Origin of the sequence: Leptospira ognonensis, from assembly GCF_004770745.1 — a bacterium.
Lineage (GTDB): Bacteria > Spirochaetota > Leptospiria > Leptospirales > Leptospiraceae > Leptospira_A > Leptospira_A ognonensis.
The window spans coordinates 57,672-115,342 of record NZ_RQGD01000002.1; the positions used below are offsets into that span (position 1 = coordinate 57,672).

Annotated in this window: 54 protein-coding genes and 3 tRNA genes (2 of these 57 cut by a window edge); 22 read left to right on the plus strand and 35 right to left on the minus strand. The window is 40.4% G+C overall.

From position 1 onward, the window contains the following. The 3 genes in view from secD to ribD are tightly spaced (at most 5 nt apart) and all read left to right on the plus strand, a layout consistent with a single transcriptional unit that may run on beyond the window. A protein-coding gene (gene secD / locus EHQ58_RS00385; protein WP_135621360.1) for a protein translocase subunit SecD crosses the window boundary here: on the plus strand, positions 1–1,163 show its 3' portion. Its footprint begins 772 nt before the window's first position; the window shows 1,163 of its 1,935 coding nt (coding positions 773–1,935); the start codon falls outside the window, past its left edge; the stop codon is at positions 1,161–1,163. Further along, positions 1,156–2,097 (plus strand): protein translocase subunit SecF, encoded by a 942-nt coding sequence (secF, locus tag EHQ58_RS00390; RefSeq protein ID WP_135621361.1) that lies wholly within the window; start codon positions 1,156–1,158, stop codon positions 2,095–2,097. Before secD ends, secF begins: the two co-directional genes overlap by 8 nt. 5 nt (positions 2,098–2,102) lie before the next feature. Next, positions 2,103–3,380: a bifunctional diaminohydroxyphosphoribosylaminopyrimidine deaminase/5-amino-6-(5-phosphoribosylamino)uracil reductase RibD gene (ribD, locus tag EHQ58_RS00395; protein WP_135621362.1), complete on the plus strand. Its 1,278-nt coding sequence runs from the start codon at positions 2,103–2,105 to the stop codon at positions 3,378–3,380. Here the strand turns inward: ribD and EHQ58_RS00400 are convergent. Both EHQ58_RS00400 and EHQ58_RS00405 read right to left on the minus strand, forming a co-directional pair. After that, the gene (locus EHQ58_RS00400) at positions 3,377–4,006 is read right to left on the minus strand and encodes a Crp/Fnr family transcriptional regulator (protein WP_342776189.1); all 630 of its coding nucleotides are present in this window, start codon (positions 4,004–4,006) and stop codon (positions 3,377–3,379) included. The genes ribD and EHQ58_RS00400 overlap by 4 nt on opposite strands. 36 nt (positions 4,007–4,042) lie before the next feature. Beyond that, positions 4,043–4,933 (minus strand): alpha/beta fold hydrolase, encoded by an 891-nt coding sequence (locus tag EHQ58_RS00405; protein WP_246046992.1) that lies wholly within the window; start codon positions 4,931–4,933, stop codon positions 4,043–4,045. Between the two features lie 126 nt (positions 4,934–5,059). Between EHQ58_RS00405 and EHQ58_RS00410 the strand changes: the two genes are divergently transcribed. Then, positions 5,060–5,671: a riboflavin synthase gene (locus tag EHQ58_RS00410; RefSeq protein ID WP_135621363.1), complete on the plus strand. Its 612-nt coding sequence runs from the start codon at positions 5,060–5,062 to the stop codon at positions 5,669–5,671. Here the strand turns inward: EHQ58_RS00410 and EHQ58_RS00415 are convergent. Beyond that, on the minus strand, positions 5,654–6,028 hold the full coding sequence (locus EHQ58_RS00415) for an STAS domain-containing protein (RefSeq protein WP_135621364.1): 375 nt from the start codon (positions 6,026–6,028) through the stop codon (positions 5,654–5,656). The genes EHQ58_RS00410 and EHQ58_RS00415 overlap by 18 nt on opposite strands. 118 nt (positions 6,029–6,146) lie before the next feature. Between EHQ58_RS00415 and EHQ58_RS00420 the strand changes: the two genes are divergently transcribed. Continuing rightward, positions 6,147–7,352, plus strand: a complete 1,206-nt coding sequence (locus EHQ58_RS00420; RefSeq protein WP_135621365.1) for a bifunctional 3,4-dihydroxy-2-butanone-4-phosphate synthase/GTP cyclohydrolase II — start codon at positions 6,147–6,149, stop codon at positions 7,350–7,352. An 18-nt stretch (positions 7,353–7,370) separates the two neighbouring features. On the opposite strand, the gene pdxH is transcribed toward EHQ58_RS00420, so the two are convergent. Genes pdxH through EHQ58_RS00435 form a run of 3 tightly spaced genes read right to left on the minus strand, consistent with a single transcriptional unit; the run spans position 7,371 to position 9,934 of the window. Continuing rightward, positions 7,371–8,012, minus strand: a complete 642-nt coding sequence (pdxH, locus tag EHQ58_RS00425; protein WP_135621366.1) for a pyridoxamine 5'-phosphate oxidase — start codon at positions 8,010–8,012, stop codon at positions 7,371–7,373. Then, a complete protein-coding gene (locus EHQ58_RS00430; RefSeq protein WP_135621367.1) occupies positions 8,002–8,823 on the minus strand; it encodes a prepilin peptidase in 822 nt (273 codons plus the stop codon). Before EHQ58_RS00430 ends, pdxH begins: the two co-directional genes overlap by 11 nt. A gap of 19 nt (positions 8,824–8,842) precedes the next feature. Next, positions 8,843–9,934: a pyridoxal phosphate-dependent aminotransferase gene (locus EHQ58_RS00435; RefSeq protein WP_210412764.1), complete on the minus strand. Its 1,092-nt coding sequence runs from the start codon at positions 9,932–9,934 to the stop codon at positions 8,843–8,845. An 83-nt stretch (positions 9,935–10,017) separates the two neighbouring features. Here EHQ58_RS00435 and EHQ58_RS00440 point away from each other — a divergent pair, with 83 nt between their 5' ends. The 5 genes from EHQ58_RS00440 to EHQ58_RS00460 are packed head-to-tail and all read left to right on the plus strand — an operon-like array spanning position 10,018 to position 16,112. Then, positions 10,018–13,035 (plus strand): AAA family ATPase, encoded by a 3,018-nt coding sequence (locus EHQ58_RS00440; protein WP_135621368.1) that lies wholly within the window; start codon positions 10,018–10,020, stop codon positions 13,033–13,035. Position 13,036: 1 nt separating this feature from the next. Further along, positions 13,037–13,525, plus strand: coding sequence for an SsrA-binding protein (gene smpB, locus EHQ58_RS00445; protein ID WP_135621369.1), 489 nt, complete (start codon positions 13,037–13,039; stop codon positions 13,523–13,525). Beyond that, positions 13,522–14,898, plus strand: a complete 1,377-nt coding sequence (gene der, locus EHQ58_RS00450; RefSeq protein ID WP_135621370.1) for a ribosome biogenesis GTPase Der — start codon at positions 13,522–13,524, stop codon at positions 14,896–14,898. Before smpB ends, der begins: the two co-directional genes overlap by 4 nt. Beyond that, complete coding sequence (gene plsY / locus EHQ58_RS00455) at positions 14,870–15,493, plus strand: glycerol-3-phosphate 1-O-acyltransferase PlsY (RefSeq protein WP_246046994.1); 624 nt, start codon at positions 14,870–14,872, stop codon at positions 15,491–15,493. Before der ends, plsY begins: the two co-directional genes overlap by 29 nt. Beyond that, a complete protein-coding gene (locus EHQ58_RS00460; protein ID WP_135621371.1) occupies positions 15,483–16,112 on the plus strand; it encodes a hypothetical protein in 630 nt (209 codons plus the stop codon). The genes plsY and EHQ58_RS00460 overlap by 11 nt, the downstream gene beginning before the upstream one ends. On the opposite strand, the gene EHQ58_RS00465 is transcribed toward EHQ58_RS00460, so the two are convergent. Further along, a complete protein-coding gene (locus tag EHQ58_RS00465) occupies positions 16,076–17,926 on the minus strand; it encodes a motility associated factor glycosyltransferase family protein (RefSeq protein WP_135621372.1) in 1,851 nt (616 codons plus the stop codon). The two genes, EHQ58_RS00460 and EHQ58_RS00465, sit on opposite strands and share 37 nt — an antisense overlap. A 75-nt stretch (positions 17,927–18,001) precedes the next feature. Here EHQ58_RS00465 and EHQ58_RS00470 point away from each other — a divergent pair, with 75 nt between their 5' ends. Next, positions 18,002–20,779 (plus strand): chromosome segregation SMC family protein, encoded by a 2,778-nt coding sequence (locus EHQ58_RS00470; RefSeq protein ID WP_135621373.1) that lies wholly within the window; start codon positions 18,002–18,004, stop codon positions 20,777–20,779. Positions 20,780–20,799: 20 nt separating this feature from the next. Here the strand turns inward: EHQ58_RS00470 and EHQ58_RS00475 are convergent, their stop codons facing one another. The 8 genes from EHQ58_RS00475 to EHQ58_RS00510 form a co-directional block, all read right to left on the minus strand. Continuing rightward, on the minus strand, positions 20,800–21,087 hold the full coding sequence (locus tag EHQ58_RS00475) for a Cys-rich protein (RefSeq protein WP_135621374.1): 288 nt from the start codon (positions 21,085–21,087) through the stop codon (positions 20,800–20,802). A 19-nt stretch (positions 21,088–21,106) separates the two neighbouring features. Then, positions 21,107–21,183, minus strand: a tRNA-Met gene (locus EHQ58_RS00480). A gap of 117 nt (positions 21,184–21,300) precedes the next feature. Next, the gene (gene glnA / locus EHQ58_RS00485; RefSeq protein WP_135621375.1) at positions 21,301–22,761 is read right to left on the minus strand and encodes a type I glutamate--ammonia ligase; all 1,461 of its coding nucleotides are present in this window, start codon (positions 22,759–22,761) and stop codon (positions 21,301–21,303) included. A 190-nt stretch (positions 22,762–22,951) separates the two neighbouring features. After that, positions 22,952–23,356, minus strand: a complete 405-nt coding sequence (locus EHQ58_RS00490) for a response regulator (RefSeq protein WP_135621376.1) — start codon at positions 23,354–23,356, stop codon at positions 22,952–22,954. Next, positions 23,357–28,498 (minus strand): PAS domain S-box protein, encoded by a 5,142-nt coding sequence (locus EHQ58_RS00495; RefSeq protein ID WP_135621377.1) that lies wholly within the window; start codon positions 28,496–28,498, stop codon positions 23,357–23,359. Between the two features lie 181 nt (positions 28,499–28,679). Continuing rightward, on the minus strand, positions 28,680–29,486 hold the full coding sequence (locus EHQ58_RS00500; RefSeq protein ID WP_246046995.1) for a hypothetical protein: 807 nt from the start codon (positions 29,484–29,486) through the stop codon (positions 28,680–28,682). After that, positions 29,459–30,139, minus strand: coding sequence for a response regulator transcription factor (locus EHQ58_RS00505; protein WP_135621378.1), 681 nt, complete (start codon positions 30,137–30,139; stop codon positions 29,459–29,461). The genes EHQ58_RS00500 and EHQ58_RS00505 overlap by 28 nt, the downstream gene beginning before the upstream one ends. Beyond that, positions 30,136–30,999, minus strand: a complete 864-nt coding sequence (locus EHQ58_RS00510) for a sensor histidine kinase (RefSeq protein WP_135621379.1) — start codon at positions 30,997–30,999, stop codon at positions 30,136–30,138. Before EHQ58_RS00510 ends, EHQ58_RS00505 begins: the two co-directional genes overlap by 4 nt. Before the next feature lie 102 nt (positions 31,000–31,101). Between EHQ58_RS00510 and EHQ58_RS00515 the strand changes: the two genes are divergently transcribed. The 3 genes from EHQ58_RS00515 (at position 31,102) to EHQ58_RS00525 (ending at position 34,530) form a co-directional block, all read left to right on the plus strand. After that, on the plus strand, positions 31,102–32,166 hold the full coding sequence (locus tag EHQ58_RS00515; RefSeq protein ID WP_135621380.1) for a class I fructose-bisphosphate aldolase: 1,065 nt from the start codon (positions 31,102–31,104) through the stop codon (positions 32,164–32,166). 5 nt (positions 32,167–32,171) lie between these two features. Next, positions 32,172–33,902 (plus strand): 4-alpha-glucanotransferase, encoded by a 1,731-nt coding sequence (locus EHQ58_RS00520; RefSeq protein WP_135621381.1) that lies wholly within the window; start codon positions 32,172–32,174, stop codon positions 33,900–33,902. An 85-nt stretch (positions 33,903–33,987) separates the two neighbouring features. Continuing rightward, positions 33,988–34,530, plus strand: a complete 543-nt coding sequence (locus EHQ58_RS00525) for an Mpo1 family 2-hydroxy fatty acid dioxygenase (RefSeq protein WP_135621382.1) — start codon at positions 33,988–33,990, stop codon at positions 34,528–34,530. On the opposite strand, the gene EHQ58_RS00530 is transcribed toward EHQ58_RS00525, so the two are convergent. After that, the gene (locus EHQ58_RS00530) at positions 34,527–35,315 is read right to left on the minus strand and encodes a helix-turn-helix transcriptional regulator (RefSeq protein ID WP_135621383.1); all 789 of its coding nucleotides are present in this window, start codon (positions 35,313–35,315) and stop codon (positions 34,527–34,529) included. The two genes, EHQ58_RS00525 and EHQ58_RS00530, sit on opposite strands and share 4 nt — an antisense overlap. A 49-nt stretch (positions 35,316–35,364) precedes the next feature. Here EHQ58_RS00530 and EHQ58_RS00535 point away from each other — a divergent pair, with 49 nt between their 5' ends. Then, the gene (locus tag EHQ58_RS00535; RefSeq protein ID WP_135621384.1) at positions 35,365–37,107 is read left to right on the plus strand and encodes a transglutaminase family protein; all 1,743 of its coding nucleotides are present in this window, start codon (positions 35,365–35,367) and stop codon (positions 37,105–37,107) included. A 7-nt stretch (positions 37,108–37,114) separates the two neighbouring features. Here EHQ58_RS00535 and EHQ58_RS00540 read toward each other — a convergent pair whose 3' ends face one another. The 5 genes from EHQ58_RS00540 to EHQ58_RS00560 are packed head-to-tail and all read right to left on the minus strand — an operon-like array spanning position 37,115 to position 43,482. Next, the gene (locus EHQ58_RS00540) at positions 37,115–38,212 is read right to left on the minus strand and encodes an alpha/beta hydrolase (RefSeq protein WP_135621385.1); all 1,098 of its coding nucleotides are present in this window, start codon (positions 38,210–38,212) and stop codon (positions 37,115–37,117) included. A gap of 2 nt (positions 38,213–38,214) precedes the next feature. Next, complete coding sequence (locus tag EHQ58_RS00545) at positions 38,215–39,339, minus strand: M23 family metallopeptidase (protein ID WP_135621386.1); 1,125 nt, start codon at positions 39,337–39,339, stop codon at positions 38,215–38,217. Positions 39,340–39,357: 18 nt separating this feature from the next. Beyond that, a complete protein-coding gene (locus EHQ58_RS00550) occupies positions 39,358–39,762 on the minus strand; it encodes a bactofilin family protein (protein WP_135621387.1) in 405 nt (134 codons plus the stop codon). 59 nt (positions 39,763–39,821) lie between these two features. Continuing rightward, a complete protein-coding gene (locus EHQ58_RS00555) occupies positions 39,822–42,386 on the minus strand; it encodes a penicillin-binding protein 1A (protein ID WP_135621388.1) in 2,565 nt (854 codons plus the stop codon). A gap of 25 nt (positions 42,387–42,411) precedes the next feature. Next, a complete protein-coding gene (locus EHQ58_RS00560) occupies positions 42,412–43,482 on the minus strand; it encodes a zinc dependent phospholipase C family protein (RefSeq protein WP_135621389.1) in 1,071 nt (356 codons plus the stop codon). 57 nt (positions 43,483–43,539) lie between these two features. Between EHQ58_RS00560 and EHQ58_RS00565 the strand changes: the two genes are divergently transcribed. Then, positions 43,540–44,805: a diaminopimelate decarboxylase gene (locus tag EHQ58_RS00565; protein ID WP_135621468.1), complete on the plus strand. Its 1,266-nt coding sequence runs from the start codon at positions 43,540–43,542 to the stop codon at positions 44,803–44,805. 5 nt (positions 44,806–44,810) lie between these two features. After that, entirely contained in the window at positions 44,811–45,500 is a 690-nt protein-coding gene (locus tag EHQ58_RS00570) for an IspD/TarI family cytidylyltransferase (RefSeq protein WP_135621390.1), read from the plus strand. On the opposite strand, the gene EHQ58_RS00575 is transcribed toward EHQ58_RS00570, so the two are convergent. The 11 genes from EHQ58_RS00575 to EHQ58_RS00625 form a co-directional block, all read right to left on the minus strand. Next, positions 45,497–46,591 carry a PilZ domain-containing protein gene (locus tag EHQ58_RS00575; protein ID WP_135621391.1) on the minus strand — a complete coding sequence of 365 codons (1,095 nt, stop codon included), beginning with the start codon at positions 46,589–46,591 and terminating at the stop codon, positions 45,497–45,499. The genes EHQ58_RS00570 and EHQ58_RS00575 overlap by 4 nt on opposite strands. Positions 46,592–46,655: 64 nt before the next feature. Then, entirely contained in the window at positions 46,656–47,228 is a 573-nt protein-coding gene (locus EHQ58_RS00580) for a Crp/Fnr family transcriptional regulator (protein WP_167883491.1), read from the minus strand. Next, positions 47,218–47,646 carry a cyclic nucleotide-binding domain-containing protein gene (locus EHQ58_RS00585; RefSeq protein WP_135621393.1) on the minus strand — a complete coding sequence of 143 codons (429 nt, stop codon included), beginning with the start codon at positions 47,644–47,646 and terminating at the stop codon, positions 47,218–47,220. Before EHQ58_RS00585 ends, EHQ58_RS00580 begins: the two co-directional genes overlap by 11 nt. 326 nt (positions 47,647–47,972) lie before the next feature. Next, positions 47,973–48,200 (minus strand): hypothetical protein, encoded by a 228-nt coding sequence (locus EHQ58_RS00590; protein ID WP_135621394.1) that lies wholly within the window; start codon positions 48,198–48,200, stop codon positions 47,973–47,975. Positions 48,201–48,631: 431 nt separating this feature from the next. Continuing rightward, a tRNA-Leu gene (locus EHQ58_RS00595) sits at positions 48,632–48,713 on the minus strand. Positions 48,714–48,792: 79 nt separating this feature from the next. After that, complete coding sequence (locus tag EHQ58_RS00600) at positions 48,793–49,407, minus strand: hypothetical protein (RefSeq protein WP_135621395.1); 615 nt, start codon at positions 49,405–49,407, stop codon at positions 48,793–48,795. A gap of 87 nt (positions 49,408–49,494) precedes the next feature. Then, positions 49,495–50,445: a sigma-70 family RNA polymerase sigma factor gene (locus EHQ58_RS00605; protein ID WP_135621396.1), complete on the minus strand. Its 951-nt coding sequence runs from the start codon at positions 50,443–50,445 to the stop codon at positions 49,495–49,497. Beyond that, positions 50,438–51,592, minus strand: coding sequence for an NAD(P)/FAD-dependent oxidoreductase (locus EHQ58_RS00610; protein ID WP_135621397.1), 1,155 nt, complete (start codon positions 51,590–51,592; stop codon positions 50,438–50,440). Before EHQ58_RS00610 ends, EHQ58_RS00605 begins: the two co-directional genes overlap by 8 nt. A gap of 159 nt (positions 51,593–51,751) precedes the next feature. Beyond that, a complete protein-coding gene (locus EHQ58_RS00615; RefSeq protein ID WP_135621398.1) occupies positions 51,752–52,489 on the minus strand; it encodes an SPOR domain-containing protein in 738 nt (245 codons plus the stop codon). Further along, positions 52,486–53,112: a dephospho-CoA kinase gene (gene coaE, locus EHQ58_RS00620; RefSeq protein WP_135621399.1), complete on the minus strand. Its 627-nt coding sequence runs from the start codon at positions 53,110–53,112 to the stop codon at positions 52,486–52,488. Before coaE ends, EHQ58_RS00615 begins: the two co-directional genes overlap by 4 nt. A 115-nt stretch (positions 53,113–53,227) precedes the next feature. Beyond that, entirely contained in the window at positions 53,228–54,079 is an 852-nt protein-coding gene (locus tag EHQ58_RS00625; protein WP_246046998.1) for an alpha/beta fold hydrolase, read from the minus strand. Positions 54,080–54,241: 162 nt separating this feature from the next. Between EHQ58_RS00625 and EHQ58_RS00630 the strand changes: the two genes are divergently transcribed. Next, positions 54,242–54,314: transfer RNA gene (locus EHQ58_RS00630), tRNA-Phe, on the plus strand. A 9-nt stretch (positions 54,315–54,323) separates the two neighbouring features. On the opposite strand, the gene EHQ58_RS00635 is transcribed toward EHQ58_RS00630, so the two are convergent. Next, positions 54,324–54,596, minus strand: coding sequence for a hypothetical protein (locus EHQ58_RS00635; protein ID WP_246047000.1), 273 nt, complete (start codon positions 54,594–54,596; stop codon positions 54,324–54,326). 112 nt (positions 54,597–54,708) lie between these two features. Here EHQ58_RS00635 and EHQ58_RS00640 point away from each other — a divergent pair, with 112 nt between their 5' ends. Both EHQ58_RS00640 and EHQ58_RS00645 read left to right on the plus strand, forming a co-directional pair. Continuing rightward, positions 54,709–54,888, plus strand: coding sequence for a YegP family protein (locus EHQ58_RS00640; RefSeq protein WP_135621400.1), 180 nt, complete (start codon positions 54,709–54,711; stop codon positions 54,886–54,888). Positions 54,889–54,989: 101 nt separating this feature from the next. Continuing rightward, positions 54,990–55,679, plus strand: a complete 690-nt coding sequence (locus EHQ58_RS00645) for an ankyrin repeat domain-containing protein (protein ID WP_135621401.1) — start codon at positions 54,990–54,992, stop codon at positions 55,677–55,679. 6 nt (positions 55,680–55,685) lie between these two features. On the opposite strand, the gene EHQ58_RS00650 is transcribed toward EHQ58_RS00645, so the two are convergent. Beyond that, the gene (locus EHQ58_RS00650; protein ID WP_135621402.1) at positions 55,686–56,201 is read right to left on the minus strand and encodes a nucleoside 2-deoxyribosyltransferase; all 516 of its coding nucleotides are present in this window, start codon (positions 56,199–56,201) and stop codon (positions 55,686–55,688) included. A gap of 146 nt (positions 56,202–56,347) precedes the next feature. Between EHQ58_RS00650 and EHQ58_RS00655 the strand changes: the two genes are divergently transcribed. Next, positions 56,348–56,689 (plus strand): hypothetical protein, encoded by a 342-nt coding sequence (locus EHQ58_RS00655; RefSeq protein WP_135621403.1) that lies wholly within the window; start codon positions 56,348–56,350, stop codon positions 56,687–56,689. 69 nt (positions 56,690–56,758) lie between these two features. After that, complete coding sequence (locus tag EHQ58_RS00660) at positions 56,759–57,190, plus strand: hypothetical protein (protein WP_135621404.1); 432 nt, start codon at positions 56,759–56,761, stop codon at positions 57,188–57,190. A 2-nt stretch (positions 57,191–57,192) separates the two neighbouring features. Here the strand turns inward: EHQ58_RS00660 and EHQ58_RS00665 are convergent, their stop codons facing one another. Continuing rightward, positions 57,193–57,671, minus strand: partial view of a PP2C family protein-serine/threonine phosphatase gene (locus EHQ58_RS00665; RefSeq protein ID WP_246047002.1) — the 3' portion only. 1,513 nt of this gene lie beyond the right edge of the window; 479 of the gene's 1,992 nt are visible here — the last part of the coding sequence; its start codon lies beyond the right edge, outside the window; the stop codon is at positions 57,193–57,195.

Here is a 57,671-nt window from a genome sequence, read left to right on the forward strand (position 1 = left end):
TTGAATATCGCATTGAAGAACCAAGTCCTTATGCCCTGCGTTCTCGTATCGAAGAAAGCGAGCGGAAATGGATGGAGCTCGGAAAACGTGAAGAAACTGATATTTTCAAATTCCAAGAGATCGTAAAAAACAAACTCGGTAAAAAAGCCCAAGATGCGTTCATTGAATCTCTTGAAAAGAAGTACAATATCCCTCCAGAGTATAAGATTTTTGCTTACTGGAGAAGGGGTGAATCGACCAAATCGGCTCTCCTTCCGCGAAGCTTCACCGTACTCGAACGAAAGATTTCTCTCTCCGGCAATGACATGACAAATGCTCAGCCTTCTTTTAATTCTAACAGTTATGGATGGATGGTAAGCTTTACGTTAACGCCAAACGGAGCTGAAAAATTCTTTGATCTTACCTCGCAAAATCGAGGTCGCAATTTATCCATCGTTTGGGGAGACAAAGTCGTATCCAATCCTGTGATCAATGAACCGATCGCAGGTGGACGAGCAGAGATTTCCGGAAGTTTTAGCCAAGAAGAAGCGATTCGTTTAGCGAATGTAATTTCGGAAGGCGCATTACCCATTCCTTTGTCCGTCTTGGAAATGAGATTTATCGGACCAACTCTCGGAATCGAATCAATAGAAGTTGGTATTCGTGCCGTAGTCATTGGTTTCTTTTTAGTGATGTTATATATGATTCTATATTATAGGTTAGGCGGACTCGTTGCAGATATTTCCTTACTCGCAAATATCATCATCCTTGCCGCGCTACTCACACTCATGGATTTTACGCTCACTCTTCCTGGATTTGCAGGGGTCATTCTGACGGTAGGTATGGCAGTGGATGCAAATGTCATTATTTATGAACGAATACGTGAGGAAATTGAAGTGGGTAGGCCGCTTTCCATTGCTGTGACTCAAGGTTTTGAAAATGCTTTTTGGACGATCATGGATGCTAACTTAACGACACTGATTGCTGGTATCTTGATGATACGATTGGGCAATGGACCTATCAAAGGATTTGCGATCACTCTTTGTTGGGGAATCGTGACCACACTCTTTACTTCACTTTTCTTATCGCGTATGTTTGTTGAACTACTGGTAAATCGAGTCGGAGTTCGTCATTTGAATTTGCGCCCATTCTTTTTTGGAAAAACGGAAGTGACTCATGTTTAATCTCAACTATACGAAATATAAAAGTATTACTCTTTCTGTATCTTTTTTGACAATCCTTCTTGGATTTGTGATCACATATACCAAGTTTGGTGGCTTTGCACATTCCTTAGATTTCGATGGAGGCTTGAGAGCTGTCGTAGAATTGCCGCTAGGAAAATCTAGGGCTGATCTAGAAACATTTTTTAAGAAGTCGGATATTGAAGCAGTAGTCATTCTTCTGGAAAAAGAGAAAAACATATTCCAAATGGATATTGGTCTTGGTTCCATTGGAAAAATTGAAGAACTCTATCTGAAGATTCCGGCAGCTGAGCGCGAGCCTGGCACCTCATCTATTGATAAGTTTGTCATCACGCTTAGAAAAGAATTTCAATTGCCTAAGGAAAAAATTCTTTCAGCAGACCAAGTAGGTGCGGTTGTTGGCGGTGAGTTAATGTCTACTGGCATCACTCTGCTTCTCACAACACTTGGAATCATACTCCTCTATTTGAGTTATCGGTCTCAGTTTAAGTTCGCTTTGGCCTCTGCCATTGCCCTCGTTCATGATATACTTTTTACATTGGCAATGATCGGATTTTTTCAGATCAAACCCTCTGTTCCTATCATCGCAGCTCTTCTTACTCTTCTCGGTTACTCCATCAATGATAAGATTGTAGTTTTTGATCGCATTCGTGAGAACTCCCATGGGAAGGACAATCTTTCCTTGTCCAATATCATAAATGTTTCCATTGCACAAACACTTGGTAGAACCATCAACACTTCACTTACGACTTTAATTTCGGTGGTCGCAATTTTGGTCGGTGGGGCTGTTGAGCTCTACGACTTCGCAATCGTGCTTATTTTCGGTGTTGTCATTGGAACCTATTCTTCGATTTTCATAGCGGCTCCGATCTCTGAAATCTATGACCAATTTCGTAGGAAGAGAAAGCTCGCATAACGTATGTGGATTTAAGAAAATTTAAAAGTATTGTTGAAAAGATAAAATCCCTCTCCTTCCTTGCCATGGGAAGGACTTCGCCAAATCCACCTGTTGCTGCCATTATTACAGATGATGATGGCAATATCCTCTCCTACGGGAATACACAAGCGGCTGGTTCGGATCATGCAGAACGAGATGCCTATCGAAAGTTAGATTTAAATCTATCCGATCATCGTGATTTTCTTACGGATCAGAGCCGAAAGCATCATATTTACGTTAGCCTAGAACCATGTACTCATACGGGGAAAACCCCTCCCTGCCGAGATTTGGTGTTAGAACGCGCACCCAAACAGGTCATACTTGGGTGGAAAGATCCGAATCCCTTAGTAGACTCTGGTGGTTGGGATCCGTATCGAAATCAGAACATCGAAATCAAATTGCATCCTTTACTTGCACAAGGCGCACTTCCTTTCCTTCAAGGTTTTTTTCAGAGAATTAAAAAAGAACGTCCTTGGGTATGGATAAAATCTGCCATTACAAGTGACGGATATTATGCTCCTGAAGGAAATATGGCTGTGTCGATCAGCAGCAAAGCGAGCCAGTTTTATCTGCAGATGCTCAGAGCAAAATTTGACGCTATCGTCGTTGGTCCGAATACAGTGCAAGTGGATCAACCAGGATTAAATTTTCGTTTGGATGAGAGTGATTTTGAAACGAAAGGCGATGTAACAAAGATAGATTTTGGAAATGTGGTCGATTTTTTTTCTCCAGGCGAACAGCTATTAGACACTCTTTTTGCTGAATCGACTTTGGATACGTATTCTGAGCATCTATCGAAAATATCTACTTACCAACCTTGGCGTGTTTTCATTTTGAAAGAAGGGATGGAAATTGGCTTAGAGTTTTTAAAAAAACAACAAGAGTTGAATGAAAAATATGATAAAAAGCTTTGTCTCTTTTATATTTTGACTTCCAAGGACAATGCAAATGTTTTTTCCTCGGACACCTTACGAGAGTTATCAAATCTGACTGACTTTCCTTTGGTAAAAATTTTGGATATGAAGAGTGATGTTTTTTTTAAGGATCTAGTCAGTCATGGTATCAATACTGTGATTTTAGAAGCGGGCTCTTTTTTATGGAACTTAGTAAAAGAAAATCTTGATACTAACGATTGTATCTTGACCATCCAAAGTGAAATGGAAATGAAACATGGTAAAAAGTTTTTAGGACTGGGTCATTTTGAAAAACAGGCACACTACCAAGTAGGTTCTGATCTCTGGCAGATTGAAATGAAATCTTAAGTTTTAATCAATTGATTGTTTTTAGTTTTCCTTTTTAATCGACTCAAGGAAACAGGTGTGATGCCTAGGTATGAGGAAATATGAATTTGCGAAAGTTCGTCTTCGATCTTCGGTCTCGACGCTAATAAATTTTTGTATCTTTCTTCTGCAGTTAAGGTGAGTAATTCATATTCACGTCTGGCTTTTTTGATAAATAGATTTTCTGCTATCCTCCTTCCTAATCTCTGCCAATGAAGATTCTTATCGAAAAGGACCTGAAAATCATTAAAATTAGCAATGGCGAGAACTGAGTTCTGAATCGCACGTATCGAGCATGTCGAAGGATCTCCACGCAACAAATCATAGTAGGAACCTGTAAAATCTCCTTGAAAGTTAAATGATTTGATGTATTCGTCCCCTTTTTTTGTCAGATAAGATTCTTTTAACACACCCAGGATTACAAATCCGAAATGAGTTGCTGGTTTTCCTTCCTTAAGAAAGTAGTGACCTGCTTTCAGTTCCAGAAGATTAAAAAACGGAACCGGAAGTTTCTCCCAAACATCTTTTGGAATGGGAGAAACTTGACATATAGCTTGGTAGATACGTTCCATCTTTGAATCATCGAGTGGATTAAGGGTGAGAAACACACATATGAAAATGAAAAAGAAAATCCTTCAGTCAACCTAAAGATTTCGTTTTGATAAAAACCCGAATAAGATTTGAAGGAACCTTTCTGGATCTTCTGCAAATGGTATATGTCCTGTATCCAAAAGTTCAAATTCTGAATCCGAAATTTTATCATGCAAATCTCTCCCAAACTTTGGATAGATGACCGGATCATTCTTTCCCCAGACGATCAAAGTAGGCTGTGAGATCTGAGAAACGAAGTTTCGAAGGTTATAGTTCTCATCTAAAAAACTTTTCCATAACGATGCATTTGTTTCGACAGCCTTGGGTTCTAACTTTGCCTTTTTGATACGATCTAACATCTGATTTGTATGCACATTCTCTATTTTCGTATAGAATTTCGGAAAAAAATTCCAGATCATGGAAGTAAACCATATGTTAGATTTTAGTTTGATAAATGCCTTAGAAGAGATGTCCAATTCATTCATCCCGCCTGTATCTACTAAAATCAGCCCTTTTACGAGATTCGGTTGTTCCAAGGCAAGTTTAAGGCTCGCATAACCTCCAATAGAATTCCCCATCAGTATGGATCCCTCAGGTGCTTTTTTTTCTAAGAACTCTCTGAGTAGAGTCGGGAAAAATACAGCAGAAATTTCCTCACTAGAAGACCATTCTGATTTGCCATGTCCTGGCCAATCCAAGCTTATTACTTGGTACTTAGAGATAAGAGCTGGTAAAATGGCATCAAAATCGCGATGGTCATGCCCTGCCGCATGGAGTAGTATGAGTTTGGGTCCCTTTCCTTTTGTGTAATAAGCAATTTTTCCAAATGAACTTTCAAAGTAATCGGAAGGCTCTTCTTCCGTTTCTAGAGGATTTTTTGGAGATGTACTGCTGCAAGAGACTGTCACTGTACAAAGTAGGAAACAAAGGTAGATCATTTTCATAGAGAGAGTTTGCTTTCGGTTTTCGAAATGTCAATACGACTAGAAATAGCGATGCGTGAAACTTGCTTAACATAGGATAAGATAGATTCATTGACGAATTCTATATTTTAAATAGAATGGAATTCTATGTTTACTGGTATTATCGAAGGCAAGGGAAAAGTCATCCAGATTCACCCGATCGATTCTGGAATTGAATTTCAAATCATCACAGAGTGGGAAAATCCGGATTTAAAAATTGGGGATTCCGTTGCCATCAACGGTGCTTGTATGACTGCCACCAAACTAGAAAACGGCGGCAATCTATTTTCTTTTTATACTTCCTTTAAATCTTTGGAACTAACGAATCTTTCTCGTCTTACAGAAGGGGATGAGGTAAATTTAGAACGCGCAATGGCAGTCGGTCAGAGATACGGCGGACATATCGTCCAAGGTCATGTGGATGGCATGGGACAAGTACTTTCTAGAAAAGAGATAGAGGAAAACAAGGTAGAGGAATTTTGGATCGTTGCACCTGAGGAGTTACGTAAATATTTTGTGAAAAAAGGTAGCGTAACAGTGGATGGCGTCAGTTTAACTGTGGTGGATGTACGAGAGGGTGCCTTTCAATTGATACTCATTCCGGAAACCATTCAAAAAACAAATGCTAAGCATTGGGCAAAAGACAAACTCGTTAATTTGGAGGTCGATGTTTTAGCAAAGTACATCGAAAACTTTTTAGAATTAAGATTTTCGAAGTAAATCATCAATATCAGAATCATCTTCATTGGCATACTTTGAGTGAAAATCAGATGGATTTAAGATTTCAAAAAACATATCTAGTTTTGCTAGTTTAAAAACATTCTGGATCATTGGTTTCATTCCGAAAAGGATCAGTTTTCCTTTTTTGCTTTTTAAAAGGTTTAAACTTTTGATCAGGGAACCAATGCCCGAGGAATCAATGTAGTCAAGTTTGCCCATATCAATTGCGACAATCGAGGGATTGGGCTCAATGACTTTTGCAAAGATAGATTCAAATTCTTCCGTAGATTCTATGTCGAATTTGCCAGAAATCTCTATAGTCTTCACTTTACCTAACGTATTTAACTTTAATTCCATGGCCCCTCTCTAATTTGACAATAATACTCCAATTCGAATCAAAAAATCAATGAATTTCTTCAGGATTCTACTTTAAATCGAGACGCAATTTACAGTCTTAGTATATATAGGGGAAAATATGATCCGTCCCATCCAAGAAGCCATTGAAGAAATTCGTCAGGGTAAAATGATCATCCTCGTAGATTCAGAGGATCGAGAAAATGAAGGCGATTTACTCGTCGCATCTGAGTTTGCCGATAAAGATATGATCAATTTTATGGCCACCTTTGGTCGGGGCTTGATTTGTGTTCCCATGCAAGCAGAAAGGTTGCGAAAGCTAGGACTCGGCAAGATGGTCGATGATATCTCCGTCGGAGACAAACATGGCACGGCTTTTACTGTCTCTGTTGATGCCAAAGAAGGCGCAACAACGGGTATTTCTGCCTTTGACCGAGCTAAAACCGTACAAGTTTTGTTAGATGAGAAATCGGTTCCGTCCGATTTGGCCAGACCCGGACATATGTTTCCGTTACAGGCAGTCGCAGGAGGGGTCTTAAGAAGGGCAGGGCATACGGAAGCGGCTGTTGATCTTGCAAAATTGGCTGGACTTTACCCAAGTGGAGTCATCTGCGAGATATTAAATGATGATGGAACGATGGCTCGACTTCCAGATTTAGAAAAATTTGCAAAAACTCATAATTTAAATATTTATACAATCGAGGATTTAATTCGATACCGCCAAACAGAAGAAAAATTAATTCATCTTGAAGTGGAGGCAAACTTGCCAACCGAGTATGGAGATTTTAAGATCAGGGCTTACTCGACGCAAATAGATGATAAGATTCACATTGCCCTTGTTAAGGGAAACGTAGACACCAATGTACCAGTTCTTGTACGTGTCCATAGTGAATGTTTAACAGGGGACGTTTTCTTTTCTCAAAGATGTGACTGTGGTTCCCAACTTCACAGTGCCTTAAAGATGATAGAAAACGAGGGTAGCGGAGTTCTATTATACATGCGCCAAGAGGGGAGAGGCATCGGCATCATCAATAAGTTAAAAGCTTATAATCTGCAAGAGGGCGGACTTGATACGGTGGAGGCCAATGAAAAGCTTGGTTTCGCACCAGATTTAAGAGATTACGGCATAGGTGCCCAGATCCTTCGTGATATTGGGGTAAATAAAATGAAACTCATCACTAACAACCCAAGAAAAATTGTTGGACTTGAAGGATATAATTTACACGTCACGGACCGGGTACCAATAGAGATTGTTCCTGTTGCAGGTAATGCTCGTTATTTGAATACTAAAAAAACAAAACTAGGCCATCTGCTTAATTTACATTAAAAGAAAAACATGCTTAGTCTATGGACTAAGCCTTTGTCTTTTCCAGCCCTCATTTGTCTTTAGAAACTCCAATCTGTCATGCAGCCGTCCCCTCCTGCCTTGCCAGAACTCGATCAGGCTAGGGTTTACTGAATACCCTCCCCAAGCCTCAGGCATGGGAACAGGTCTCCCGTCTAGGTCCTTCTCTAACTTTGCAAGTATGGTTTCGAGATAGAGACGATCAGGAACCACGCGACTTTGGTGTGAGGCCAGAGCACCTAACTGTGATACTCTGGGTCTTTTATCAAAATAGAGCAGGGAAGTTTCTTTGGAGACCTTTTTGACTGTGCCTTCGATTCTAATTTGTCGTTCTTGGTGGTGCCAAAAGAATGTGAGGGCAACCTTTGGATTATGGGCCATCTCCTTTCCTTTTCTCGAATCGTAGTTCGTGTAAAAGACAAACTCTCCTTGTGCAATTTCCTTCAAAAGGACAACTCGGGAGGATGGTTGGCCTTCTTGGCTAACTGTGGATAAAACCATGGCGTTTGGTTCCTCTGCTTTTTCCTCTTTTGCCTGCGAAAACCATTTTTGAAAAAATAAGATCGGGTCTAGTCCCGCATCCTCTTCACTCAATGTATATTTCTCATATGATTTTCTCATTTCTGTCATATCATGATTCATAATCGTCCTCCAAAAATCCTTCCAATCCAAGATAGTAATACATGACCTTCGCTAAATACGTAAAAAATAATGCGATGGAGAAGTAAACTCCCATCGGGATCATCTTTCCTCGTAGACTCTCTCCCTTTTTTCTAGTTAAGAAAGTCACAACGATAGCGAGTGTATAGGACGTATTCAAAAAGAGAATCCAAAAAGGATGTCCTGCCAGAAAGGCAAATACTGGTGCAAAAAAAACATCACCGAGTCCCATACCTTGTTTCACGACAAAATAAATGAGAACATAGAAAAACCCAAATCCCAAAAATACATACAATTCTGTAAGTCCGGGCAATGCTCCAAATAAGGCAAAATTTGCTATGGTTCCAAAAAAAAGGATAAAGGGCAAATTTTCATAGTCTAACGAAAAATATGTGGCATCAGTGAAAATGGATATAACTAGATGACCTAATAGAAAGGTAGTGGAGATAGAGAACAAAAGAGAATCCGTAGCATAGAAAGAGAGAGAGGTAACAAGTCCAAATAGAAATTCAGAAAGTGGATAATGAATCCCCAATTTCGTATGGCAATGTCGGCACCGACCCTTAGAAAAAAAGAAACCAAAAACGGGAAGTAGGTAAAAAGAACTTATCTTTGCCCCACAGGATTGGCAATGGCTGGGAATGGTAGCGATAGATACAAGACGGGTTTTCCAGTCTCCTGTCTTTCGCTTTTTCCCATAAAAATAGGTCAAAATGCGTTCTGCAGTCGTTACGTAAAAGCTACCCAAAGAGCTTCCAAATACAAAAAGCAAAATGTAAAATATAGCATCCATTAGCTGGAGTGGATATAGATCAGGACGCCAGTTCCTTTAGAGCCAACATCCCTCTCCTGAGTGTATCCCATTCTGTTGCAAAGGATAAGCGTATGTAATTATGGCTCTCTGTGAAAATATACCCCGGAACAAGGATGAGCTTTTTCTCGACAGCTCGTTTTACAAAATCTTCATCCGTACCATTGACTCTAAAAAAGAAGTAAAAGGCTCCTCCTGATTTTGCGATCTCATAATGATTTTTTAAAGACTCATAAACGAAGTCTCTTTTTTCTCGATAGTCTTGGATGTAACTAGTCATATCAGTTTTTAAGGCTTCAATCCCTGCCCATTGTGTGATGGAGGGAGCACAAACAACCGTGTATTGCTGCAAAGTCGTAAGGGCTTTAATCACTTCTGATGAAGCCAGGATCGTCGCTAACCTAAGTCCTGTCATGTTGTATGTTTTGGAAAACCCCGTGAGTGTGATCGTTTTTTCGTATTCTGCTCCTATCGAATAGAACGCCTGGTCATAATCAAAGAGCTCGTAAATTTCGTCAGAAATCAAATAGGCACCCGTGGATTCGGCTAAGTTGGCAAGCGCTCTCAGCTGATCCTTAGAAAGTACCTTACCTGTAGGATTGGAAGGATTGGAAAAGATGATGAGTTTGATTTTTTTGTTCTTAAAACTCTCTAAATCCTTTGCCTGAAACGATTCATCAACTGTCAATAGCTTGGCGCCGTAAAACTTTAACATCGCAGGATACATCAGAAAATATGGTGAGACGATTAGGCATTCATCGTCTGGATTTACTAGGGCATTGAAAAGCAAAAATAAGGCGGAGGATATTCCAGAGGTAACGAGCATTCGATCTGGGTGGGCATAACCTATCTGATTCTGAGATTTGTACTTTTCAGTCATGGCCTCCTTTAATTCGGGGATACCACCTGTAAGAGTATAGGCGGTCTTTCCATCCTTTGCTGCCTTACAAATGGCTTCCACAATGTTAGCTGGACAGGGAAAATGGGGTTGGCCGATTGATAGATTGATCGGGTCTTCAATACTGCGTGCGAGTTCAAAGGCCTTTCTGATAGGGGACGAATCAATCCCATTCATTCTCATTGCAAATTCCATACTATGATTGGAAAAATCTAGGCTACTTAGGTCAATAGAATTTGGTTTACACAGAGAGAAAAGACAGGAAAGCTGAATGCAATATGGAATTTGTTACGATTGCGTCCGTCAAAGTTCCTGTTCTACCGAACAAGTCCTCTTTTCCTGTCTTCCCGTCGAGTCTCGTCGAAACCGACTCTGTAAAGTCAACTCTGCAGAAAATATTGTATCCTATGCTCGAGGGAATACCTGTCCTCTTGGTAGGAGATGCAGGTGTAGGTAAAAATGCTTTGATCTATTATATCAATGCCAAAAGAAACCAACCCACACTTCGGTTCAGTTTTAACGAGGACACACTTCCTGAAGATTTGATTGGTTCCTACCGTATCCTACTCGATGGCAAAGGTTTCACCTGGTCCAATGGGCCGCTAACAAATGCCCTTGGTTCTGGGTTTAGTTTTGTAGCAGATGAGATGAATCTCTGCGCTCCTAATATCATCAAACGATTTTCAAGCGTCTATGAATCAAACTACTTAGACCTTCTAGAAGGGAGTGGGGAGCGTATCTCCGGTAAAACGGGTTTTTGGTTTATTGGTACACAAAATCCGAGCGAAGGATTTGAAGGGCGTAAGCCACTTCCTTTTGATATCACCAAACATTTCGCAGTTGTTTACGTAGATCCGTATTCGCCAGATGAGATGTTTTTTATTTTAAAGAAACTCTATAAAGATCTTCCTGAGGATACGATTCGTAAAGTGATTCGTGTGACCATCGAATCGGAAAATCGAATCAAACGCGGAGAGATTGGAAAAGGTGACTTAGAAAAATACCACTTCAACTTAAGGACACTTCAAAAGTATTGCAATCGTATCCTCAACTATGGAAAAGACGAGCAGGTTGTTGCGATAAGGGAAGCTATGTATCTTTTTCAAGAACCATTTCGCAAGGCGGAAGATCGGGCATTGCAGCAAACTCTCATCGAATCAGAGTTTGGTGGGATGATCAAGACTCGTTCAACAAAGGGATATGTGCAGGGTGGAAATATCTTTTGGAATGATAAAGAAATCAAAACCTTTGATGAGAAAAAAACAGTTAACATACTTTCTAAATTTCCGACCCCAGAACCAATTTTACAATTTCTAGACCAGATACTCACTGCTGTTCACAACAGAGAAAATATACTCGTTGAGTTTAGAGAAGACCAGGACCCTCAGGAGTTTTTACCCTTATTCACCGAACTTACGGGTGTGCCGATTGAGTCAGTGATGCTATCAAAAGGCATGCATACCTCAGATGTTGTTGGCGCACTCAAACCCATACAGGAAGGAGAAGTCGCAAGTGTGAATTGGGTGGATGGTCCTCTCACGAGAGCGATTCGAAATGGTCAAATCATCCTTATTTCGGGGCTAGAGTCAGCAGGTGCGGAGCTTGTAGAGAAGATGAACATGCTCACTGATGATGCTAGGTCTCTTGCTCTTCCACCGGAATCAGGTGAATCCATTCCGATTACTCTCAAGGATACCTCCATCGTCTTTGGACTCAAAACCTTTCGTACTTCCAAATCGGTAACCACCATTTCCAGAGCCTTTCGCAATCGGTTCACCCCGATCCTATTTCCAGAGCTCGAAGATTCAAAAGTGATTGAAGAGCTCATCACTTTCTTTTTACCAGAGGGGGTTCTTCCCAGAGCCATTGCACGCTTCCATTTGAAGGCAAAAGAACTTGCAGAAAAAAGAACCATTGGGTCGGCCAATTTACAACCTTACCGATTTGGCATATCCAATCTCTTAAAATGGAAGAACCATATTTATCGTTATAATGAAAAAGATGTTCGGGGTGTAGCATTTCGAGGCGGCACCATTTATTATACCAATCAAATTTCCGATCCCAAGGAAAGAGCAGAAGTGGAAAGATTGTTAGATGGCTATCTCTCGGGTGTTGAAGTTTTTTCTGAACTCTTTGAGGAAATCGAAGAGAAAAAAAAAACTTTTACGGTAGAGTCTAGTCTTGAAAAAAAGCAGTGGTGGGATCCTGAACTTCACAAACGGGATCCCCTAACAGGTGAAGCGCGAAAGTTAAATTCAGGCAATGAATTAAAACGTGGCATTGAAATCGATACCCCAGAAACTGGCGGCCAAATCAAAGAAGGAGCCGATGCCTGGTATGGTCAAGATACGCAAGGGAACCAGGGACAAGGTGAGCCTGGTGCCGGTGGTGGTGCTTGGGGATACCGCACCGAAGAATTATACAAACAATTTTTAAAGAAGCGAAGGTTACTCTGGGACTACTCCATTATGGTAGGACTTGACGAGTTTAAAAAAGTTTTTGGAAAAGAATTGGAAGAGGTGGAGTTAAATCTAGAGCAACTTTTTGATCCAGAGATCGACATCCATCGCATGTACCGAAACGAAGGTTCGCGTGTGGACGCGAGAAAGTATATTTCTTATAAAAGCGGACGGGGCGACACAAAGATCTTCGATAAAACCACGATCCAAAAGAATGATGAAAAATTAAAAGGTGTCGAAGTTACCTTCCTTTTGAGTAAGTGTAGGCGGATTTTTAATTTTGAGTATTCAGTAGCGATGTTGAGTGCTCTTCTTGTAAGCTTACATGTCTTAAATGAATATGACATTGCGACGAGTGTTAACACATTTTGTGATATCAAGAATTCCAAAGACACGATTGATATTTTTAATCTCAAAAAAGCTGAAGAAGATTATACCGAAGAGAAAGAAGAAGAGATTTTCACCAATCTTTGTAAAAATTGGCATGGAGACTCGGTTCCAGAGCACCAGCTTCTACTCAATTGTGAAAAATATTTCTCTCCTGACGCACAAACACGCATCGTCGTGATCCTCTCTGATTTCCGAGGCCAAAGGGCAAAAGAGAAAATAGAGAATGAAATTGGTTCTTTTGAGAATCGAAAATTGAAAGAAGCTGTACTTAAAAACCAGGAAAAAAACTATGTATTTTTAGGGGTAGGTCTTGGTTCCCGCTATATTGCGGAGCACCTTTTTACAGATTCCATTCAGATCACCGCAGATAATTTTTTCTCGATGCCTAATCTGATCGGGACCGAAATCGCAAGACTCATCCAAGTACATCACTCTCTCAGAACATAAAATGGGCAAAACAAGTAAGGACGATAAACCACGGGCGACAGACCCCCTGATCAATAAGAAGGCAAGGTTCAATTTTGAACTCTTTGATACGTTTGAAGCAGGAATCGTTCTTACAGGTTCCGAGGTAAAGTCCCTGCGGGAAAAAAAGGGAAATCTGACAGACTGTTTTGCAAAGATTCGGAATGGCGAAGTTTTCCTTGAAAATTTTCAGATTCCTCCCTATAAAGACGGAGGTTATGCAAACCATCCTGAAATCCGTTCTAGAAAATTATTATTAAAAGCTAAAGAGATCATAAAGATTGATCGTGCCATGAAAGAGAAAGGGCTAGTTCTCATTGGCACTCGTTGTTATTTTAAAAACAACCGTTTGGTGAAAATTGAAGTCGCGCTCGCAAAACCAAAAAAATTATTTGATAAACGCGATGATATTCAAAAGAAAGAAGCCAAAATCGAAATTGAACGTGCAGTAAAGGAAAGATTAAGAAGATGAAAGGTCTACCGATCGTTACCATTGTCGGAAGACAAAATGTGGGAAAATCCACTCTATTTAACGCGCTCCTCCGTGCACAAAGTGCGATCACGCAAAACTCGCCTGGTGTCACTCGCGACGTCTTACAGAAGTTAGTAGAAAGAAGTGAGTTTAAGTCTTCTTTTTATCTTTGTGACACTCCTGGACTTGATATAGAAAATTTAGATGAAATCAATACAGAAATCCTTGAAATTTCATTTGAACACTTACGTCGCAGTGATCTCATCATTCATGTACTTGATCATAAAGATTTGAGACCTTATGATCATAAATTGGTAGCGATCTTTAAAAAAGATGAAGTCTTAAAAGAAATTCCTGTTTTATCCGTTATCAATAAAGTAGATAGTGATGTTGATGAATATGATCTGGAACCATTTTACCAACTCGGACTTAACGAAATTGTGCCGATCGCAGCCCAGGGTAGGAGAAACTTTGCCCTTTTATACGATAAGATTAATTTTTTACTACCTAATTCGAGTAAGACGCCCGAGAGTCCATATTGTCGCATTGCCATCATTGGAAAACCAAATTCTGGTAAGTCAAGTCTGCTCAATACGTTTTTAGGATTTAAGCGTGCTGTGGTGAGTGAAGTTCCTGGAACTACGAGAGATTCTGTTCATAGCCAATTCATGTTCCAAGAAAAAAAAATTGAGATCATAGATACGGCAGGCATTCGGCGAAAATCGAAAAGTGGCGAAAGTTTAGAATTTTACTCTTATAAACGTACCTTATTTGCCTTAGGCGAGGCGGACGTTGTCATACTATTACTTGATGCCACAAAAGGTCTCGGCGAGTTTGATAAAAAAATCTTCGGGGAAATCCAAGAATTGGGAAAACCAATGATTCTTGCCGTAAACAAATGGGATGCGATTTCAGAGAAAGAATCCAATTCCTGGAAGGCATACAAAGAGAAATTGGAATCAAGACTTCCCATTTTAAAAGAGCGTCCCATTACTTCCCTCTCCGCCACTGAAAAACTGAGAACCCATAAACTCCTAGAATTGACGATAGAGCTCTTTGAAAAGTCGCAGAAAAAGCTAACGACACGGGCTTTAAATGACTGGCTTACCAACTGGAGGGGAAAAAATAAGGTTCAGAAGGCGTCGGGAAGGCCTCCCAAGGTGTATTATGCCACTCAGGTCTCCCAGGTTCCTTTTAAATTGCTGTTTTTTGTTAATGATTCTAAGCTCTTTCCGTCGAATATCTTAGCGTTCTTCCGAAAGAGTATAGTAAGTGAGTTTGGCCTTGAGGGACTCAGTCTCGAGATCGAGCTTCGGAATCGAAACGAAACAAAGGAGGGTCGAGATGATACTTCTCCCCGCAATCCTAGCTAGTTACCTCATCGGCGGTTTGCCGATCGGGTTTCTCCTCGCAAAGAAGGTCAAAGGAATTGACCTCCGAGAACATGGAAGCAAAAACATTGGAGCCACAAATGTGGGTCGGGTGATCGGCTGGAAATACGGAGTACTGGTCTTACTACTCGATGCATTAAAGGGTGCGATTCCTGTCGTCGGAGCCTCTTATTTCGATTCTGGTTTTTCCCTTACGGCAACGCAAATCCTGCTAGGAACAACCGCGATACTAGGTCATACTTACACTCCCTTTCTTTCGTTTCGAGGTGGCAAAGGTGTTGCAACAGCACTCGGCGTTTACATGACTTTAGTTCCCTTTGTGACGATCTGTGCGGTCGCCATCTTTGTACTCGTTTATAAGGTAAGTGGTTTTGTTTCCCTGGGTTCCATCGTCGCTTCCCTTTCTATGCCGCTTTGGTATTTAGGTATTTCCAAGTTGCTTCCTGGTTCCGAATATTCTCCCATTATTTTTTTAGTCTTAATTGCCACTTTTTTCCTTATCACTTTTACTCATCGCGAAAATATCAAACGCATGTTACAAGGTAGAGAATTAAAGGCAGTTCCGGATGCAAATTGAAAGAGAATCCTCTCTCACTTATAAGGAAAAATTATTCCTAACTACTAGCTTTGCTGAAGCACATCCCGAAGCAGAAATACAAGATTTTTACAAATGGCTCTACTTCGGTGAATTTGGAATCGAAGAATTTAATAATCTCATGTCTGCAAAGAAACAGATGCCTGAGCTGCATGTCATTCTCGCAGAAATCAAAAAAGAAGCCACATTAGATCTAACCAATGCGAAACTTTGGGAGCCACTGGGAGTATCGGCAAAATTTATCAAGGTTTTCGTTTCTCCTTATTACTTAAAAGACTGCCCCATCAAACGACTTGTAAATTTAATTGAAAGGTCGCCCGCATTTCGTGGTGCACGTATGACTTTCAAACTAGATTGGAATATGTTAAAAGATGTGGTGACCGAAGTACGGCCAGATTTAAGCAGGCGAGATTTTATCAATTTCGAAGAACGGATCAATTTTCACCAGCTTCCGGAACTCAGTTTTACAGAAAAATTTGCAGCTGCAAATCCTTTACACTACCGAGTTGTTTCACAAAAACTTTTTTTTGACTATTTTCCTGAATACGCAGAAGATACTATCTTTCACCCATTTGTTGAAAACCAATCATTGATCGGATAAATGCTTCTTTTTAAATAATGAATTTCTTTTTTAAGAGATTGGATCAGGATCGTATTTTTCCTGTTAGTATTTAAATCTTTATGCCGGAGTAAGTAGATTTCCGTCTTTCTTACCATTCGCCTAAGATAAGTTTGATTTCTTAGCCAGATCCAAAGAGGTGTTTCTTGCAAGTATACAGAATCCAAATCAATCATTTCCCATTCTTTCATGCCATCCTCAACGAATTTTAAATCGTTTTGAATTTCACGGTGGAGAGCACTTGCTCTTTTAATCCGATCCTTCTGTCTCGGTTTTTCCCCTTTAATGGTTTTCCATGCTTCAAATTGATGCCACGGATAATTATGGTTAGGCTTCGATAATAAAGGCGCAATTCCGTTTTCTGGCAGAAGATTTTGAAATCCTTCTATTTTTGCGCCGTCCTCGTTTAAGTTGATCAGTTTCATGGAAACGGTTTTTGCTGATTCTTCAAACCAATGTCTGTAGAGTTCTAAAACATAATCTGTAAGTACTGTCTTTCCGTTGCAAGATGGTACTTCCTTGGTCTCTCTTTTTCGAATGATCACTTCGTTGATTCGTTCTAGGCTTTGCTTTCTATTTACGAGCGTTAACCATTTTTCATTATGGTGGGTCCCTGTGGAATGAATCTCCCTTCCGGAGTAGGCAAGGTCTTGACCCACAAAATAAATTTCTTCGAATCCCATAAACCGTAACATATCAAAAGCAGTTGTGGCGACACTTCCGCCCGACTGGATATCGCCTACCTGATCAAATACGGAATCCGCGAGTTCTCCTCCGGCCGTCACTTCTCTGACCAAACTTCCTTCCGCATCCACTTGAAATTTGGCAGTAACGGAATGGATGACGGATTGAAACATAGATTCTCGAAGGAGCGTCGGCGAACTGACAAGATCGGCGAAGAGTGGAATTTGTTTTAAATCTTCCCCCATAAAATGAAAGAAGGAATTGGTTTGGGCATCAAGAGTGACGACTCCATCAGGAATGATGCCTGCCTTCAAAAGAACCTTTAAGGAAGTATCGCATGATAAGACAAAAACCTTGTCTCTTATCCTTTCGATGATAGGTAGGCTTTTTCGTAGACTTGGACCCGCAGAAACAAGTAAGGCTGAGACTCCGGACAATTTGTCCTTTAGGTCAGAGATTTGAAAGCGGTATGGAGGCGTCTTTGAAACTTGTAAGAGATTCCATATTGAATTTTTGACCCAAAGTCTTTCAAATTCAAACTTTGTAAGTAGGTCACTCATCTTTGCTGAGAATACAGATTGGATGCGTGACTCTATTTCTGAAAAAAAAGTAGTTCTTGAAAGGTCACTCGTGTTCTTTATGACTTTGAGTCCGCTCACACGGTCAATGGGTAGTGCCTCTAAGTAGTTGAGTCCCATACCGAGGAAGGCATCACCTGCAAAGATATGTCTGCCTGGAACGGACATTACGCGAGCAAGGATTTTTTCCCAGAGAAGGGGAATGAGTGCAGGATCATCACCTAGCATCACGAAGATTTGGCCTGGAGAAAGTAAAGCATTGATCCGCGTAAGTAATTGTGGGTTTCCCATTCCAAGCAGGATCACAACGTCCGTCTCTTTTATGTTATGTGATTCTAAAAGTCTTTCGGCTTGTTTGTCTGGAGCTACCTTTGATGCCAATGCCTCCCCGTTATATGAGACATAATACTCTCCGTTTGCCTTTGTGGGAATTATGTCCCATAAGTGAGTGGTATCCCAATCTTTGAAATAATTTCGCAAGTATGGTTTGTGTTCAAAAATTTTACTGGAAATGGTATCGTTATTTTGGGACATAATACTATCTAAAGTTTATTCTTATGTCTCACGGGGTTGTCAACCGGGAAACGTAGGCAAAGAACAAGTCAAATTATGCACCTAAAAAGCTTACATATTGTTGGATTCAAGACTTTCGCAGACGAAACAGAAATTGCCTTTGACCCTGGTTTTACAGCCGTGGTTGGTCCCAATGGTTGTGGAAAATCAAATATTGTCGATTCCGTAAAATGGGTCTTTGGAGAAAAGAGTGCCAAGGGGCTGCGCGGCGAAAAAATGGATGATGTCATCTTTCACGGAACCGAGAATAGGCGAGCCGCAGGTTTTTCTGAGGTGTCCATTCTTTTTGACAACCAAGACCATTACTTTAACATTGATTATCCGTCTGTAAAAATTACCCGTAGACTTTATCCAGATGGAGAAAACGAATACTATTTAAACGACATCAGGTCTGCCAGAAAGGATGTTGAAAAAACCTTACTGGATACAGGAATCGGGAAATCGAGTTATTCGATTTTAGAGCAAGGAAGAGTAGACCAAATTTTAAATTCCAAACCGGAAGAAAGAAGGGCAATCTTTGAAGAGGCAGCGGGTGTCTCGCGTTTCAAATTGGATCGAAAAGAAGCGATGAAGAAGCTAGACGATACCAAGCAGAATCTACTTCGTATCCAAGACATCATGGGTTCCATGCTCAAAGAAATGGAAGTCAAAGAAAAACAATCCGAAAAAGCAGAGTCCTATTTTAAACTCAAACAAGATCTAGATGAATCGGATAAAAATCTTAGGTACCTGAAACTTACCGATTATAAAAAGCGCATGAAAAAGTCCGATGAAGAGTTAATGGACATTCGTGATAAAAATAAAAATATTCTCTCCCAAATCCAAGACGAAACAAACCAGATTTCAGAAAAAGAAAGATCCAAGGAAGTAAAGGAAAGAGAAATCGCAGATATCGATAAGAAATTATTTGATCATCTTAGCCGAACGCAAATCCAGAAAGAGAAGATCTCAAAAAACAAAACCTTTATCGCTGAATATGATGTGAGACTAGCTGAGATTTCGCTCCTTCTCAATGAAGAAAGCGATTCTACAAGCAAACTTGAAATAGAACGAAAGAATATCGATTCGGAAGTGGATCATGAGAAAGAAATCCAAATCCAGCTTGGTGTAGAAATTCAAAAGCTAATTGAACTCAAACTTTACATTGAAGGCCAAATCAAAAGCGAAGAGGAGCAGATATCTCAAAAAGAATCCCGCATCCTTGAAAATGAAAAACGTCATATAACCCTTAGAGAAAGTCAGAAACAAATTATACAGGAACTCATTCAAGAGTTAGAAAACAAAAAAAAGGAATCCCAAGGCTCAGAACAAAAAAGAAATGAAGACAAAAGCATACTACTCTCAAGTCTTGATTCCTATCAGAAGTTGCTAGAATCCTCGTTAAGTTTATTGCAAGATGGACAATTCTTAGAAGTTTCGAAGGAACTTTCTAAGATTGATCTAAATTACTATCGTGGAGAATTGGCCGGATTTTTAGAACGTGAAGATAGCTTTCGCGATTTGCTTTTTGACAAAGATGGTGTGCTTTCCAAAAAGGAAATCGTAGACCAGGAGATTGAAGACCTTCTTCTCGAAAATGAAAATTTAACGCGCAATATTCGAGAGTGCCAGGCCTCGATTGTTATCTTTAGAGGAAGTTTGGATGAGACCAAAAACTCGATTGTCGATCTAGAAAAGAGAATGCTCGAGACTCAAGGGCGCATTGAAAATTATAACCGTCAATCTAAAGATTTAGAAGTAAGGCTCGTTGAGATTCAAAAACGGGTTGCTTCAACGAAAGACCAGGAAGCAGGCATTCGTGAAAAAAGAGATCATTTGGAAAAGGAAGTTCTATCCTTAGAAAAGGAAATTGAAGAGTCTTACCAAGAATTTTTATCCATGAGTAAAATTTTGGAATCTGAAAAGGCAACCTTGCAAGGGTTACTTGATGAAATCCAAGGACTGAAATCTAATATTTCTAAAAATCAGGAAGTTTTCCAAACCCTATTGCCGCTTCTTTCCGAGAAAGAACGCCTTTCTTCAGGATTAAAAGTACAAATTGATTCGGTGATTGAAGAATTATATAATGATTATTCAATTACGGATACGGAACTCGAAGTAGAGAAGAGGGAGCTCTCCCTTGACCAAAAAGCAGAGGAAAGGAAACTGAGATCGTCCAAATCGGAAATACAGTTGTTAGGATCGATCAATCCGCTTGCCATTGAAGAATATCGCAACATCAAAGAAATTTTTGAACACAATCAAAAGCAAAAGTCAGACATCGAAAGTTCGAAGAGGGATATAGAGGAAGTATTAAAACGAATCAACGAGGAATCTGAAAAATTATTCCAAGAAACCTTTGAAAAAATCAAAGCGAACTTCCAAGAAACTTTCTCGACCTTATTCAACGGAGGACGTGCCACTTTGGAGTTAACGGAGAAGGAAGATTCACTGAACTCTGGAGTTGAGATTATGGCAGAGCCACCGGGCAAACATGTTCAGAATCTGAGATTGCTTTCTGGTGGCGAAAAATCACTTACCGCCATTGCATTGTTATTTGCAATCTATATGGTGAAACCGAGTCCGTTTTGTTTTCTAGATGAGATCGACGCGGCACTCGACGAAGCCAATAAACTTCGCTTCTGCCAGATTTTAGACAGATTTAAAGACAAAACCCAGTTCATTGTCGTCTCTCACGCGCAATCAACGATTTCAAGGGCCAATGCGATTTTTGGAGTGACAAACGAGGAGCCTGGGATTTCGAAAATTGTTTCGCTCAGACTGGACGAAGCGAAGTCATTTACGAAACAACTTCCAAAGACCGGAACGGAATGAAGTAGGAATGGAAATGCAAGCTACTTAGCTTGCATTTCCTTGATGATACAAGAACTGAAAGTCTTGCAGTTTTCGCCTTGGCTTAGGCAACCAGCGATTTTGTTGTAGTATTTTGCTTTATTGCAGTTGAAGTCACAGCCTTTTTTAAGCATGCTTTTTTGTTCTTCTGTAGCATTTGGATTCACGGAAAGTGTGCAGGAATAGTATCTGTCACATGCTTCTTTACATTTAGGAAAGTCTGCGGCGAAAAGCCCACTGGAAAGAAGTAGGAGCAGAGCTCCAGAAAACACCAAAACTGTTTTTTTCATAGTTTTTTCCTCTCGATCTTGGTAGCGAAGACGGGAGTCGAACCCGTGACCTCAGGGTTATGAATCCTGTGCTCTAACCATCTGAGCTACCTCGCCCTATCCATTAGATCGTTTGGTAAGGCCAAATCTTTAGCCTTACTCGCCATTTTTTCCAGTCGATCTTTGTGGTAAAGGCAAAAAAAAACCCTGCTTTGTAGCAGGGTTTTTTTATCCTTAGCAGGAATAAGTTGTAAGAAATTCGTATGGGTGAGGACGTCCTTCCCAAGGCCAAATCTCCGTCTCAAACTTATAGTGCTGGTATGTTTGAAGGAAAGTTTCCGACATCACATTTCCTTGTTTGAAGACTTCTTTCTGAACCAACATCTCCTCAACAGCTTCACGAAGAGTGTGCGGCATTTGACGGATTCCTTTTTCACGAATCTCATCCAAAGAAAGTTCGAATAAGTCTTCGTCTCTTGAAGGACCTGGATCGATTTTTTCTTTGATTCCAGAAAGTCCAGCCATCAACATCGCACTGAAAGCTAGATAAGGGTTTGCGGTTGAATCAGGAAAGCGGAACTCAACACGAATCGCTTTTTCACCACTAACAAACGGTATACGGCACGAAGCAGATCTGTTCTGTGCAGAATATGCAAGAATAGATGGAGCTTCAAAACCTGGAATCAAACGTTTGTAAGAGTTCGTTGATGCATTAGTAAAAGCAGCACAAGCGCGAGCATACTTAAGAACACCACCGATGTAATTTAAAGCAATATCGGAGAGACCCTGGTATTTTCCACCTGCAAAAAGATTTTTACCATCTTTCCAAAGGGATTGGTGAACGTGCATACCGTTTCCATTATCACCGAAAAGTGGTTTTGGCATAAACGTTGCTGTTTTTCCATGCTGATGAGCAATCATCTTAACGACATACTTTAACTTTTGAACGTTATCTGCAGCTTCGATCAAGGTTCCGAATTTAACACCGATTTCACCTTGAGCTTGCGCCACTTCATGGTGAACCACAAAAGTTTCCATGCCGATAGCTTCTAATGTTTTTACAAATTCAGCACGAAGATCTACTTGTGAGTCAACAGGAGCAACTGGGAAGTAACCACCTTTTGTTCCAGGTCTATGTCCTGAATTGAAATTGATCTTTCCAGTGTTTACGTTTCCAGGAATTTCCGTGTGCGTGTTCCAAATGCCTTCTGTCGAGTCTAGCTCGTAGTATTGGCAATTGATTTCATCACGAACTCTCAAGCTATCAAAAACGAAAAATTCATTTTCTGGTCCAAAGAATGCTGTATCAGCAATCCCAGTCGTTTTCATATATTCGAGAGCTTTTTTTGCTATCGAACGCGGGCACTTTTCATAGTATTCTTTTTTGTAAATATCCCAAACATCACAAAACATAACTAGCGTTTTGTCGGCTGTGAATGGGTCCAAGAATGATGATCCGATATCTGGATGAAGTTGCATATCGGATGCATTGATTGGCTGCCAGCGGGCGATTGAAGATCCATCAAATGGGATCCCTTTAAAAGTGTCTTCGTTTACAGAATTCACATAGTAAGAAACGTGATGCCATATTCCTTTGATGTCCGTGAAACGGAAATCGAAGAATATAACTCCATTTTTCTTGGCAAACTCAACCACTTCCTTTCCGGAAGTAAATTTAGGGGTTGCGAACTGCATTTTTTTCTCCTTCGTTCAGAGGTACGTTTCTGATTCTAATCTGGTTGCACTTAAGATTGCAAGATTTATACCATTTTAAGCTTCCCTTATTTTAAGGGATTCGTGGAATTTCTAAGCAGATTGCTGGGGGAGCACAGCTTCAATGGTATACAAAATGCTCTTTAGGTAGGCATTTCGCTCATATGTTAACCTAATTGCTTTCCTTGTTACTCAACCTAATTTTATTTAAAATCTCCTTCGTAATGGGCTTAGAAATAAAGTCCTTCACAAAGGGAAAGGCTTCCGAACGCAATTTATCCGAAGGATCAACAGAAGAGGAGAGTATATAAATTTCCGTTTTAGGGAAATGAGAGAAGTAAAGGGAATCGAATCTTTCCAAAAATCCCCAACCATCAAGAACTGGCATATTCAAATCTAAGAATATGATTTCAGGAGAAGTGTCGTCACCAGTGGTTCTAAGGTTTTCATAATAATCCAACGCATCCTGACCGTTAATCATTGTGACCGTGTGTTCGCAAAATTTTGTTTGTTTGATGATGATTTCGTGAATGCTTAGGGAAATCGGATCATCATCTATACAGAGTACTGTTTTCATTCATTCGCCTTTTATTATGAGTGTAAATTTTGATCCAACATCGACTTCGCTCTCGACTTCTATCATACCACCCAGGGATTCGATTTGAGTTTTTACTAAATAGAGACCAAGGCCCTTGCTATCTGGTAAGTTATGAAATCTTTGGTATAGGCCAAAAACCTTATCTTTATGCTTAGCTAGATCAATACCAAGACCGTTGTCACTAAATGAAATTTTATAGAATCCAAACTGAACGCTCGAATGAATATTAATTTTTAACTTCCTATTGGGTGATCGATATTTGATCGCATTCGTCAGTAGATTTAAGAATATGCTTTCGAGATAAGACCTGTTAAAGGTTAGAGTCGTAACTTCTTCGAAAGAAGTTTTTATTTCTGCACCGCTTCCATCAATGATATTTTGAATCTGAGAACACACGGTATCGAAAATATGTTTTAGGATAAGTTCAGATTGTTCCAATGCAGGGCTATCGCGAATGATCAATATTTTAATCAAATCCTCAATCGTTTGGTTTAGGTTACTAGTTGATATCCGTATGCCTTTGAGTAGGGTAGAAAGGATGGCGTCTGCAATCGGTATATCATCAATGATATTGAGTGCGGCTGTTAGATTTGAGAGTGGTGCTCGCAAATTATGCGAGGTAATGTAGGTGAACTGTTTTAAGTCCTTATTGTTCTGGGTCAATTCTGCGATTAGCTTTTCCTTTTCCACATCTTCGAGTTTCTTCTTTGTCACATCCTTTTCTATGGCAATCCAATGTGTAAACCAACCAACTTCGTTCGCAATGGGGAAAACTGAGAAATGGTTCCAAAATTCTTCTCCATCCTTTTTATAATTGAGAATCTGAACCTCACAGGGCTCCCATTTTTCCATGGCCATACGTAATTTTTTAAGTTCCACAACATCCGTTTTTGGACCTTGCAAGAAACGCGGACTTCGCCCGATCGCTTCCTCGGCAGTATAACCTGTCATTTTTGTGAATGCTTGGTTTACATAAACGATTCTCGGACCGGGAAGGGAAAAAGGTTCCGCCTCGGTGATGAGTACGCTATCACTAGAATTTGTGATAACGGATTCTAATAGCCTTAATCGATGTTCTTCTTCCTTTTTCTTGGTAAAATCTTGTAGAGCGCCCACAATCCTAACGGCTTTTTTCGTTTCATCTCGAATCACATAACAGCGACATACTACGGATGCATACTCGCCTTTTTCTTTTTTGTAACGATATTCAATCGTTAGCTGGTTTTCATCTTCCGATTGGATTAACTTATGATAGGAGGCGAGAACTTTATCACGATCCTCTGGATGGATTTCGTTTGTCCATTCGCTGAAGATTTTAAATTCATCTGCAGATTGAAAACCAAAAACGGAACGGAAACCTTCTCCGAGATACACACGATTTTCATCTATGTCCCAATCCCAAATGGCCTCGTTGGAAGCTTTAGCCAGAAAATCATATCTTTCCTTTGCCAGTCGGGTCATTTCCGAAGATTTTTTCATCTCATGAATGTCAAGGAAGGCTCCATAAAGACGCACGCATTTTCCGTTCTCGAAGGAGGCTCGGCCTGTTGCTCTCACCCACTTAAGATTGTTTTTGGCAGTAATGATTTCGAATTCTTCATCGAATGGAACCCCCTTAAGCATGAGTTCATTGAATAAAAATTTAATCCTATCTCGATCGTATCCTTCTTTATAAAAGAGTATCCCTTCATCAACTTTTGGTATGTATCCAGGCTCTACTTCGTGTATTTCGTGCGTTACTTTAGTCCATTTGTTTTCATTCGTAATTGGATCATATTCCCAACCGCCAACCCTAGCGGTCTCGTTTGTTTGTTCTAAAAGCTCATTGGTTTCCTGGATTTGGAGTTCATAATTGATTCGTTCTGTTACGTCTTGAAACGAACCGAATATGACTTTGGAGTGATCTGGATTGGAAGGAGGGGTTGCAATGGCGCGATACCAAAATTTTCGTGCTAGCTTGTCTTCATAAGATAACAACAAGTCAAAAGGTAAGTTTTCTTTGACAGCAAGATGGAAATGTTTTAGCAAACGATCCTTTTCTGATTCACCGAATAATGAGGCAATGGCATTCATGTCCTGAGTGCTGTTTTCAGGTAGATGGAAAAGATGATAGGTTTCTTTGGTTAAAGAGAGAGAGTTTTTAATTTGATCATATACCCATCCACCTACGTGGGTCATTTCTTGCGTTTCGTGTAACAACCGCTTATATTTATTTTTTTCTGTGACATCTCGAACGGATGTGACTCGGTATCTTGTTCCATCAGGCTCGATGAGGAGTTTCGCATTTGCAAAAACGTCAATGGGACTGCCGTCCTTTTTTTGAACAATCCACTCTTTTGGAAATTCTTCCTCTCCTGCGATAAACCGATCGTGTAACGTTTGAACAGAAGAACAATGCTCAGGGAGTACCACCATGGTAAAAGAATTTCCTAAAAGTTCATCTTTTGTATATCCGTAGATATCGCAGTACGCTTTGTTCAAATCAATATAGTTTCCGTGACTATCTGTGATACAGATACCTGTCTCAACAGCATCGAAAATGGATTTCAATAAACTATCAGCTTTACGGAGATTTTTCTCTGTTCGCTTTGTGTGAGTGATATCTAGGAATGAAATGGAGATTATGGTCACATTTTGAGACAGGTCCAAAACGGGAGAAAAATTATAAGCTAAATAGATCTGCTCCGTATCATGATTTTCTATCTTGGTCTCACCAGAGATGATTTCACCGCTCTCTAAACGAACAAGATCTTCATCCAATGAAGGAAAAATAGTCCGGCTTAGAACGTCGATTACATTTTCGCCAAGTCGAAGAGACTTTCTAAAAAGGAGCGCAAACGTTAACCTAGCCTTATCATTAAAAGCCAAAACATTATAGAGCTTATCTGTTAAGATGAATGCTTGCAGAGAGTTATTAAGAAGGGCTGCTTGGCTTGATTCTTTAATCTTCAGTAAATTATCTTTTCTCGAGAGTTCATCATTTGCCGATTTCAATTCTGAATATGCGATTTGAATTTCTTCATTTGTGGACTGAAGCTCTTCAATCGTTGTTTCAAGCTCCTCATTTGTAGATTGCAATTCTTCATTCGTAGATTGCACTTCTTCATTCAAAGACTGCAATTCTTCGTTTGAAGTTTCTAATTCTTCGATATAGATTTGTAGATGCTCTTTTGTCGTAGTCAGTTCTTTCTCAAGCGTGAAGATTCTTTCGCTCTGTTCTTCTCCCTTACCTAATCTGTTAGGATTCGCCACATCTGTTCTAGTTGGGTAATTTTCAAAGATGATCATGAACAAATCATTGTTTTTATGAGAATAAAGGAGAGGTTTGACTTTGATGCTTGTCAGATATGTTTTCTCGCCAGACGTAAATCGAATCAGTTCACTTTTTTGAGGTTCCTTCTCTCGTATTACTTTTGTTATGATAAAACGGAGCTCAACTTGTAATTCTGGCCGAATCATGTTTAGAATATTTGCGTTCATGATTCCTTCGGGAAGGCTTAAGAATAAATTTATATCTCCAGTGATGGATTCTATAGAAAAATTATCGGTAATGATGACGTAGGGAAAATCGAAGGTGTTATAAAGTGTCTCTTTTACCATCTCGCTGAGGCTTAAGTCCTTTCGAAGAGGTTCAGTTCTTGTTACGGGAATTTGGATGGTAGAGTTGGGACGAAATCCAGCTAGTTTTAAGGTTTGAAGCGCACCGCCTCGTTTCCTTTGGTAGATTTTATTTTTGGCATCCAAGGTAACAAACAGGTCTGTAAAATTACCGATGGTTTCTGATTTTCCTAAAAATAAGATTCCGTTTGGATTTAATGCATAGTGGAAGAGGGGGATGATTTGTTGCTGTAAATTTTGTCCGAAGTAAATGAGTAAGTTACGACAAATCACCATATCTAATTTCAAAAAGGGAGGATTTTTAGTTAGATCATGCTTGGTGAATAATACCATGGAACGAATTTGTTTTGAGATTTCGAAAGACTCCTCTTTTCGGATCAAAAAGGAGCTATCATCTACGGACTTAAACAAGAAAGAAGAGGTATTCGGATAGACTCCTTTTCTAGCAAAAGCAATGGCTTTTTCATCGATATCAGTCGCAAAGATTTGGATGCTATATTGAGTTATTTTTTCTTTGAGTATATTTGCGATAATACTCGCTATACTATATGCTTCCTCTCCTGTTGAACATCCTGGTGTCCAGATCCGTATTGTATCTCCCTTTGACTTCCCATCGATGATTGCAATTAGATATTCTTGAATGCTAATAAAAGCATCTTCATCTCGGTAAAAAGAGGTGACTCCAATCAAAATGGTTTCAAAAAGAGTTTCATATTCCTCAGGATTTTCTTCCAAAAATATTTGATATGCTTCGACGTTTGGTAATTTTAAAAATTCTATACGTTTTTCAACTCTCCGACTGATCGTTGTTTGTTTGTAATTGGAAAAATCCGTTCCTTTTATTTTTGAAAGAGATCGCAAAATCTGATACATTGCGGATGAATCCCAGTCTTGTATCTCAGGACCTGATTGCGAAACAAAAGGTTTTTTTATATGGGATTGAATTTGTTCCCCCATATCTTCAGGAGGTAAAGTAAGGTCAACTTTACCAGATTCAAGGGCCGAAATCGGCATTCCATCAAATTTGGCTGTCCTTGGATCTTGAACGATTGTGAACCCACCTTCTGACTTGATGTTGGAAATACCAACGGTTCCATCCGTGCCCGTGCCAGAGAGAATGATGCCAATGGCCCTTGTTTTATAATTTTCCGCTATGGAATGAAATAAGAGATCAATGGAAGGTTTTGGACCGGCGGTGTAGTTTGGTTTCCTTAACACAAATTTTCCAGACGCTAGTATGATTTCCGTATCTGGTGGGGTGATGTATATAAATCCTGGTTTTAGCTCAGCATCATTTTCTGCTTCTTGAACTGGTATGCTTGCTACCTTACTCAGCAATTGGACAAGCATGCTCTTATAAGTCGGACTTACATGTTGAGCGATGATGAATGCATGTTCCTTCAAATCTAAAGGAAGGTGGGACAGGAAGTTTTGAAGTGCTTCTAAGCCGCCAGCCGAGGCTCCGATGCCAATCACTTTGAAATCCTCTATTTTTTCTTCCATGAATTTGAAAAATAAGTTCTAGAAAGTGAGCGTGAGAATATAAAACGAAGAATGCAAGTGAATAATTTCAGTAATCTTTTATTGGAATTTTTTATGCGATGTCTACGTGCCTTTTACTAAATTAATAAGATAGATGTGTCAATTTATTCCAAAATTTTTTTCTTTTTAGAATGTATCTAAATTAGTTGCTACCGAGTTCAAGAGCGGGCTTGTCGGCTTCAGGATATTTGGTCAAATATTCATTTACTAACTTTTGTTTTCCTGTTAGGCGGAGTAAATGGTTTTCTATTATGTGTCCGAAATCGAGTTTTCCAGTAACAATTTCATATCTTTCTGTTTCTATTGTACCAAGATCTAAGTCGATCGGAACTTCATTGGCTCTATCGGCATACTCTTGGGCACGGTTCCAGTAAGGAATGGCTTCTTTATAAAATCCTTCTGCGATCCCAAATGAATTTTTTAATTCATGAGCAAAGTCAAGATTGTAAAAATATAAATGTCTTTTATCAAACTTGGAAGCGAGGCGCATATAAGATCTCATAATACCTAAATTGATATGCATGAACATTAAATTACGATACTTATAATAAGCATCTTCTGTCTTAGTTTCGCATAATGCATTTTTTGGATGGCGGAATCGTTTTGTCAGTGCCACTTTCAAAAAATAAATATTCTTTCGAAGTTCATTGTCGTTGTAGTGCTGTTTGAGGTTGTACAACTCGTAGTAGTCTTCTAAATATTTTGGATCCCACTTATGTAACTTATAGGGAACCCAGTCGGAAAATTTTGTATACGGTCCGTTCTTTTCATATTCATAATTATAATCTATGTCGGTTTCCCAAGCAGAAGCTTGTGAGGTAGAGACCAGAAATAGAATGAGAGTCAAAAGGATGCGTACCAAGGCGATCACATAGAAAGTATCGGCCGAAAAAGGAAATTCAATGAGAGCCAAGAAGGCAATTAAAGCGGAGTGAGAGGGGCCACCCATTGGTATCCAACACCACGCACGTTTCTAATGGATTGTTCTCCCAATGTCTCGCGGAGTCTCACGATCGCATTGTCAATGGTCCTCTGGGTGGGAAATGCGTCTTCGCCAACGACCTTATCTAAGATTTCATCACGGCTAAATACATGCGAAGGCTTTGTCAAAAGGAGTTCTAAGAGGAGGCAATCCCGTTTGGACAAAAAAATGACCTCCCCATCTGGTTTTTTGATCGAGAAGGAATCCAAATGGATTTCAATTTCACCTGTCAGCCAGTCTTTGCCGAAGGTTTTTTGGGTTCGTTTGACAACTAGATCGAGACGGATCAACAATTCTTTGAGATGAAAGGGTTTTGGAATGAATTCATGAGCACCGAGCTCAAAGCCTTTTAATCTTTCTTGGGCTCCCGCTTGCGCGGTCAAAAATAGAAAAGGAGTCGATGGCGAGTTGGCCTTGATGTATTCCGCAACCGTAAATCCACTTCCATCAGGCAAACGCAAATCAAGGATTACTATCTGAGGATTTTCCTTCGAAAATGTAGATTTCGCATCACCTACATTTTTAGCCCAAAAGACGCGGTAACTCTCCTTTTCGAGTCGTTCTCGCAATGTATCTCCTAGACTTTCATCATCTTCAACGATTAGTATGCTAGGCTTCATGTAAAGTTTAAGGTAAGAATGGCGGTAAAGCCAATTTCTGATGGAGCAAGTGTTAGTTTTCCATTCATTTTTTCTAAAAGCTTTTTCGCTATGTACAATCCGATTCCAGTTCCGCTTGTGTTGGTATGACGCATAAAGGGAGTCGTAATTTCCTTCCAATTTCCATGGAATCCCATGCCATTATCTATGATTCTAATATTTACTTTTTTATCAGAATATTTTGTAACTTGAATATGAATTTCACTCGCTTGGCCGTGGCGCATAGAGTTCTCAAAGATATTTTTAAGTATCGATTCCAATGCTTTCTTGTCACCGTATAAATTTGGTTCCGAATCCATTTCCATGGAAAGCTTTAAGATCGGAAACTCATCTTGTAAGCCTCGAAATAATTCTGAAAACCGAAAGTTTTCCAGAAAGAGCTTTTCTCCCTGCATCAAACTTGCGAGGTAAAATGCCTTGTCCATTCTTGATTCGATACGCTTGTTTTCAATTAATAGTTTTTTAAATTTATTTGTAATCGGGGAATTAGGATTATCCTCAATCAGTCCCTCTACTTGCAATTGCAAGCTAGCAAGCGGAGTTTTCATTTCATGGGTGACAGTTGTGAAAAAATCAGTGATGAGAAGGGCACGCTTATAATCTCGATAGGAAAACATGGCCAGTGTCACGCCTCCGACACCTAACATGAATAAAAAAAATGAACCTTCGAGTTTTAACATTCTGCTCACACGACTTAGCTCTTCATGACTTTTATCATTTGTGGAGATTTCCGAGATCGTCCTCGCTTGCCTGAGTCCAAGAATCCACCACCAGACCCCAAGGGAAAGAGTCAAGGTGAGCCAGGATAAGGCAAATATCATTCTAAATTTTGCAGAACCTTTCAATCGTTTTCGCTCCCCATACCAAAAAGAGGTTGTCACCTCGGATTTACTAGATATTTTACATAGGCAAGGAGTACCACTTTGAACTTCGACGAAATTTCGAAACAAATAGGCAAAGACGCCGAATACCTTTTAGGATTCAACCAACCAAAAATTGCAAAAGAGCTTTTGCATGTGCCAGGGGCAGATTGGGTAGACAGAATTTTTTCACCAACCGACAGGTCCGTGCCTGTCCTTCGCAGCATCCAGACCCTTCTTGGGAGTGGCAGGCTCGGAAATACCGGATACCTTTCCATCCTACCTGTAGACCAAGGGATTGAACATTCGGCAGGCGCATCGTTCGCAAAGAATCCAATTTACTTTGATGGCGAAAATATCATTAAATTAGCTATTGAAGGTGGATGCAATGCAGTCGCCTCTACCTTGGGTGTTCTTGGTTCTGTTTCCCGAAAGTATGCACATAAGATTCCTTTCATTTTGAAAATCAATCACAATGAACTTCTTACGTTTCCAAATAAAAGCGAACAAATTTTATTTGCGACCGTAAAACAAGCGTATGACCAAGGTTGTGTTGCGATTGGTGCAACGATTTATTTTGGCTCTGATGATTCTGGTAGAGAGATCGTTGAGATTTCAAAAATCTTCGATATGGCACATCAACTTGGAATGGCTACGATACTTTGGTGTTATGTGAGAAACTCTGCTTTCAAAAAAGACAAAGACTATCATGTTTCCGCCGATTTAACAGGCCAGGCGAACCATCTCGGGGTCACCATTCAGGCTGATATCATCAAACAAAAACTACCAGAGAATAATGGTGGTTATAATGTATTGAATACGGAATCAAGTTACGGAAAAACGGATAAGCGCGTTTATACAGACCTATCATCAGACCACCCGATTGATCTAACAAGATACCAGGTTGCAAATTGTTATATGGGAAGAGCCGGCCTTATCAATTCAGGTGGTGCCTCCGGGGAAAACGATTTGCAGGATGCATTAAAAACTGCCATCATCAACAAACGTGCTGGTGGTATGGGACTCATCTCCGGAAGAAAAGCATTTCAGAAGCCGATGAAAGAAGGCGTGGCTCTCTTAAATGCGATCCAGGATGTGTATCTAAGTAAAGAAATCACGGTTGCCTAAATTTTTTGGTCCATGATCATCCTATCTTAAAGAGAAGGGCAGGGGTACTCATTCCCCTGTCTTCTATTCTTACGCATCATTCCTTCGAATGCGGTGACATTGCTAGCCTTGTTCCGCTAGGAAGATTCATTAAGGATGCGGGTTTTTCGATCCTTCAAATCCTTCCCTTGAATGATACAGGCAGAGATACTTCTCCCTACAGTTCCATCTCAGCTTTTGCCATAGATCCGATTTACATTTCGTTAAAAGCGTTAGGATCAAGTATCGTTTCTAGAAAAAAAACACTGGTTACCCACTTTATCAATCATACTCGAATACGAGAACTTAAGTTAGCTGAGTTAAAAAAGATATTCGAAGCAGATATCGAGTCAAATTCCAAAAAAGCACTCGACTTCCTTTCAAACTTTCCTTGGGCATATGGTTACTGTGCCTTTCGTGTGTTATATGATCAGTATGAAGGTAAAGATTGGATGGATTGGGCAAGCGAGCATAAAAATGCAACGTCTGCCAAAGAACAGATATTTGGAAAGAGGAAGTTAGATGCTTTATTTTATGCGTTTCTGCAGTCCATAGCCTATGACCAGTTAAGTCGGGCCAAGGAGGAGTTGGAGGAGCTTGGTGTTTATTTAAAAGGAGATATGCCCATACTCACATCGCGGAATTCCGCGGATGTTTGGGAATACCCTGAATATTTCGATTTAGATTTACAAGCGGGAGCACCGCCAGATGCGTTTTCCGACGACGGACAAAACTGGGGATTTCCTGTTTTAAACTGGTCTGAGCTTCGCAAAACAAACTTTCGCTGGTGGAAAGAACGCATTACCTACTTAGAACATTTTTTTCATTTGTACCGCATAGACCATGTCATCGGAATGTACCGAATTTGGGCCATCCCAAAAACGGAAAAAACAGCCAGGAAAGGATGGTTCCATCCTCAGCAAGGCACAGCAAGGTCGGAATTTGAAGCCTTGGGACTCGCGCCAGAGACCTTCGTCGAACTTGGCCTGATCCACGAAATTTATAAAGACCACTTTATCTTTTATTGGGATTTTTGGAAGGACCCCGCTTACCAAGCCTTGCCCGAAGAAATTAAAAAAGATTTTTACCCACTGAGCCATCACAATTTACACTTAAATGAAAAGGAGTGGAAGCAGGCTGGAGAGGAAATTCTGGATGCCTTAGACCTTTTTTCTGGTATGATTGCTTGTGCTGAAGATCTTGGGTCTGTTCCGGGATTCATTCGCGATTCTTTGAAGGAGAGAGAAACTCTTGGCATCGATGTGATTCGATGGACGAGAAGTTTAGACGATGGAAGTTACATTCCAGCGGAAGGTTACAGACAAACGGCTATTAGCGTACTTTCCACTCACGATACTTCTTTAGCGCTCGATTGGTGGAAAAGTTTAACAGGCGGAGAAAAGGACTATGCAGAATCCTTCTTTTTCTTGGAAAGAGGCCTTGCTCTACCAAAGGACGATCAAGAAGTCCTGCTCGGACTGATTCAGTTTGCCCTTGCCACAAATAGCCTTTTTTCCATCCATCTGCTCCAAGATTTGCTCTTTAAGCCAGTCTACGGAATGTTGGAGGATCCTGCTCTTCATAGGATCAATGTTCCAGGAACAGAAAATGCACGCAATTGGACCTATCGGTTTCGATTTACGATCGAAGACCTCCAAGAGGACAAGGAACTCTCTCAGACCCTTCGAAAAATGATTCTCGAATCAGAAAGATGCTAATTTTTTTTACCTTTAGCAGATTCATACAAGTAGGATCTTTTCTTTTGTATTAGAATCAATCCAATCAACGAGGAGAGATTTTAGTATGAGATTTGCAAAAGAAATGGCCTTTTATTCGGCCTACCACCAAGAAAAAAGGAATGTATGGATTCATGTCCTTGGAGTTCCGACGATTTCATTTACTTTGTTTTTGGTTTTAAGTCGTTTTCACTTATTTACTTTGGCAAGTATTGATGTGTCTGCATCTGCTATTTTCGTTGTGGGCATTCTTGCTTATTATTTCAGTCTTGATTTTTTATTTGCCTTAACCTCCAGCGTTCTGTTTGGTGCCTTGTTCGTACTTGCGGAGTATCTAACCAGGTCCATGACACCTGAAATGGCTTGGTCTCTTTTTGGTGCCGGGCAGATCCTTGGGTGGGGAGCACAATTTTATGGACACTTTATTTTTGAAAAGAGTAGACCCGCTCTCTTTGATAATCTATTTCAGGCGCTCGTTTCCGCTCCTTTGTTTGTTGTTGCAGATGTATACTTTGAGTTAGGTTATAGAAAAGATTTAAAAGATGCCATTGAACAAGAGTTAAAAAATCGTGGTGTCTGGAAAGACTTCTCTAAGCTTCAGTCTGCTTAAAATTTTGTGCAAAAGCAAACTCGAAAATTCTCGCTTCTTCCAAGGAAGCGAGAAGGCGGTACTCCAAACATTTTTTTAAATGTTTTACTCAAATGAGATTGGTCTGAGAAGCCTGCTGCGTGTGACGCATCCGTTAAATTAGTACCAGTTTGGAGTAGCCTGGCTGCAATATGCAATCGTTTCCATAAGAGGTATTGTCTAAGTGGAATCCCAAACTGTTCTTTGAACCAGTGCATGAATCTGTCTTCTGAAATCCCTATTTGTAAAGCTAGATCTGATACTCCTATGGGCTCAGGTAATCGACTTTCAATCAATTTCAAAGCAGATTTCATTCGTTCATTTTGTTCTAACTCTTGGGAATTTTCCATGCCAAAGCGATTTAAAATATTATAATATAGGGTATTTGCCTGAGAGCAGTCCATGTTACCTGCGAGCAGTTGGTCGAGTTGGGGAATTAAGTCTAAAAACAAATCTCGTTTAAACCTTCGGGTTCTTTCCTTACCCAAAGAATTTTTAATCGATTTGTAGTCGGAACTTTTTGGATCAAACTGCAAGACGATCATATCGGAATTTTCAGCAAGAAGTGCATGGTAATGATTAGGAGCAATGAGTATGGCATCGCATTCATAAGGAATGCCATTCCTTTCGAGTATTTGAAACGTATTTCTCTGAGTCAGGAGAAGAGATACGGCATAGTGCGAATGCGACTCAGTGACAAGCCCTCTACACCCGAGTAAAATTCTCTCACCGAAATAAAAAAGACTTCCCAACTTTTCAGAATCCATTCCCCTATCTTAGATTTAATTCAATAGATTGCAAGGATTTACAAAACCAATGAAAGCATTAATCTGCCTTGGACTCTTTTTACTTTTGTCAAATCAAAACAGCGCCGATCCTGCAGATATAAGTTTGGATTGGAAACCCGTTTCGCCTAGTTATTTATGGAACAAAATTGCCTTCAAGGAAGAATACGGAAAAGTATCGCTCTTTGATTCTGTTGTCTATTCACCAGGGAAATTATTTTACCAAGCACAGAATGAAAATAATGAAAACCAAATCATACGAATCGATTTAATTAGCGGGGAAAAGAAAATTTTTCCCTTTCCTGAGGGCAAAATTATTGGTTGGTCCTTCCACAACAGAGGGCTCCTAATACTGACAAAAAAGAAGTTAAGCTTTTATGATCCAGAAAGTATGGTCAAAATAAGGGAGGTTCCGTCTTCGATCCAATCGAATAACTTCAGAGATATTCTTGTGCTCTCTGATGTTTTACATTCCTTTCAAAACAAAAAAGTTTTTACCTATGATCTTCAAACAGGAAATAAACTGGATGAAAAAGATTTTCCTCACGATGCCGTTCAAAGAGTGGTGCGCATAGATGAAAACACCTTGGCCCTTTACTCCTCTTATTGGGGTAATAAACTAAAACTAATCAATTCCAAGACCTATGCCTTCATAAAAGAAATAACAATTCCAACAAACCACCGTTCTTTGTTCAAATTAGTTTATACAGAAAAAGAAAGGTTTTTGGTTCTCGACCCATTAACCCAAAATTTTTCTGAGTGGATGGAGTTTGGGGGAGTGATCGTGGGCGTTTCAGATGGACTTGAGATTGTTACAAGTCCCGCTGCCGCAAGATTCTCTCCTATTGAAAATTTCATAGAATACAAGTTGGAGATCACTGCAAAAGAAGACATACCAGAGACAGTGATTCATTTTCTATTGCCGAGAGAAAACACCTACTCTCAGGAAGTTTCAGAAGAGAGATATTCAAAGGCAAGCGAGGTAAGCCGAGATGCGTTTGGAAATCGCATCCTTGCATTGAGTGTGCCTGCTCTAAAGAAAGGGCAAGTATTCTCTCACTCTCCTTATGAAGCTAAACTGAAGCGGTTTAAAATCTCGTTTGCTCTAGACAATCTAGAGCTCGAAGTAAAAGATCTCGAAGTTCCTGACTCTTTGTTACAATACACTAGAGACTATTCCTTATTAAAATTTACAGATGAAATCGTCATTGGAAAGAGAAATCAAATTTTGGGGGATTCTACAAAACTAAAGGATGTTTTAAAAAATACGATTGTATATGTCTCCTCGATACCGTATAAAGCGGGCGCTTTCTCTTCGGCACCTATTGTGATTGAAAAAAACAATGGCGGATGTACAGAACATTCTTATGTGACTATGGCATTTCTTCGCAGTATCGGTATACCATCTCGACTCGTATGGAATTATTTACCGACGGAATCGAGCGATCGTATTTTCTTAAATCATAAGTTTGTCGAAGCTTGGTTACCAAAATATGGCTGGATTCCCTTAGAACCATTGGCGCCTCCCTTCCAGAAACCAGGATCCACAAGCGCTCGTCATGTGATCTTTGCCGGACTCGAAAAAGTATCCTTAAAAGAAATAGCCGGCGGAGATCGTCTTTTTAATCTTTCCCCTGCCGATCTACCTCAAGCCAAAAAAATGTTACTTCGGTTTGACATCATCAAATCGGGAGTCGGTGAGATACTCGAGAAAGATATGTTGAAAATCAAATCTGTCCCAAAAATTAATGGAACTGAAACTGTGATTCCCTAATCCTTATTTATTGTCTTAGGATCCAGTTTTCGCCATTATTTGGACCAGATTTCCGAATAAAGAGACGTTTTTCTACACTCACTCCGAGCAAGACCTGATAGATGTCGGAGAGAATAGGCCTTGAGGAATAATAACCATGACCAAGACCGCCAACTCCCAGAACGGGAGAATCTACTTCATTTACGTTAATGACATCAACGTTATCATATTTGAAACACATTCCGGCACGAGAGCCACCATTTACTTTCTGTGATGCGATAAGTGCATTGTCACCTGGTGAACAGTAGAGGGTCACACGATTTGAAATATTTACGAGGAGAGGTGAAATTTTCGAAAATTCAGCCTTATCAAAATCAGGCGCATTTAAAATGAGCTGGTCGATGAATTTTTTTCTACCGTCCACGGCATTTTTTGCAAGAGCGGGAAGAACGACCTGGTGGCCCATGCTGTGAACGATAAGATGTATCTTTTTTTTAGTTTTTTCAAGTTTTGATAGGAAATCTGAAAAGGGTTCGCGATTTAATTTGGCTTCTGTGAAGTTACTTTCGTAAACCGACTTGATCATTAATTGGTTGATGATGCTTGCTTCCGAGCCAGCAGGCCAAGAGTAGAGGATCACTTCACCAGGAAATTTCAAATCATAACGAATCTGCCCTGCACGTACCACGGCCTCTTCGAAGTTTACATTAAATCCATGCACAAAGACTAGAACCTCGTCGAAAGGATGTGCAGAAATTTTATTGAAGAATTCTTCTTCTTTTTTATCGTTCTTTCCCATCAATTGAAAAAATTGATTTTTATCTTGAGTGTTATTGATTGTGATATCACCAACAGCATGTTTTGCGGGGATGCTGATCATGCACTCACCATAGTGTAAACGATTATCAGTTAGAAATCCGTAAAATTCGGAATCACAGGCAGGATTGGAACTAAATTTTTCTCTCCTGGTTGTGATAAAGTTGACGAACATGGTTTTTGTATCATCAAAACTTTCCAGCATGCGCTTGTTAATGAGCTCGCCCGGCGTCGGTGTCACACAACCTACGAGTAATAGGGTCGAGGCAAAGATTGAGACGAGGAGTGCGTTAAATTTATTTTTTTTCATAATTATTTGTAAGAAAACCCTTTTATAATTTTAGTAGGATTGATATTTTTGCCATCCTTGATGACTTCAAAATGCAAGTGTGGACCAAAACAATATCCAGTGCAACCCGATCTTGAAATGACTTTGCCAGTCGATATATAATCGCCAGACCTTACGTATAAACGACTATTATGCGCATAAAGCGATTGATAAGAGTCATCATGCTGGATCATGACTACGTTTCCGTAACCACCCATCCAGCCCGAGTAGATGACTCGTCCCTTTCGTGCTGCCATCACAGGTTCGTAATTGGCTCTTAGATCCAATGCCATATGAAATTTATATTGAGGATAAGACCTCGTTCCCCATCCTGAGGTGATGACTCTTGAGGCAACAGGAAATCTCCAGAGTGGACCGGCTTCCGGAATCACAGCCCCGGGTAAAAACACCTTTTGCCCAGATTTTAGCAAATCGAAATCTTCGAGTGAATTTTCAGAGTAAACATCCTCCATTTTTACTTTATAAAAATCGGCAACTTTTGCAAGAGTATCACCTTTTTTCAATTTGTAAACTAATCCTTGTTTGTTGGGTATGTTTAGGATCTGACCGGCTACAAGTAATACATCTGGTTGGATGCTGGAAGAACCAGCAATCGATTCTACCGAGACATGGAATTTATTGGCGATTTCAGTAAGCGTTTCATTTTTTTTAACCTTGTACTGAATGACCTTAAGTTTTTTAGCTTTGTCTTCCGAGGGGAGATCGAGTTCTGCTGATCTTAGAATCGCGAATTTACGATCTTCCGTTTCTTGTAAGTATTTTTCATCCGCAGCTTTTGCTTCTTTATCTTTTGTGTCATTTTCTTGTACTTCCTCTGTTAAAGTTCCCGATTCAAATGCAAGGTAACTTTCGTTATAGTTTGGCTTGTCCCAGATTAAACTGCATAACAGAGCTATGAAGCTGGAATAAAAAAAGAGAGGGAGTACACGGTACCTTTTCCTGTGGAAGTCAATGGTTCCGTGAATGACTGTGGATTGAAATTGAAAATTATAAAAATAATTACCAGGGGAAAGCTGAATGATGCTAAGATTCCCCCATCGTAATACATGCTTCCCGATCGTAGTTTTTTCTGGTGATCGAAGTAACATTATACCAACAAAAATTGATTATTCTTTAGAATCTAATGATTTGATTCCACCAAATGATTCTTCAACGATTTTGCGAACGTCCTTTTTTTGGCCGCCTGTTATGGTAATGTTACCTTTCGCTACGACCCCTTTTTGAAGTTCCAGATAAGGAGCAGTGATATCACCTAACATACGTCCTGTACCTTCAAGTTTTACTTCATTTTCGGCCTTAATATTGCCAATCAGAGTTCCAGAGATGATGACTTCTTTGGCACTAATGTTTGTCTTTACCTTTCCCGTTTCGCCAATTACGAGCGCGTCTTCCGTTTTGATATCACCTTCGAATTTTCCGTCGATTCGAAGTGAGCCAGCAATGTAAAATTTACCTTCGAAAATCGAACCTGGCCCGATAACGCTATTTATGGAGTCTTTGTTGATCGCCATTCCTGTTCCTTATATCCTTCTGTGAGAATCAAAAAATTTGTCATATCTGACAAGCCTTTTTAGTAATCTATATCCTCATCACCGCTAAAGAGGCTTTTCTTTTTCTTCTTTTTGGCAGTCGTTTGAGGAACAACCGCTTCTACCTTTGGTTTGTTCGCATTTACGCTGACTTTGGGTTTCGGAGTGGTTCCCTGTGGCCTGACGGAGGGAGTTTCAACGACATTCCAGCTAGATCCATGGTCATTGCAGATGTCCTTAGGAACCGTGCTCGGGATGAAACCTTCTTCCATGGTTTCATGGCACTGGGGGCCAGGAAGTTTACCCGACATGGTGCAAATCGTGCGGCGGACTATGTTTACAGACTTTGCCCATTCGAATTCTGCTCTTGGCTCCCGTTCCAAGGCACGTGCCATAAACCTTCCCCAGACAGGGGCAGAAAGTCGGCCACCTGTCATCCCACGTCCTAGTGAAATGGTACCGACATCATAACCAAACCAAACAGAGGTGACAAGTTCGGGGGTATATCCGACAAACCAAGCATCTCGGAAATTATTTGTGGTTCCCGTTTTCCCATAAGCCTTGCGATTCAATCCATAGGACATGGCACTTCGTCCCGTTCCTTCGGTAATGACATCGCCCATCATATCCGTAATGAGATAAGCTGCTTCGGGTGAGATTACCTGTTTGCGATCCGAATCATCGAATTCTTTTCGGTAGTCTTTGATGATCTCTCCATATTGATTTTCTACGTAGAGGACAGAAAGTGGATTCACAGTCTTTCCACCAGAGGCGAGTGCCGTATAAGCACGTGTCAGTTCATAGGGTGTCAGTTCAAAACTCCCAAGGGAAACGCTGAAATTATAAGGTATATCTCGCCCTGGAAGTTGCAATAACCCACGAAGCGTATCCATAATATTTGAGAGTCCGATTTGCTCTAAGACGCGAACCGCAACCGAGTTTTTTGACTGTTCAAGTGCTTTTCGAAGCAACACAAAACCAGAATATTCTGAACTATAGTTTTCGGGTGCCCATTCGTCACCATCTTCCATTAAATATTGTAATGGTGAGTCGACAAATAGAGTAGCAGGTGTTACATTTTTAATCGGGTCTGGATTTTTACCTGAATAGTCCATGGCAGCTGCATATAAAATCGGTTTAAAGGCAGACCCTGGTTGGCGAAACGCTTGGAAGGATCTGATTTGTTGGTTATCGGATCGAAATCCGGAACCACCGACCACTGCTGTAATATAACCAGAATTTGGTCTAATCGCGATAAGTGAACCTTCCACGGGAAGCAAGTGATCCTGGGTTGATTGATTGGAATAGTTTTTGTCCAATAATTCTCCCAGGTCATCATCGCCTGATAAAAGATTTAGTGTGGAAAAAACATCTCGAATCTCTTCCTGATAGGCAGATTGAAATGTGCGTTCCGTCCGAGAGATTTTAAACTTAAATTCTGGAATATCATGAAGGTCAGAAATGATATCGTAACTTGCACCAAATTGGTCATCGAAGGCATCAACATTTCTAAATGCTCTCTGGTTTGATTCCAGAGTTTGCTGTTGCAAGGCGGGTTTCATTGCTTTTTCCGCTTCCTCTTGGTGACGAATCTGGATCGTCGAATAGATTTTTAAACCGCCATTATAGAGTCTGTCTTTTCCTATCGTCTTGAGTAAATTTTTACGAATGTATTCCGTAACATAAGGAAACCGGTTTAAGCGATCTGAAAAGGCAGAATCATTGGGCGATCGATTCAGATTCGCATAATAATCCATAAGCGATATATATTCTTTTTCTGCATCCGCGACGGAAAGCCTACCGTTCTCAATCAACTTTTTAAAAACAACCCGAACTTTCTGAACACTGCTGAGCGGATTGGTAAGAGGGCTAAATTGTGTCGGCCTTGTCGTGAGACTGGCGAGAATTGCTGCCTCACCCCAACTCACATCTTGAATTTCTTTCCGAAAATAAAAACGCGAAGCGGCTCCGACACCTATTGTTCCGTGACCAAGCGGAATCTCATTCAAGTAAACTTCTAAGATTTTATCTTTAGGATAGGCAAACTCAAGTAACATTGCAAGCCAGGCTTCCCTTGCTTTTCTGGCGATCGAACGTTCAATCGTTAGGTACTTTAATCGTGCCACCTGCTGTGTTATGGTAGAGGCACCTTCTTTAACACGTCCCGCAAGAATGTTCACGACAAAAGCTCTGGCGATTCCCTTCAGATCAATACCGCTATGTGAGTAAAATTGGTTGTCTTCAGTGGATAAAAAACTTTGGATGACCTTGTTTCTATGATCTCCGAGACTTTGTGTTTTTTCGGGAGGAAGGGCCTTTAAGTCGACAGGAATTCTTGAAAATTTATAATACTCAGCAATGGGTTCATATTTGCCATTATCGCCAATCGCGTATAAGATGGACGGAATGTCATAGATAGCGGCTTCCTTCAATCGAAAGAAATCCTTTACTGAGGCAGTGAGTAAAAATACATCTAATGCTAGAATTACAACTATCGCAATGGCTGTATTACGAACAGGCCGACGGCCTTCCCAGATCCAGGCTGTGATATCTCTGAACCAGATGATAAATAATTTTTCAAAGACTCCGTTTGCTTCTTGTTTCACGTAAGTTTCTCGTAGATCTCTCTATTTACATTAAAGGGGAAAATTCTGTCATGGTGGTGATACCTTGGTATCTGAGACCAGTATCTAAATTGTATCCACCATAGGTTTCCAAAATCTTCGATCGACTCTCTGGCGAAAAGCTATATTCGTAAGCGCGAGTGAGGATTTCTTTCGCTTTCAGGCTCGCTTGGTTTAGCAATTCAATGAAGGAGTCCTCGAAAACCAATTTAGAATCAGCCGGATAATGCCAACTTCGTTTTTCATCATTCATGATTTTAGGGTTTACCGTTTCACGAGCGGGTAACATAAGAACGCCAGCCTGGTATTTGTGAAAGGTCAGTTGGTCCACCATGTTTACGAGACCACGCATGAACCGAGATCGCGAGTCCAAGGTGGAAGTAAATCTATAGAATCCCATATAAGAATCGTTTAATATATCACCAGGTATAATCTTCTTTTCTGATCCTAAATATTGCGCGGCAAACTCAGTCGGAAATGTGGTTTTAAGGGCTGACAACCAAAATTGCCAGAGTATGGGATCCATTTTGTTTTTAATTCCCACCGTTCGGTGGCGGATATCAATGTATTGGGGGAAATCATATTCCTCGGGGCTCATACCCCAGCGGTAATGTAATAATAAGCTGTCGAGACCAAACTCAACTCGCATATGATTGATTTGCGCCTGATAAGAAATCTTCTTATCGTCATTATAATAATCGCCTGAGATATAAAAAATATAAGGATGGGTTTGTATATCCACAACGCAGTGGCAGATATAACCAAGTGTAAATGCTAGGTACCGATCCCGGTAGAGTGTCATCTCGGTATCATTGATTTCATCAAGGAAATTTAGGATAAGCTCTGTTACACGAGAGTGATGTGCAAGGTCGCCCCAGAAGGCTGCTTTTTTTGTCAGTTGGGGTCTTAGCACATGGTAAAAATAGAATATATCTGGAGCCACGGCGCCAAGATAGGCGTATGAGGAAACTTCAGGTCGGTTGAGAAGGGCAGCAATCTTTCTCTGGGTGGCATTTCCATGTTCGAGGTGTTTTTTGACCTGAGAGAGTGCTTCTATGTGTGTGATCTTTCCTGCCATAACCTTTATTTTTGACTTTTAAGAATGGAACCTTTTTTAAGGATTATCTTAATTCCTATGACATCAATCGAAAAACTTAAGTTTTTACCAGAAGCCCAAGTGCGGTCCATCGCAGAGACCTTTGGAACCCCCGTTTTTGTTTATTCACAGACCGAAATTGAAAAAAAATGTGAAGAAGCTTTACAATTTCCCAATGCCTTTGGGCTTGAAGTGCGCTATGCCATGAAGGCAAATCCCAATGCCAACATTTTAAAAATTATGAAAGCAAAGGGTATTTGCATAGATGCCTCTTCAGAATATGAAGTAACTAGGGCCCTTGCCTGTGGCTTTTCACCTGCTTCCATCATGATCACTTCCCAACAATTCCCAAAAGATTTAGAGAGTTTCGTAAAGGCCGGAGTAATTTTCAATGCATGCTCTCTCAAACAATTAGAAGCTTACGGTAAGTCCTTTCCAGGCGGTTCTTTGTCGATTCGATTCAACCCAGGACTAGGTTCTGGTCATACCAAAAAAACCGATGTCGGAGGAGTCGCCTCGGCATTTGGAATCTGGCATGAAAAATTGTCTGAAGTAAAGGAATTGGTTCGGAAATACAACCTGCGTGTAACAAAAGTTCATACACATATTGGTTCTGGAAGTGATCCAGAAGTTTGGAAAGCTGTGGCAAAATATACTTTAGAATACGCAGAAGCTTTCGAAACAGTGACAACAGTTAGCTTAGGCGGAGGGTATAAAGTGGGAAGGATGGAGGATGAAAAGTCCACTGACTTGCAAAAAATTGGGGAACCAGTAAAACAACAGTTTATCGAGTTTGCAGAAAAGCACGGCCGAAAGTTGAAGCTGGAAATCGAACCTGGAACCTTTCTGATCGCACTTTGCGGCTCACTCATCGCTTCTGTAGATGATAAAATAGATACAGGTAGTAAAGGATACACCTTCCTAAAATTGGACACAGGAATGGATGCAAACACAAGACCTTCACTTTACGGGGCAAGGCACCCGCTCATAACTGTGAAGCGAGGAGGCGAGGCAACTGGTAAGATTGAAGAATACGTTGTCGTTGGACATTGCTGCGAATCGGGTGATCTTTTCACACAGAAAGAAGGTGGAGAGGCAGTGACTAGAACTATGGCGGAAGCCGAGGTAGGGGACCTTGTTGTGATGGAAGCAGTCGGAGCGTATTGTTCCAGTATGTCTACAAAAAATTATAATAGCTTTCCTGAAACAGGGGAAGTCCTTCTTACACAAAGCGGTGAGGCAAAGCTGATTCGTAAAAAGCAGGAAGTTTCAGAAATTTATAAAAATGAGATATTGGTAATTTAAGTAACATGCGCAACATCCATGCGATCATACTTGCTGGAGGAACTGGTACTCGGTTAGGTGGTGACAAGCCGAAACAATTCCTTGAGATCGCTGGAAAACCGCTTATACTTTATTCACTTGAAAGGTTTAAAAATTGGGGACTATGTAAATCCATAACCATTGTTTGCCATGCAGATTGGATCCTATTTATGGAAAAAACAGTTGGTGGACATCTTGAGGGCAACGATCAGATCATTGAGGGTGGAAAAACGAGACACGAATCCACACTTAAGGCCCTACGAAGTCTGATCTGGGATCAGGAAGATATTCTTATGATTCACGATGCGGCAAGACCTTTCTTTCTCAGTTTAGAGCTCGACGAACTGATTGGCTCAGCTCGAATCTATGGCGCAAGTACACTCGCGCTGCAGGCAACAGAGACAGTAGTCCTTTCTAAATCGCAGGGGAGTTATACAGAATCATCCATTCCACGTGACGAATTGTTTTTTGTCAAAACCCCACAAGCGGTTACGGGAAGTATTTTGCATAGATTGCTGGCGCTAGGTGACATTCCGAACGAACAACATCCGACAGATCTCTGTTCTTGGGTCGAAAGACTCGGAGAAAAAACAGGAATCGTCTTATGCGATCCAAGGAATATCAAAGTGACTAGGAGCGAAGATACAGAGGTGGTTTTAAATTACTTAAACTCTTAGCGTCCGTGGAAGATTCTAAATTTCTGCTTCCAAACCCAAACTTTAAATTTCGCCACATTTTCTACCGATTCGATTTGCAACCCATATCCTTTTGGTTTTCCATAACGCGCGTTTGGGTTTGACCATCTGACTATTCCTTTTAAGGCGATGTTACCAGAACGGGTATGAATTTTGATCGAAAGCGGGACGTTCAATTCGTAGACGATTTCGGATTTGATATAGAGACCCTCGGTGGAAATGTTTACGAGTTCTCCTGTAGATTCATTTGCTTCTGTTTTACCAGCAGAGATTTCATTTTGGACCGGATATCTTGGAGAAAAAACACGAGCGAGAAATTTTAAAAACTCTTCTCTGATCTCTTTCTGGTTGGATTCAAAATGAAAGCGAATCCCCGCGGTTTCCATTCCCTCATCATCCCTATCAATGCGGATCACTTCCCCTTTGATCCCTATGTCCATCAGTTCTCTTTTTTCATTTTCAAGTTTAAGGTTGATGGCAATCCATTCCCCTTCTTTCAAACCGTGTTCGGAAACGAGAGGAAGAAGGGCTCCCGTTCCGGAAACATTAATCGTAAAGCCGTCACCGACTTTTTCGGAGTTGTTTGTTTGCCAATGGAAAGGAATCGGATGTGTTTCCCGGTAACCACCTCGCCACCCTCTATCAATGGAACTTAAATAAGGTGCCGAAATCTCTCTTCTTAAAAAATAGAAAATCGCGCCTAGAGTGATGGAGGTAAAAATCGCATTGCCTATGATTTCGGGAGTTTGCAAACGTACGCCTGCTAGGAATAATTTTTTCCCAAGACTGATCCAAGCGATCATCCAAACATTATACGAAGCAAGAATGGTCGCAAATAAGAGAAAAAGATAATACCCAAATTTCTTTTTCGTCAGAAGACCGTAAGCAATGATGATGCTGAGTCCAGAAAGTACGTATTGTAAAGGCTGGATGCGTTCAAAGACATGAGTCCAATTTTGATGGCTTAGATCATACAGCGCCGCAGTAAAAAATAAATTCAAAATCGGAATGGAGATGAACAGAATAGATACGAAAAGAATCGGAACCGGGTAGTTAAAAATACGTAAGGACATTGGCAAAAAATATCAACGAGCCAAGAGCAAAGTCAAGAATTATTTGAGCTTAGTTTTTAGGCATTCACTCCGTTTTTGGGGTCTCTACGGGTGCGCCTGTCAAAGAAGGATCTATGGGTATCGGCAATTCGGCGGGGGGCTCTTCTCCTTCGCCAACATTCTCGTTAGGCGTTTCGCTGGAATTAACGTTTGTTGTATTGCTTTTGTAGAGATCCATCTGATTTATCATTTCATGCAATTCCTGTTTTCTTTCCTCTACCTTTTCTTCCACTTCGGTTAAGCGACGAATGACACTATTGAGAAGCACAGATAAGAACCCTGGACTATGATTTCCCATTCCTAAAAATACAGTTTTTGTGATGATCCCCACCTTTGTATCGTCTGAAATTGCTATGACATTGGCGGCACGGGGTGCCCTTTGGATGAGCGCAAGTTCACCAAAAAATTCACCAGGACCAATTTGGCGTAATATGAGTTCTTCACCCATTCCCGTGGTTTTAGTGACCATAAGTTTTCCAGAAAAGACAAAATACATGATGCCATTGGAATCTTCTCCCTCACTAAAGACTTTCGTATCCTTTGGGAAGTGTTTAACGGCAACGGAACTTAAATAGTTTTTGATGTGTTCATTGCTCAACGTCGTGATCCTTTACCATTTCATTAATCATTTTTTCAATTTCCGTGAGTCTTGCTTCTGCTCTTCTAAGTTTATCAACGGAGCTTCTGAGAAGGTGAAAGAGAAATTGTGCATTGATGCGTGCTAATTTTTCAAACTGGTCTTCACGTAGGATGCCGAGCCTAGCTTGTGCGGAGACAACACTGATGGTCATCGCACGCGGTCTGCGTGTGATCAGGGCCAATTCCCCAAAAAACTCACCAGGTCCCAGTCCACGGATGACTTCCTGCATCCCGTCCGGATTTTTTTTTGTGACAGCAAACATACCTTGCATGATGCAAAACATACTACCATCATGTGCATCGCCTTCGCGGAAAATGATATCCCCTCTCATGTAAACTTGAGTGGAGATGTTTTGCATATATTCAAGAATGTTCATTTTGATCTGTAAAAGGAAAAGATTAAAAAGTGGGGAAGGGCTGTCATTCGCAAATTTTCAAATTTAATTCGGAGAAATACTAATATTACGATTTTGTGTGGCGCCTCGGCTTCGTTAGTTGGATTTGAATTCGATACTAAAAAACGATCCCGCTCGCCGCTTCCCTCTTTGCTTTGCAAAGGAGGTCCGCGTTGATCGGTGGCGCAGGGTTTTGTTCACCTAATATAGGATATTATATTAAACCCAATATCCTTCTTAGATTGCCTCCCGCAGGAGAGTGTCACATCTAGGATACTTTTTGTGATCCTCGATCAGATGGACTGAGATTAGACAGTGGGAAACATTTGCACTGTCACCTTCTCCCAATACTCCTCCAAAATTTCTAGATCCACCGCCCATTCTGCAAGCTCTTCTGTTTTGAATTTATCAAGTCCACTGAGAAGGGCAGTCACTAAGTTTACCTGTAAGTCCATGATATCGTCTTCGATTTGTTCTAGGTGTGCTTCGATGCCTTCTTCTATTTGGATTTTGCAGTCGAGGATCGGGTGTTTCATGGTGGTCTCCTTACAGAGAATAGTATAGTGAGGAGGTGGGACAAAATGGGAGGGGTGTATCTCAAAACGGTTCAAGTCCGTCGGACATTATACTTGATGAAAATTGGAATTAGGTGAAGGGGTAAAGAAAAAGCAATGTTGCGGGAACGGAGCCAGGGATGGCGGAGTGGTCTGCCTTGGGGCATGGACGTCTCCTAGCAGACGAGCGACATTACTTTTTCTTTTGCGGGCGGAGGGACTTGCCCTCTCTGTGGTTTTGCCTTCATGGCAAAACACACTCCGAGTCACGGAAACCTCGACCTCAGCCCTCCTGGCTTCGTTCCAAGAAAACTCGCTTCCTATGGGTCGCTCCTTTTCTTGCTCGGTTTCCCGTTCAAGTCCCTCGAATTTAGTATGGAATCTGAATTTTATATAAGGAAGGATTATCTTATTGCGGGCGGAGGGACTTGAACCCCCATGCCTCTCGGCGCCAGAACCTAAATCTGGTGCGTCTGCCAATTTCGCCACGCCCGCAAAGTGTCGTATAGGCAGTCTCCAAAATGGCCACAGACTGTCCAGAAGTAATTAGCATAAGGGTTTTCTCTGCTCTTGGTCAAATCTCGGTTTTGAAACCGTATACGACAAAATTGGAACCGCAAGGGGGAGTGGGCGGGCAGTAGACGCCGTAGATGCCGGATCTGTGGTGGATGCGAACAAATACCTTCGATGTTTCCGTCCAAGGTAAGTTGTAATCGACTTCAAACATCAAGTAGTTCAACCAGGCCCGCGATTCAATGTCATCAAAATTGATCCGACCTCGGTCATAACCAACTGCCAGATTTTCTAACTTCGGATTTTGCGTGGCAACAGATTGTCCTTCGCCTAAGGCAAAACTCATAGGAAGGCCAAAGATATTTGGAATGCGTGCAATGGCTACACCTACACCTTCATAATGATTCATCGCTCCCGTATGTTTGGCCAAGAGACCCTCTAACTCAAATTCGAAGATGGAATACTTACGGTTGATCTTTCGATTCACTCCGATTCCATATATATAGGAGGGCCGGTATTTAAAATCCAAGTTAAAGGAAATCGGCGCGAGATCAGAATTAACATAGATCCCTCCAAAACCGAGTATACTGTAGTTTGGTGCAAAAAATGGTTCACTCGAAGAAAGTGTGCAAGGTAACAATAAAAATATCAAAAAAAGAAATGATAATCTTTTCATATGGGTTCAAAAATGAGTCAAATCTCCGTTAATTGGCATCGATAAAACCTATAGAATGGATTCTCGCAGATAGAGGTAAATGTAAAATTATTTTTTACGATTCCAAAAGGCGGAAAAAAAATCCCTAAAATAAAGCCTTAGGAAGTGAGATAAATACAGTTTCCGAAGCAGTCCTGCTTCTTTGAGTTTATCTATGTTGGCAAATGCCCGGAGTTTTTCTGGATTTAGAATTGTATAAACTTTTGATATTCTATCCTCTTCGAGCTGCAGATATTGTAAAAACGTAGGTACGTTATCCTTATATCCAATCACAGCTTTTTTACCATTCGCTTGGGTGAAGTAGAAGCTATCTGCTGTGCCACGATTGGCGCTTGTTTTGATTAGAAAACGAACAGTCCTTTCCAGGCCCGAAATCGGAATCCTCGCCGCATGGACTTTCCCGCCACCGTCTGAATAAGAGATGATTTCTTCTCGCATAAGACTTGATAACTTCGTAGCATCTTTCGAATAACAAGCATAAATGAATTCATCAAGAAGTTCAGCGCGTATCGTTTCCGAGGTTGTAAACTTTGATTTTCGATCCTTGAGGCTTGTTTTTGCTCTTTTTAATACCTGCCTGCAATTCTCTGGCTTTTTCCCAACAATCTCAGAAATCCATTCATATTCAAAATCAAAAGCTTCTCTTAAAATGTAAACTGCCCTCTCGATAGGATTTAATCTTTCCAGAATGACGAGGAAGGCGAAATCGATTTGATCGGTAGAGCCTCCCTCCTGTATTGTCGGAATTGGTTCAGGTAAGTAGGGACCTATGTAGGTTTCCTTTCTTCTCGCCGCTTTTTTTAGCAGATCATATGCAAGATGAGCTACCATCTTTCCTAGGTAAGCCTTTAGATTTGAAATCTCACCTAAGCGAAGTTTTTGGAAACGAAGATAGGACTCTTGTATGATATCTTCGCTATCTTGATAGCTGCCAGTAATACGGTAGACAATCGAAAAAAGATATTGTTTAAGAGAAATGAATAATGCTATATCATTCATAAGTTGGTACACTGATTATCTTTTTTTGAATCTTTTTATTTTTTGGCCATTTGTAGCTACGGAACGGAAGCCATTTTTCTAATTGAATGGAAAACAGAGTATATTTACAAATCAGTTCCTTGATATAAGAGCCAATTTTTCCTGTAAGGATAGATTCCAAAGGGGAATCTTTTTCATCTACCATTTGTATGAGTCCGTATTTTCTTCCTAGACTGACACAGCGACCAACGAATCGAAAGCGAAAAGCTTCCAATTTCCGATTTGCATTCAATCTATGGATATTTTCCGCTGCATGGACTCCCATTGGCATGGCCGTCACGCATCCCATTCGCATATTAGAATCTGCCAGGTAACAGGAATCACCCGCGACAAAGATATTTGGATACTCGGGAACTTGTAAATATTCATTCACGAATATCTGATTTCGTAGATTGGAAGGAAGGCCTGAAGACCTTCCGACTTCAGAACACGAAAAGCCAGTGGAATCAATGAGAAGTTGGCACTCTGCTTGCATTCCATTTGCAAAATAAACTTTTGATTCTTTCAATCCAAGGATCTCGGTCTGGTCTTGGATTTCAATCCCTGCTTTCGAAAATACTTTTCTTAAATACGTTTGACCTTTCAAAGAGAAAGATTGCCCAAATTTTTCGCGAGTGACAATTCCTATCTTCCAATCAGGATAACTTTCTTTCAGTTCGGTTGCCAGTTCGATTCCCGTTAGGCCCCCACCTATCACCCAGGCCATCCCTGTATTCTTTGACATATTTTGAGAAAGATCTTTCGCATTTTTCCTTGTGATTACATTGGAAATGACTCCTTTTGAAAGGGATTGGTTGCTACCCAAGGAATAGATTAGGAAATCATAACTTATTTTTTGATTAGAGTTTTCGAGTTCGATCTGTTTTACCTTTGGATGTATTTTGAGGATTCTTGCATTGAGAAAACGAACCCGTTTGTGCAAAAGTTCTTGCATGGTGTATTCTTTTTTTGTATTTCCTGCAGCGCTTTCGTGATTTCTGATTCTCTCGATAAAATGGTTTCCATCATTGATCAAAGTAACCTGAAAATTTTGATCTAACTTTGTTATTCGATTTCCTGCCATAAGCCCCGCATAGCCGCCACCTAAAATGAGTACATTTTGTTTCATATTTCCTCCGATTGGAATCAAAACAAAGACGGAATCAAGCTAGGATTTTGTGACACAAATTGGAAATTTATACGGATGTTGGAAAAAAAGAGAGGGCTTTCCAACGATGATTGATCGTCAAAAAGCCCGAATGCCAAGGAAAGAAAGGTTACTAAAAAATTAGCGGTTTAAAGGAATAAACGATACCACCATCGCTTTTGATTTGTATTCTGGTTTTAATTTTGCAATAGCTTTCTGAAGCTCACTTTTGTTAGGTGATTTTCCCATCTGGACTACAAAATATCCATTTTTATAAACGATGAATGACTTCAATTTTAGCTTTTGTGCATTCAAACTTCCTAGAAGGGTTTCTGCAGATTCTCGCGTTCCAAAGGCACCGAGCTGAACTGTATATAACTTTTCATCTGCTGAGTATTCTTTGTTAATTGATTTTTTTACTTTAACGGGAGATTGGTTACGGAATGCGACCTCTTTATGCTTAGTCTCAGATTTTTTTAAAGTAGCACTTGGCTTTGTCAAATCTACGACTTGGGTTTTTCTCTCCTCTTCCTCATCCTTTGCAGTAGAGGACTCGGCATAATAAGGATTTGTTATATTTGCTTGTGTTGTGGCATTCCCTTGGATTCCAGAGTTTGTTGCGACATCAGCCATGGGAACTTCCATGTTTTGCGATTTGGGAAGAGGAATGGATTCCTCCGCAGTCGCCTTCGTTTCTGCTTGGACAATCTCTGGAGTGGAGGCAAGCGCTTGTTGCTGCATCTGCCCGTTCTCGGATCTACCTTTCCCAACAGAGACACCCAAGAAGAAAAATGAAAAAAATAGGGCGAATAAAAATAGGGAAAGGATTCCTATTCTTTGTTTATCGAGGTTAACTACGTAAAAAACTCTTTCTTTCATAAAATTCCCTTGGCTTGGTTTCTGATAGTTTCAAAAACCTCTTTTGATTTTTTTTCTAAGTCTTCTATAGAATTATCGTTCGGTATGACGAAATCAGAGAGGCTCTTTTTTTTCTCTAATACAAGTTGAGCTGCATTTCTTTTTTCAAAATCTGCCCTCGTCATCCCCCCACGTGCCTTTACCCTTTCCCAAGCAACGGTAGGGTTTGCGGTAACGCAAACTTTAACATCACAGAGGGTGTGTGCATCCGTTTCAAAGAGGAGGGGAACCTCCCAAGCTACCAAAGACCCCGGCTCTGCCAAAGCGATTAAGTTTCGAAATTGATTGCGAACAAGGGGGTGGATGAGGGCATTCATAGCCGCAAGCATTGCTGCGTTGCTGAATGCTAATTCAGCTATTTTACTTTTAATCGGATTTCCATTTGAATCAAAGATAACATTTCCAAAAATAGCTTTTAGTTCCTCTTTTATGGGCGTGTCAGGGTCTGTGAAACGTTTGGCGAGTTCGTCTGCACTAATTCTAATGGCACCAAAAGATTCAAAGAGATGAGCAACCGTAGACTTACCGGAACCAATGTTTCCCGTGATCCCGATTAAAAATCTCCCCTCATGTTTTGACGCCATGGGTTTATATCATTTTTTAAGCCATAAAGTACAAGGATTTTTTTATTTAGATTTAGAAAAATATGCTAAAGGAAATGTGGAAACTTGCGCATGAAATGGTCCATGCGTCAAATCATCACTTAGAAATAGGGATGTCTAAATTTATTTTCCAATCTTTCCAAATCTGCGCGGAATCTTTTGGAACCTCTATCATCGGGGCATGTCCTACATCTGGTAGGATATAGATTTTATGCGGAGATTTTAGTTTTTTGTCCATAGGAATCGTACAACTTTTATCAATGACTCTGTCTTCACGTCCCCAGATAACAAGGGTAGGCGCTTTGATTTTTGGAAGGAGAGGCTCCAAGGGAAAGCCTTCGGCTCGGATTTGTGTAAATATACCTTCATTCCAGTTTCTATTTTCGATAGCGCGTTCCGTAAAATAGGTTTTTAGAGCCCCTGGAATGTAGGGCGGATTTACGAAGCTAAATTTCATCAATCGATCAAAGTCTTCTACCGAACCAACGAGGAGCGGGTTTGGCTTACCCTCTTTCACAAGTTTATATAGTTCGCTTGGTTCTGGTCCATCGACACCAGCATTATCGAATAAGGTAAGTGATGTCACCTCATCGGGATAAGTTGCTGCGTATACTCCTGCAATGCTGCCACCCATAGAATTGCCAAGTATATGGTATTTTTTTAGACCGATTTTCGTAGCAAACGCATGTAACCTTTGCACTTGGGACTTAATCGAATAGCTCTCTCCTTGAATCCGAGAATTTTCTCCAAAGCCAGGAAGATCGGGTGAGATCACTCGGTAATCTTCAGTTAAATATTTTGAAAAACGAGTCCAGTGGTCTTTATCCCCACCAAACCCATGTATGGCGAGAAGAGTTTCGTCGGACTCACCACCTTCTAGGTAAACCCATTTAAAGTCACCGATCTGAACCTCTTTTTTTGAAAGATCCGCTTTGGATCTTTCCCACATAAGGCCGGTTTTGTGAATAAAGGAAGAGCAACTGATGGTAAAAAGCAAGCCCAGTGAAAGGAGGAATATCCGACGCAAAGGTCGGAACTTAAAATGGATTGACATAAAAAACCAAAGGTTCGTTGACATTGGCACCCTCTTTCATATTTTGGTCGTAACCGAGGCCCTGTAGCTCAGTCGGTAGAGCAGAGGACTGAAAATCCTCGTGTCGGCAGTTCGATTCTGTCCGGGGCCAAGGTTGCTTTTAAACACTCTTTTTTCTTTCCTCACCCATCGTCCAAAGGCCTAAAAATTCATTATCTTCAACCCTTCGGCAGAGCTCTGGCTTATAAAGCTTCTTTACAGGCGGTTTAGGATAGATATGAATTTCATCGTTGTCGGGTATAAATGTTAACATACGAAGGATGGTATCTGTGCCTTCGATTTCATACATCGTATAAGACATCCCTTTGGAAGGGATGATTTGGCTTGTTTCTAAGTATTTTAAAGCCATATCTTTCGTTTCATTTTCTGACATAAGGTAGAATCATCTCCACCTCTGATCATTTTTATAAAACTATTTCGGGCAAGGTATTTTTTCTTGTGAACAATTTTGAATGTTTGAAACTCAGGCAACATAGGAGAAAGAAATGGCAGCAAAATTTGAAGTTTACAAAGACAAAGCAGGAGAATTCCGTTTTAGACTGAAAGCGGGAAATGGCGAAGTCATCGCAACTGGTGAGGGGTATTCCTCCAAACAGGCATGTTTAAACGGTATCAATTCCGTGAAAAGTTCAGCCGCAGATGCACCCATTGAAGAACTAGACTAAATGGTGATTTGCCTAGTTTACGAATCAGCATTTTCTTACTAGGCAAATGCATTGCAAATAGATAGGGAAAACCTAACTATGCTCGTAAGGGACCAAACCAAATGAAGTTATATGATGCAGTGAAGGAAGGCGATGTTTCCAAATTGAAGCATACCCTGTCTGATCTACCTCGAAATGCGATCAATAAAAAATATGATCTCAGCGGTGAACATCGCTTTGGTTGGACCGCACTTCATATTGCTGTAGCTAGCAATGAGATCGAGATAGCTCGACATTTGTTAGATGCTGGGGCTGATGTCAACGTCCAGGAAGATAAGGATGACCAGACTCCTTTGATCCTTGCGGCGGGTTTTGGCTACACTGCCTTGGTAGAATTATTAATTTCATACAAAGCAGATATAAATTTGCAACAGTTAGATGGTGATACACCTTTACTCAAAGCTTCGAGTGATGGCTTTACCGATATTGTAGCAGTTTTACTCAAAAATGGAGCTGACATCCATTTAACCGATAATTTGGGTTGGACACCTCTCGTTTGGGCAGCGACGAATGGCCATAAAGACATTGTTCGGATGCTGATAGAGAGTCATAACCAATCACTGGGTGAAGAAACGAACGCAGATCGCACGGCTCTTTTGATTGCAGCCAGTCTTGGAAACACAGAGATTACAAAATTACTACTGCAAGGAAAATACAATGGCTCTTCTCCGAACATTCAAAAAGCAATGATGGCAGCAGCAACCAATGGGCATTTTGATATCGTCGCACTCTTAAAAAAACTAGAATCTTAATTTCTTTTACGGAAGTATAGAAAGAACATCACTTAGGCTCCCTTCTATCAGCTTCCCTCCTGAATTTAGGATCGCCATTTCCATCATAAGATTGATCGAATTCCCGAAGTTTTCATTGACGAGGTAGCCCTGTCCATCGATCCGAAATCCAGATGTATGTTCTCGAGTTTCGATGGTTTTTTTTACACTCTCTAAGAGTGGAATGCGATTTTTAAGGAAGCCATAGATTCGTTTCTTGTTTGCGAATGCATAGCCTATCTCAAAGGCAGTTCCATCATCAATGAGAGCTCCACGAAAAGGATTGCAATTGGCAATGACAAGGCCACAGGAGTCGATGAGATTACAATTGTTCTGAAAAATAAAATCGGCTTTTTTAATGCCGAGTGCCTGGTTAGGCTCCCCATCAAAAGGGCTAATGCCTTCGAAACCAAAAGAGTTACACAATAGTTTAGCATCTCGAAAATAAGCATGAGTTTCTGGCAAAAAAACCTCTGGCCCCGCTAAATAGATTTTTTCCCTCATATGATTATCCTTACCCTACTTAAGAAAAGTAGATTCTTCTCATTGGTCCAAACTGCGGAGAAACACCAAACGAATGTTTTTGTCCAAGTTTACCTCCATCCAATAAAATTCTTGTTTTGAATTGCTCCATCTAGAAAAATGTGCCTATGAAAAAAATTTATCTAATGCTCATTCTCCTTTTTACATTAAACTGTGCGACGAGTGAAAAAGCGACTCGCTTCAATGGGATGCCTGCCGGAGATGGAAAGCCAGACCATTACCTGCGCACTACTTCCTACGGCTTAAATGCACTGATCATTTTTCCAATCAAACGAAATGCAGAATTTCCAGAATCATTGGAAACATTTTCTGATTATGCAAAAAAAAATAAAGGTACCAAATTCCGCATCATCCAAAAAGAAACAACGAAGTGGGCTTTCCTTTTACCTCCATTTACATTTGTTTTGACACCAGTTGTGACTGAGCTTGTGGGTGAAGTTTACGATTAAACCTTTTTTCATGTTTGTCAGAATCAGTCTCTTTTTAAATGATGATTTAATCTCAAGGGAAGAGACAATATGGAACTAATTCTAAACGATTCAGAAGTAAAACATTTGTTAGAGGCGATCGTTGTCTACGAGTGGATTGCAAACTCACCTCATGAGGAAAGCGATCCATCCGTGGATACTTTTTGTCAAAGTCTGCTCTCAAAATTAAAGAACTCGCCCGTAAAAGATTCCATCAATCAGACATCAGATGGTACACTCTCGGTAAACGAAACGCTCTTTCAACAAATCCATGATGATTACATTGAAGCTTATAATGATGATTTATTTTGGTCAGATTTAGCATTCGAACTTGGAACGCGGGACTTGAGTAAAAAATATACAGAAGTAGAATTTCAAAAACTCTCAGAAGAAGAACGGGAGAAAAAAGCTGCCATCGAGATCGAAAACTATGATAAAGAATTTGAATCTTATGGGATCGAGCGTCTTTACTTAAAAAAATAATTTTACGTACATTCTATGAGTAAGAGGGTGAGATCATCCTCTTGCGGAACCGAACCTTGGAAAACTTCCAAATCTTGTATGATATCTTTCAGAAAATCCTCGCCTGGCTTGTCCCTATAGGAATCCATACGAAAGACGATTCGTTCTAAAGTATACTCCTCGCGATTCGTATTTTTCTGTTCAACGATTCCGTCCGTAAATAGAAAAATACGATCTCCCGATTCAATGTGAGTTGAGTATTGGGTATACTCTTGTTCTTTACGAAGTCCTATAATATTACCTGTCCTGGGGAGAAGCTCTAAGCCGGCTTTTTTTGTCACGAGAATTTGATCTGGGTGACCTGCTGAAGTATAATAAAGTTTATTCGTTCTCGTATCAATATCGATTAAGAAACAAGAGAAAACGATTTTTAAGCCCGAAAACTTATTTTGTACTTTCTGGTTCAGGTGGTTCATTAGGTCATCTGTTTTTGTGACAAACC

What these genes read in the sequence shown, in the direction of transcription:
- smpB (WP_135621369.1), top strand. Translation starts at nt 13,037, where the DNA reads ATGGGCAAAACAAGTAAGGACGATAAACCACGGGCGACAGACCCCCTG.
- EHQ58_RS00655 (WP_135621403.1), top strand. Translation starts at nt 56,348, where the DNA reads ATGAAAAAAATTTATCTAATGCTCATTCTCCTTTTTACATTAAACTGT.
- EHQ58_RS00500 (WP_246046995.1), bottom strand. Translation starts at nt 29,486, where the DNA reads ATGGGTGGCCCCTCTCACTCCGCTTTAATTGCCTTCTTGGCTCTCATT.
- EHQ58_RS00590 (WP_135621394.1), bottom strand. Translation starts at nt 48,200, where the DNA reads ATGAAACACCCGATCCTCGACTGCAAAATCCAAATAGAAGAAGGCATC.
- glnA (WP_135621375.1), bottom strand. Translation starts at nt 22,761, where the DNA reads ATGCAGTTCGCAACCCCTAAATTTACTTCCGGAAAGGAAGTGGTTGAG.
- EHQ58_RS00510 (WP_135621379.1), bottom strand. Translation starts at nt 30,999, where the DNA reads ATGATATTTGCCTTATCCTGGCTCACCTTGACTCTTTCCCTTGGGGTC.
- EHQ58_RS00460 (WP_135621371.1), top strand. Translation starts at nt 15,483, where the DNA reads ATGCAAATTGAAAGAGAATCCTCTCTCACTTATAAGGAAAAATTATTC.
- EHQ58_RS00545 (WP_135621386.1), bottom strand. Translation starts at nt 39,339, where the DNA reads ATGTTACTTCGATCACCAGAAAAAACTACGATCGGGAAGCATGTATTA.
- EHQ58_RS00525 (WP_135621382.1), top strand. Translation starts at nt 33,988, where the DNA reads ATGAGATTTGCAAAAGAAATGGCCTTTTATTCGGCCTACCACCAAGAA.
- EHQ58_RS00535 (WP_135621384.1), top strand. Translation starts at nt 35,365, where the DNA reads ATGAAAGCATTAATCTGCCTTGGACTCTTTTTACTTTTGTCAAATCAA.
- secF (WP_135621361.1), top strand. Translation starts at nt 1,156, where the DNA reads ATGTTTAATCTCAACTATACGAAATATAAAAGTATTACTCTTTCTGTA.
- EHQ58_RS00645 (WP_135621401.1), top strand. Translation starts at nt 54,990, where the DNA reads ATGAAGTTATATGATGCAGTGAAGGAAGGCGATGTTTCCAAATTGAAG.
- EHQ58_RS00585 (WP_135621393.1), bottom strand. Translation starts at nt 47,646, where the DNA reads ATGAACATTCTTGAATATATGCAAAACATCTCCACTCAAGTTTACATG.
- EHQ58_RS00660 (WP_135621404.1), top strand. Translation starts at nt 56,759, where the DNA reads ATGGAACTAATTCTAAACGATTCAGAAGTAAAACATTTGTTAGAGGCG.
- EHQ58_RS00570 (WP_135621390.1), top strand. Translation starts at nt 44,811, where the DNA reads ATGCGCAACATCCATGCGATCATACTTGCTGGAGGAACTGGTACTCGG.
- EHQ58_RS00505 (WP_135621378.1), bottom strand. Translation starts at nt 30,139, where the DNA reads ATGAAGCCTAGCATACTAATCGTTGAAGATGATGAAAGTCTAGGAGAT.
- EHQ58_RS00410 (WP_135621363.1), top strand. Translation starts at nt 5,060, where the DNA reads ATGTTTACTGGTATTATCGAAGGCAAGGGAAAAGTCATCCAGATTCAC.
- EHQ58_RS00475 (WP_135621374.1), bottom strand. Translation starts at nt 21,087, where the DNA reads ATGAAAAAAACAGTTTTGGTGTTTTCTGGAGCTCTGCTCCTACTTCTT.
- EHQ58_RS00465 (WP_135621372.1), bottom strand. Translation starts at nt 17,926, where the DNA reads ATGTCCCAAAATAACGATACCATTTCCAGTAAAATTTTTGAACACAAA.
- EHQ58_RS00470 (WP_135621373.1), top strand. Translation starts at nt 18,002, where the DNA reads ATGCACCTAAAAAGCTTACATATTGTTGGATTCAAGACTTTCGCAGAC.
- der (WP_135621370.1), top strand. Translation starts at nt 13,522, where the DNA reads ATGAAAGGTCTACCGATCGTTACCATTGTCGGAAGACAAAATGTGGGA.
- coaE (WP_135621399.1), bottom strand. Translation starts at nt 53,112, where the DNA reads ATGGCGTCAAAACATGAGGGGAGATTTTTAATCGGGATCACGGGAAAC.
- EHQ58_RS00565 (WP_135621468.1), top strand. Translation starts at nt 43,540, where the DNA reads ATGACATCAATCGAAAAACTTAAGTTTTTACCAGAAGCCCAAGTGCGG.
- EHQ58_RS00625 (WP_246046998.1), bottom strand. Translation starts at nt 54,079, where the DNA reads ATGTGGGAAAGATCCAAAGCGGATCTTTCAAAAAAAGAGGTTCAGATC.
- EHQ58_RS00635 (WP_246047000.1), bottom strand. Translation starts at nt 54,596, where the DNA reads ATGTCAGAAAATGAAACGAAAGATATGGCTTTAAAATACTTAGAAACA.
- EHQ58_RS00540 (WP_135621385.1), bottom strand. Translation starts at nt 38,212, where the DNA reads ATGAAAAAAAATAAATTTAACGCACTCCTCGTCTCAATCTTTGCCTCG.
- EHQ58_RS00430 (WP_135621367.1), bottom strand. Translation starts at nt 8,823, where the DNA reads ATGGATGCTATATTTTACATTTTGCTTTTTGTATTTGGAAGCTCTTTG.
- EHQ58_RS00435 (WP_210412764.1), bottom strand. Translation starts at nt 9,934, where the DNA reads ATGGAATTTGCAATGAGAATGAATGGGATTGATTCGTCCCCTATCAGA.
- EHQ58_RS00560 (WP_135621389.1), bottom strand. Translation starts at nt 43,482, where the DNA reads ATGGCAGGAAAGATCACACACATAGAAGCACTCTCTCAGGTCAAAAAA.
- EHQ58_RS00440 (WP_135621368.1), top strand. Translation starts at nt 10,018, where the DNA reads ATGGAATTTGTTACGATTGCGTCCGTCAAAGTTCCTGTTCTACCGAAC.
- EHQ58_RS00600 (WP_135621395.1), bottom strand. Translation starts at nt 49,407, where the DNA reads ATGAAAAGATTATCATTTCTTTTTTTGATATTTTTATTGTTACCTTGC.
- EHQ58_RS00490 (WP_135621376.1), bottom strand. Translation starts at nt 23,356, where the DNA reads ATGAAAACAGTACTCTGTATAGATGATGATCCGATTTCCCTAAGCATT.
- pdxH (WP_135621366.1), bottom strand. Translation starts at nt 8,012, where the DNA reads ATGAATCATGATATGACAGAAATGAGAAAATCATATGAGAAATATACA.
- EHQ58_RS00605 (WP_135621396.1), bottom strand. Translation starts at nt 50,445, where the DNA reads ATGAATGATATAGCATTATTCATTTCTCTTAAACAATATCTTTTTTCG.
- EHQ58_RS00610 (WP_135621397.1), bottom strand. Translation starts at nt 51,592, where the DNA reads ATGAAACAAAATGTACTCATTTTAGGTGGCGGCTATGCGGGGCTTATG.
- EHQ58_RS00530 (WP_135621383.1), bottom strand. Translation starts at nt 35,315, where the DNA reads ATGGATTCTGAAAAGTTGGGAAGTCTTTTTTATTTCGGTGAGAGAATT.
- EHQ58_RS00405 (WP_246046992.1), bottom strand. Translation starts at nt 4,933, where the DNA reads ATGAAAATGATCTACCTTTGTTTCCTACTTTGTACAGTGACAGTCTCT.
- EHQ58_RS00495 (WP_135621377.1), bottom strand. Translation starts at nt 28,498, where the DNA reads ATGGAAGAAAAAATAGAGGATTTCAAAGTGATTGGCATCGGAGCCTCG.
- EHQ58_RS00650 (WP_135621402.1), bottom strand. Translation starts at nt 56,201, where the DNA reads ATGAGGGAAAAAATCTATTTAGCGGGGCCAGAGGTTTTTTTGCCAGAA.
- EHQ58_RS00420 (WP_135621365.1), top strand. Translation starts at nt 6,147, where the DNA reads ATGATCCGTCCCATCCAAGAAGCCATTGAAGAAATTCGTCAGGGTAAA.
- EHQ58_RS00415 (WP_135621364.1), bottom strand. Translation starts at nt 6,028, where the DNA reads ATGGAATTAAAGTTAAATACGTTAGGTAAAGTGAAGACTATAGAGATT.
- EHQ58_RS00640 (WP_135621400.1), top strand. Translation starts at nt 54,709, where the DNA reads ATGGCAGCAAAATTTGAAGTTTACAAAGACAAAGCAGGAGAATTCCGT.
- plsY (WP_246046994.1), top strand. Translation starts at nt 14,870, where the DNA reads ATGATACTTCTCCCCGCAATCCTAGCTAGTTACCTCATCGGCGGTTTG.
- EHQ58_RS00615 (WP_135621398.1), bottom strand. Translation starts at nt 52,489, where the DNA reads ATGAAAGAAAGAGTTTTTTACGTAGTTAACCTCGATAAACAAAGAATA.
- EHQ58_RS00575 (WP_135621391.1), bottom strand. Translation starts at nt 46,591, where the DNA reads ATGTCCTTACGTATTTTTAACTACCCGGTTCCGATTCTTTTCGTATCT.
- EHQ58_RS00550 (WP_135621387.1), bottom strand. Translation starts at nt 39,762, where the DNA reads ATGGCGATCAACAAAGACTCCATAAATAGCGTTATCGGGCCAGGTTCG.